The sequence below is a fragment of the Enterococcus sp. DIV1083b genome, from assembly GCF_051713705.1.
Lineage (GTDB): Bacteria > Bacillota > Bacilli > Lactobacillales > Enterococcaceae > Enterococcus_D > Enterococcus_D casseliflavus.
The window spans coordinates 2,015,343-2,073,013 of sequence record NZ_JBIOQJ010000001.1 but is presented as its reverse complement, the minus strand read 5'-3'; the positions used below and the strand labels follow the sequence as shown (position 1 = coordinate 2,073,013).

Annotated in this window: 52 protein-coding genes, 1 tRNA gene and 1 riboswitch (2 of these 54 cut by a window edge); of the genes, 39 read left to right on the top strand and 14 right to left on the bottom strand. The window is 43.0% G+C overall.

The features are described 5' to 3' along the window. Positions 1-253, bottom strand: partial view of a MurR/RpiR family transcriptional regulator gene (locus tag IGI69_RS09580; RefSeq protein ID WP_438740645.1) — the start only. It extends 488 nt beyond the left edge of the window; 253 of the gene's 741 nt are visible here — the first part of the coding sequence; the start codon lies at positions 251-253; its stop codon lies beyond the left edge, outside the window. A 151-nt stretch (positions 254-404) separates the two neighbouring features. Here IGI69_RS09580 and IGI69_RS09575 point away from each other — a divergent pair, with 151 nt between their 5' ends. The 5 genes from IGI69_RS09575 (at position 405) to IGI69_RS09555 (ending at position 4,598) form a co-directional block, all read left to right on the top strand. Then, a complete protein-coding gene (locus tag IGI69_RS09575) occupies positions 405-1,157 on the top strand; it encodes an IclR family transcriptional regulator (protein ID WP_026008086.1) in 753 nt (250 codons plus the stop codon). A 109-nt stretch (positions 1,158-1,266) separates the two neighbouring features. Continuing rightward, positions 1,267-1,914, top strand: a complete 648-nt coding sequence (locus IGI69_RS09570; protein ID WP_005229908.1) for a bifunctional 4-hydroxy-2-oxoglutarate aldolase/2-dehydro-3-deoxy-phosphogluconate aldolase — start codon at positions 1,267-1,269, stop codon at positions 1,912-1,914. 1 nt (position 1,915) lies between these two features. Next, on the top strand, positions 1,916-2,914 hold the full coding sequence (locus IGI69_RS09565) for a PfkB family carbohydrate kinase (RefSeq protein ID WP_438740643.1): 999 nt from the start codon (positions 1,916-1,918) through the stop codon (positions 2,912-2,914). A 12-nt stretch (positions 2,915-2,926) separates the two neighbouring features. Next, entirely contained in the window at positions 2,927-3,769 is an 843-nt protein-coding gene (kduI, locus tag IGI69_RS09560; protein ID WP_005229915.1) for a 5-dehydro-4-deoxy-D-glucuronate isomerase, read from the top strand. A gap of 22 nt (positions 3,770-3,791) precedes the next feature. Beyond that, complete coding sequence (locus IGI69_RS09555) at positions 3,792-4,598, top strand: gluconate 5-dehydrogenase (RefSeq protein ID WP_005229917.1); 807 nt, start codon at positions 3,792-3,794, stop codon at positions 4,596-4,598. A 246-nt stretch (positions 4,599-4,844) separates the two neighbouring features. Here IGI69_RS09555 and IGI69_RS09550 read toward each other — a convergent pair whose 3' ends face one another. The 5 genes from IGI69_RS09550 to IGI69_RS09530 form a co-directional block, all read right to left on the bottom strand. Continuing rightward, a complete protein-coding gene (locus tag IGI69_RS09550) occupies positions 4,845-5,516 on the bottom strand; it encodes a rhamnogalacturonan acetylesterase (protein WP_438740641.1) in 672 nt (223 codons plus the stop codon). A 10-nt stretch (positions 5,517-5,526) separates the two neighbouring features. After that, the gene (gene uxaC / locus IGI69_RS09545) at positions 5,527-6,915 is read right to left on the bottom strand and encodes a glucuronate isomerase (RefSeq protein WP_438740639.1); all 1,389 of its coding nucleotides are present in this window, start codon (positions 6,913-6,915) and stop codon (positions 5,527-5,529) included. A gap of 20 nt (positions 6,916-6,935) precedes the next feature. Continuing rightward, the gene (locus IGI69_RS09540; protein WP_438740637.1) at positions 6,936-8,447 is read right to left on the bottom strand and encodes a UxaA family hydrolase; all 1,512 of its coding nucleotides are present in this window, start codon (positions 8,445-8,447) and stop codon (positions 6,936-6,938) included. Positions 8,448-8,459: 12 nt separating this feature from the next. After that, positions 8,460-9,863 (bottom strand): tagaturonate reductase, encoded by a 1,404-nt coding sequence (locus IGI69_RS09535; protein WP_438740635.1) that lies wholly within the window; start codon positions 9,861-9,863, stop codon positions 8,460-8,462. Positions 9,864-9,933: 70 nt separating this feature from the next. Then, positions 9,934-10,914 (bottom strand): LacI family DNA-binding transcriptional regulator, encoded by a 981-nt coding sequence (locus IGI69_RS09530; RefSeq protein ID WP_005229927.1) that lies wholly within the window; start codon positions 10,912-10,914, stop codon positions 9,934-9,936. A gap of 162 nt (positions 10,915-11,076) precedes the next feature. Between IGI69_RS09530 and IGI69_RS09525 the strand changes: the two genes are divergently transcribed. Continuing rightward, positions 11,077-13,290, top strand: coding sequence for an AraC family transcriptional regulator (locus IGI69_RS09525; RefSeq protein ID WP_438740633.1), 2,214 nt, complete (start codon positions 11,077-11,079; stop codon positions 13,288-13,290). 60 nt (positions 13,291-13,350) lie between these two features. Here the strand turns inward: IGI69_RS09525 and IGI69_RS09520 are convergent, their stop codons facing one another. Further along, positions 13,351-14,238, bottom strand: a complete 888-nt coding sequence (locus tag IGI69_RS09520) for a carbohydrate ABC transporter permease (protein ID WP_438740630.1) — start codon at positions 14,236-14,238, stop codon at positions 13,351-13,353. Positions 14,239-14,497: 259 nt separating this feature from the next. Here IGI69_RS09520 and IGI69_RS09515 point away from each other — a divergent pair, with 259 nt between their 5' ends. The 12 genes from IGI69_RS09515 to IGI69_RS09460 all read left to right on the top strand — a co-directional run bounded on the left by IGI69_RS09515 (position 14,498) and on the right by IGI69_RS09460 (position 26,366). Continuing rightward, a complete protein-coding gene (locus tag IGI69_RS09515) occupies positions 14,498-15,466 on the top strand; it encodes an ABC transporter permease (protein ID WP_438740628.1) in 969 nt (322 codons plus the stop codon). Positions 15,467-15,481: 15 nt separating this feature from the next. Beyond that, positions 15,482-16,159 (top strand): YesL family protein, encoded by a 678-nt coding sequence (locus tag IGI69_RS09510; RefSeq protein ID WP_438740626.1) that lies wholly within the window; start codon positions 15,482-15,484, stop codon positions 16,157-16,159. Positions 16,160-16,324: 165 nt separating this feature from the next. Further along, a complete protein-coding gene (locus IGI69_RS09505; protein WP_428207202.1) occupies positions 16,325-17,446 on the top strand; it encodes a glycoside hydrolase family 88/105 protein in 1,122 nt (373 codons plus the stop codon). Then, positions 17,443-18,759, top strand: coding sequence for a glycoside hydrolase family 28 protein (locus IGI69_RS09500; protein WP_005229941.1), 1,317 nt, complete (start codon positions 17,443-17,445; stop codon positions 18,757-18,759). Before IGI69_RS09505 ends, IGI69_RS09500 begins: the two co-directional genes overlap by 4 nt. Further along, a complete protein-coding gene (locus IGI69_RS09495) occupies positions 18,756-19,646 on the top strand; it encodes a dienelactone hydrolase family protein (protein WP_438740623.1) in 891 nt (296 codons plus the stop codon). The genes IGI69_RS09500 and IGI69_RS09495 overlap by 4 nt, the downstream gene beginning before the upstream one ends. Continuing rightward, positions 19,607-20,524, top strand: a complete 918-nt coding sequence (locus IGI69_RS09490; protein WP_015509912.1) for a pectinesterase family protein — start codon at positions 19,607-19,609, stop codon at positions 20,522-20,524. The genes IGI69_RS09495 and IGI69_RS09490 overlap by 40 nt, the downstream gene beginning before the upstream one ends. After that, positions 20,521-20,967 carry a DUF4064 domain-containing protein gene (locus IGI69_RS09485; RefSeq protein ID WP_151195050.1) on the top strand — a complete coding sequence of 149 codons (447 nt, stop codon included), beginning with the start codon at positions 20,521-20,523 and terminating at the stop codon, positions 20,965-20,967. The genes IGI69_RS09490 and IGI69_RS09485 overlap by 4 nt, the downstream gene beginning before the upstream one ends. After that, complete coding sequence (locus IGI69_RS09480; RefSeq protein ID WP_438740621.1) at positions 20,964-22,556, top strand: glycoside hydrolase family 43 protein; 1,593 nt, start codon at positions 20,964-20,966, stop codon at positions 22,554-22,556. The genes IGI69_RS09485 and IGI69_RS09480 overlap by 4 nt, the downstream gene beginning before the upstream one ends. Positions 22,557-22,559: 3 nt before the next feature. Beyond that, positions 22,560-24,053 carry an extracellular solute-binding protein gene (locus IGI69_RS09475; RefSeq protein WP_438740619.1) on the top strand — a complete coding sequence of 498 codons (1,494 nt, stop codon included), beginning with the start codon at positions 22,560-22,562 and terminating at the stop codon, positions 24,051-24,053. 149 nt (positions 24,054-24,202) lie between these two features. Next, the gene (locus IGI69_RS09470) at positions 24,203-25,036 is read left to right on the top strand and encodes a sugar phosphate isomerase/epimerase family protein (protein WP_074535211.1); all 834 of its coding nucleotides are present in this window, start codon (positions 24,203-24,205) and stop codon (positions 25,034-25,036) included. 165 nt (positions 25,037-25,201) lie between these two features. Continuing rightward, positions 25,202-26,074: a VOC family protein gene (locus IGI69_RS09465; RefSeq protein ID WP_438740617.1), complete on the top strand. Its 873-nt coding sequence runs from the start codon at positions 25,202-25,204 to the stop codon at positions 26,072-26,074. Between the two features lie 64 nt (positions 26,075-26,138). Next, entirely contained in the window at positions 26,139-26,366 is a 228-nt protein-coding gene (locus tag IGI69_RS09460; RefSeq protein WP_005229963.1) for a hypothetical protein, read from the top strand. Between the two features lie 89 nt (positions 26,367-26,455). Here the strand turns inward: IGI69_RS09460 and IGI69_RS09455 are convergent, their stop codons facing one another. The 3 genes from IGI69_RS09455 to IGI69_RS09445 form a co-directional block, all read right to left on the bottom strand. Continuing rightward, positions 26,456-27,727, bottom strand: a complete 1,272-nt coding sequence (locus tag IGI69_RS09455) for a hypothetical protein (protein ID WP_438740615.1) — start codon at positions 27,725-27,727, stop codon at positions 26,456-26,458. A 200-nt stretch (positions 27,728-27,927) separates the two neighbouring features. Next, entirely contained in the window at positions 27,928-29,154 is a 1,227-nt protein-coding gene (locus IGI69_RS09450) for an Ltp family lipoprotein (protein ID WP_005229967.1), read from the bottom strand. A gap of 404 nt (positions 29,155-29,558) precedes the next feature. After that, a tRNA-Leu gene (locus IGI69_RS09445) sits at positions 29,559-29,641 on the bottom strand. A 196-nt stretch (positions 29,642-29,837) separates the two neighbouring features. Between IGI69_RS09445 and IGI69_RS09440 the strand changes: the two genes are divergently transcribed. The 4 genes from IGI69_RS09440 to IGI69_RS09425 all read left to right on the top strand — a co-directional run bounded on the left by IGI69_RS09440 (position 29,838) and on the right by IGI69_RS09425 (position 34,432). After that, positions 29,838-30,950, top strand: coding sequence for a hypothetical protein (locus tag IGI69_RS09440; RefSeq protein ID WP_438740613.1), 1,113 nt, complete (start codon positions 29,838-29,840; stop codon positions 30,948-30,950). Continuing rightward, a complete protein-coding gene (locus IGI69_RS09435; RefSeq protein WP_438740611.1) occupies positions 30,947-32,161 on the top strand; it encodes an ABC transporter permease in 1,215 nt (404 codons plus the stop codon). The genes IGI69_RS09440 and IGI69_RS09435 overlap by 4 nt, the downstream gene beginning before the upstream one ends. A 10-nt stretch (positions 32,162-32,171) precedes the next feature. Continuing rightward, positions 32,172-33,047 (top strand): ABC transporter ATP-binding protein, encoded by an 876-nt coding sequence (locus IGI69_RS09430; RefSeq protein WP_005229973.1) that lies wholly within the window; start codon positions 32,172-32,174, stop codon positions 33,045-33,047. 167 nt (positions 33,048-33,214) lie between these two features. After that, positions 33,215-34,432 (top strand): pyridoxal phosphate-dependent aminotransferase, encoded by a 1,218-nt coding sequence (locus tag IGI69_RS09425; RefSeq protein ID WP_413135550.1) that lies wholly within the window; start codon positions 33,215-33,217, stop codon positions 34,430-34,432. A 55-nt stretch (positions 34,433-34,487) separates the two neighbouring features. Here IGI69_RS09425 and IGI69_RS09420 read toward each other — a convergent pair whose 3' ends face one another. After that, complete coding sequence (locus IGI69_RS09420; protein ID WP_005236448.1) at positions 34,488-34,667, bottom strand: hypothetical protein; 180 nt, start codon at positions 34,665-34,667, stop codon at positions 34,488-34,490. A 160-nt stretch (positions 34,668-34,827) separates the two neighbouring features. Here IGI69_RS09420 and IGI69_RS09415 point away from each other — a divergent pair, with 160 nt between their 5' ends. The 5 genes from IGI69_RS09415 (at position 34,828) to IGI69_RS09395 (ending at position 42,134) form a co-directional block, all read left to right on the top strand. Then, the gene (locus tag IGI69_RS09415) at positions 34,828-35,673 is read left to right on the top strand and encodes a helix-turn-helix domain-containing protein (RefSeq protein ID WP_008381491.1); all 846 of its coding nucleotides are present in this window, start codon (positions 34,828-34,830) and stop codon (positions 35,671-35,673) included. Positions 35,674-35,741: 68 nt separating this feature from the next. Further along, the gene (gene nagA, locus IGI69_RS09410; RefSeq protein ID WP_438740608.1) at positions 35,742-36,887 is read left to right on the top strand and encodes an N-acetylglucosamine-6-phosphate deacetylase; all 1,146 of its coding nucleotides are present in this window, start codon (positions 35,742-35,744) and stop codon (positions 36,885-36,887) included. A gap of 122 nt (positions 36,888-37,009) precedes the next feature. Then, positions 37,010-37,849, top strand: a complete 840-nt coding sequence (locus IGI69_RS09405) for an SDR family oxidoreductase (protein ID WP_438740606.1) — start codon at positions 37,010-37,012, stop codon at positions 37,847-37,849. A gap of 160 nt (positions 37,850-38,009) precedes the next feature. Beyond that, entirely contained in the window at positions 38,010-38,711 is a 702-nt protein-coding gene (locus IGI69_RS09400; RefSeq protein WP_015509898.1) for an ABC transporter ATP-binding protein, read from the top strand. After that, a complete protein-coding gene (locus IGI69_RS09395; RefSeq protein WP_438740603.1) occupies positions 38,712-42,134 on the top strand; it encodes an FtsX-like permease family protein in 3,423 nt (1,140 codons plus the stop codon). A 43-nt stretch (positions 42,135-42,177) separates the two neighbouring features. Here IGI69_RS09395 and IGI69_RS09390 read toward each other — a convergent pair whose 3' ends face one another. After that, a complete protein-coding gene (locus IGI69_RS09390; RefSeq protein ID WP_005231932.1) occupies positions 42,178-42,777 on the bottom strand; it encodes an FUSC family protein in 600 nt (199 codons plus the stop codon). A gap of 98 nt (positions 42,778-42,875) precedes the next feature. Between IGI69_RS09390 and IGI69_RS09385 the strand changes: the two genes are divergently transcribed. The 3 genes from IGI69_RS09385 to IGI69_RS09375 all read left to right on the top strand — a co-directional run bounded on the left by IGI69_RS09385 (position 42,876) and on the right by IGI69_RS09375 (position 46,236). Further along, on the top strand, positions 42,876-43,838 hold the full coding sequence (locus IGI69_RS09385) for an aromatic acid exporter family protein (RefSeq protein ID WP_118215146.1): 963 nt from the start codon (positions 42,876-42,878) through the stop codon (positions 43,836-43,838). Positions 43,839-44,781: 943 nt separating this feature from the next. Then, complete coding sequence (locus IGI69_RS09380) at positions 44,782-45,414, top strand: TetR/AcrR family transcriptional regulator (protein WP_128488414.1); 633 nt, start codon at positions 44,782-44,784, stop codon at positions 45,412-45,414. 15 nt (positions 45,415-45,429) lie between these two features. After that, positions 45,430-46,236 (top strand): alpha/beta fold hydrolase, encoded by an 807-nt coding sequence (locus IGI69_RS09375; protein WP_241655668.1) that lies wholly within the window; start codon positions 45,430-45,432, stop codon positions 46,234-46,236. A gap of 686 nt (positions 46,237-46,922) precedes the next feature. Here IGI69_RS09375 and IGI69_RS09370 read toward each other — a convergent pair. Continuing rightward, the gene (locus IGI69_RS09370; RefSeq protein ID WP_005229991.1) at positions 46,923-47,879 is read right to left on the bottom strand and encodes a Gfo/Idh/MocA family protein; all 957 of its coding nucleotides are present in this window, start codon (positions 47,877-47,879) and stop codon (positions 46,923-46,925) included. 123 nt (positions 47,880-48,002) lie between these two features. Between IGI69_RS09370 and IGI69_RS09365 the strand changes: the two genes are divergently transcribed. The 9 genes from IGI69_RS09365 (at position 48,003) to purB (ending at position 56,232) form a co-directional block, all read left to right on the top strand. Further along, complete coding sequence (locus IGI69_RS09365) at positions 48,003-48,506, top strand: hypothetical protein (RefSeq protein ID WP_005229993.1); 504 nt, start codon at positions 48,003-48,005, stop codon at positions 48,504-48,506. A gap of 32 nt (positions 48,507-48,538) precedes the next feature. Next, positions 48,539-49,549, top strand: coding sequence for a M15 family metallopeptidase (locus IGI69_RS09360; RefSeq protein WP_115233077.1), 1,011 nt, complete (start codon positions 48,539-48,541; stop codon positions 49,547-49,549). After that, positions 49,546-50,151 (top strand): glycoside hydrolase family 73 protein, encoded by a 606-nt coding sequence (locus tag IGI69_RS09355; RefSeq protein WP_005229997.1) that lies wholly within the window; start codon positions 49,546-49,548, stop codon positions 50,149-50,151. Before IGI69_RS09360 ends, IGI69_RS09355 begins: the two co-directional genes overlap by 4 nt. A gap of 20 nt (positions 50,152-50,171) precedes the next feature. Next, entirely contained in the window at positions 50,172-50,849 is a 678-nt protein-coding gene (locus IGI69_RS09350) for a hypothetical protein (RefSeq protein WP_010749577.1), read from the top strand. Positions 50,850-50,931: 82 nt separating this feature from the next. Beyond that, positions 50,932-51,029: riboswitch (purine riboswitch) on the top strand. A gap of 77 nt (positions 51,030-51,106) precedes the next feature. After that, a complete protein-coding gene (locus tag IGI69_RS09345; protein WP_142974106.1) occupies positions 51,107-51,688 on the top strand; it encodes a xanthine phosphoribosyltransferase in 582 nt (193 codons plus the stop codon). Then, a complete protein-coding gene (locus IGI69_RS09340) occupies positions 51,688-52,992 on the top strand; it encodes a nucleobase:cation symporter-2 family protein (protein ID WP_010749579.1) in 1,305 nt (434 codons plus the stop codon). Before IGI69_RS09345 ends, IGI69_RS09340 begins: the two co-directional genes overlap by 1 nt. Positions 52,993-53,320: 328 nt before the next feature. Beyond that, positions 53,321-53,809 carry a 5-(carboxyamino)imidazole ribonucleotide mutase gene (purE, locus tag IGI69_RS09335; RefSeq protein WP_151195063.1) on the top strand — a complete coding sequence of 163 codons (489 nt, stop codon included), beginning with the start codon at positions 53,321-53,323 and terminating at the stop codon, positions 53,807-53,809. After that, a complete protein-coding gene (gene purK / locus IGI69_RS09330; RefSeq protein ID WP_015509893.1) occupies positions 53,793-54,920 on the top strand; it encodes a 5-(carboxyamino)imidazole ribonucleotide synthase in 1,128 nt (375 codons plus the stop codon). Before purE ends, purK begins: the two co-directional genes overlap by 17 nt. A gap of 13 nt (positions 54,921-54,933) precedes the next feature. Further along, positions 54,934-56,232, top strand: a complete 1,299-nt coding sequence (gene purB, locus IGI69_RS09325) for an adenylosuccinate lyase (RefSeq protein WP_438740599.1) — start codon at positions 54,934-54,936, stop codon at positions 56,230-56,232. Positions 56,233-56,280: 48 nt separating this feature from the next. Here the strand turns inward: purB and pbp4 are convergent, their stop codons facing one another. Further along, positions 56,281-57,671, bottom strand: the 3' portion of a protein-coding gene (gene pbp4, locus IGI69_RS09320; protein ID WP_438740597.1) for a penicillin-binding protein PBP4(5). The gene runs 658 nt beyond the window's last position; only the last 1,391 of its 2,049 coding nucleotides appear in the window; the start codon falls outside the window, past its right edge; its stop codon occupies positions 56,281-56,283.

Here is a 57,671-nt window from a genome sequence, read left to right as displayed (position 1 = left end):
GGTAATCGATGGCGGCTTCAGTGATCGTCTGATTTTTCAAGCGATTCTTTAAGAAGTAAAGCAGCTCTAGATAGCCAGAAAAACCTAGTTTTTGCGCAAGCCGCACGATGGTTGCTGGAGAAGTGTAGATCGTTTTAGCGATTTCTCTTAAGGGCAGTCCATCGATCGCAGCGGTATTTGCAAGCAAATAATCAAGAATTTGCAGCTCATTGTCAGTCAATTTTTTTCCTTTGATCAATACATTTAAGTCCATTGTTCGGCACTCCTTTGTCTTGTCTTCATCATACAATGAATAACGACAGAAAGTAAAATGGGAATCGCGTCATGCTGATATATAGGAAAAAAGATTGTGCATTTCCTAAAAAGATATTATAATTTCTTATATAGAAAATAAAGGTGGAGAAATGATGACGCAAAAACCATATGGAACTGTACTACTAAAAGCAGCAACCATTTTAGATTATCTCGCAGAAGCGCCAAGTAAACCATTGCAAGAAATTTCAGAAGCAACGAAACTGACCCCATCCACAGCTTTGAAAATATTAGAAACGCTGCAAATGATCGGCTATGTCAAACGCGACAAAGAGAAGAATTATCGCTTAGGGTCTAAGCTGATCAAGTATGCCAATCAAAACATTCAAGAGCTTGATTTAGTGGAAATCAGCTTGCCTTACTTGGAAGCATTGCAGAAAACGGCGGATGAAACGATCCACTTAGGGGTCTTGACTGCCAATGAGATTCTTTATGTCAATAAATTGGAGCCCCACAATCAAACGATCCGCATGTCTTCCAAAGTAGGGATCACAAGACCGTTGTATAGCTCTGCCATGGGGAAAGCCGTTTTAGCGGAGTTTGATGCCCCTCAAGTGGAAGAATATTTGGCAGCAACGCCTTTAACCGCTTATACGGAAAACACCATTACGAATCAGTTGAAGTTGAAGAAAGAATTGGAACAGGCAAAAGAAAACCAAGTAGCGTTTGATGATGAAGAAATGGAACAAGAAATCTATTGCATCGGCGCCTCACTGATAAAGGATCAGGAGATCGTTGGGGCGTTTTCTATCAGCCTACCGAAATACCGCTTGACCCCAGAATACAAATCGACATTGATCGATGCGATTATTGCGACAAAACAACAAATTGAACAAGCATTATAAACTTTTTAGTGGAAAGCCCTTGCAAATAAAAACGAGAACGGTATAATAAACGTGTAAGTTTCTTTATAATAAATACCATTTTCCAAATAGGAAATAAATGGAGGTCTCAATGAAAAAAGTAGCGAATTTAATGAAACTAAAGGAAAGCGGCGTGATCGCTGTTGTGCGTGGCGCTTCAAAAGAAGAAGCACTACAAGCAAGTAAAGCGATCGTTGCAGGGGGGATCACTGGCATTGAGTTGACTTTTACAGTGCCTCAAGCGGCGGATGTAATCGCTGAATTAGTAGCAACCTTCAAAGATAATCCAGAGGTAGTCGTTGGTGCGGGGACCGTTCTTGATGCAGTGACCGCTCGCTTAGCGATCATGGCAGGAGCACAATATGTGGTAAGCCCAACCTTTGATCAAGAAACGGCTGAATTATGTAATTTATATCAAATCCCGTATCTGCCTGGTTGCATGACCATTTCAGAAATGAAGGACGCCTTAAAAGCAGGCGCAGATATCATTAAACTATTCCCGGGTAGTGCGTATGGACCAAGTATCATCTCGGCCTTCAAAGCACCATTGCCACAATTAAACATTATGCCGACCGGTGGTGTCAGCTTAGACAACATGCAAGAATGGTTTGCGGCGGGTGTCGTAGCCGTTGGTGTAGGGGGGAATTTGTTAGCGCCAGCAGCAAGTGGGGATTTTGACAAAGTAACAGAAGTAGCGAAACAATATGCGGCAAAATTAAAAGAGATTCGAGGAAAGTAAGATGGCAAACATTCTGACACTAGGAGAAATCATGTTGCGTCTATCGACAACTTTAGGCGACCGAATCGCCCATAGTTCGATGTTTGCTGCCCATTATGGTGGCGGGGAAGCCAATGTTGCGATTTCCTTGGCAAATTTTGGTCATCACGTTTCTTTTGCTAGTAAAGTGCCGGAAAATGCTTTAGGAGATGCCGTTTTTCATCATTTACGAAGCTATGGCGTCGATTGTCGTCACTTGCTTCGTGGCGGTTCCCGACTAGGTACTTACTATATTGAAACCGGTATCGGGGAACGAGCAGCGCGAGTGGTTTATGATCGCGCAGGCTCTAGCTTTGCTCAAATGAAGGAAAATGAGTGGCAATCTGACCTTTTTGATGGGGTTGACATTGTTCACCTTTCAGGGATCACGCCAGCTCTTTCAACGACTTGGCAGACACTTTTACTGACGTTGATCAAAGAAGCGAAAGCAGCTGGTTGTAAAATCAGTTTCGATATCAATTATCGTGGGAAGCTGTGGACGACCGCTGAAGCACGCGTCTTTTTGCAAGAAGTGCTCCCTTATGTCGATTATTGCTCGGCAGGACAGTTAGATGCCCAAGTCTTTATGGATGTATCAGCTCCAACAGAGGAAGTCGAAGATGACTACTATTATCAAGAAATGCATCGGAAATATCCAAATATCCAGCTCTTTTATTCAACTAGTCGTCAGGTGCTCTCAGCAAGTCACAATCAATTGACAGGAAGCCTATGGCACAACGGCAATTATGTCGTTTCTGCTACCCATGAGATCAATCCAATCGTTGATCGCGTCGGAGGCGGAGATGCCTTTTCAGCTGGTATCCTACATGGTCTTGTCACGAAGAAACAAGACCAAGAAATCATTGATTTTGCAACTGCAGCATCTGCTTTGAAACATACGATCCATGGCGACTGTAATCAGTTTAGCGCCAATGAGATACAAGAATTTATTGCAACAGGTTCAGGAAAAATTATCCGATAGGAGGAATAAAACATGCAACACATGGAAACACGCTATACCCATAGTCCACTTGATATTCGTCACTATAGTACCGAGGAATTACGCAGAGAATTTTTGGTAGAGAAAATTTTCACACCAGGACAAATCATGCTGACTTATACCCACAATGATCGGATGATCTTTGGCGGAGTGACACCGACGGAAGAAGCGTTAGAAGTGCAATTAAGCAGCGAATTAGGGGTGGAATACTTCTTAGAACGTCGCGAATTAGGCGTCATCAATATTGGAGGACCTGGTGCGATCACGATCGATGGCCAAAAAGAACCAATGAAAAAACAAGACGGCTACTATATCGGCAAGGAAACCAAACAAGTCTTGTTCCACTCTGATGATCCAGCAAATCCGGCGAAATTCTATCTATCTTGCGTGCCAGCACATAAGAAATACCCAAATGTAAAAATCAGTATCGATCAAGTCACACCAATGGAGACAGGCGAGGGCTTGACATTAAATGAACGGAAAATTTATCAATACATTCACCCAAATGTTTGTGAAAGCTGTCAATTACAAATGGGGTACACGATCTTAGAACCAGGCAGTGCTTGGAATACGATGCCAAGTCATACCCATGAACGTCGGATGGAAGCATATGTGTATTTTGATTTTGCCAACGAAGACACAAAAGTGTTCCATATGATGGGCAAACCAGATGAAACGAAGCATTTAGTCGTTAGTGAAGAACAAGCAGTTATTTCTCCAAGCTGGTCGATCCATTCGGGTGTTGGAACCAGTAACTACTCCTTTATCTGGGCAATGTGTGGCGAAAATATCACCTATACCGACATGGATATGGTGGCAATGGACGACTTAAAATAAAAAGAAAGAGGGTTTATCAATTATGGATTTTTCAATGGATCAATTTCGTTTAGATGGTAAGATCGCATTAGTGACTGGAGCTGTCTATGGGATCGGTTTTACGATCGCTCGTTCATTAGCAGCAGCAGGAGCAACGATCGTTTTTAACAACTTGGATCAAGAATCAGTGGATAAAGGATTAGCAAACTATCGTGAAGCAGGGATCGAAGCCCACGGCTATGTCTGTGATGTAACGGATGAAAAAGCAGTCAACGAAATGGTCAAGCAGATCGAAGAAGAAGTTGGCGTGATCGATATCTTAGTCAATAATGCTGGGATCATCAAACGAATCCCGATGTTGGAGATGTCTGCTGAAGACTTCCGCCAAGTCGTTGACGTGGACTTGAACGCTCCATTTATCGTTTCAAAAGCAGTCTTACCGTCAATGATCAAAAAAGGACATGGAAAAATCATCAACATTTGCTCAATGATGAGTGAATTGGGAAGAGAAACGGTGGCTGGTTACGCAGCGGCTAAAGGCGGCTTGAAAATGTTGACGAAAAACATTTGTGCTGAATTTGGTTCAGCTAACATCCAATGTAATGGGATCGGACCTGGTTATATTGCAACACCGCAAACCGCACCATTACGAGAGATCCAACCAGACGGTTCTCGTCACCCATTTGATCAATTTATCGTAGCGAAAACACCTGCTGCCCGTTGGGGTGAGCCAGAAGATTTAGCAGGACCAACTGTTTTCTTAGCTTCTGAGGCATCCAACTTTGTCAATGGCCATGTCTTATATGTAGACGGCGGTATCTTGGCGTATATCGGGAAACAACCTGAATAAAACAATCAGTAGTAAGGATGGGGACGATTGCAATCGTTCCCATTTTTATGGTCCAACACCCAAGAAATGCAGGGCTTTAAAAATAAATGGGTTGAAGCAAAGGAACTGCAAACAAATCTTTTAAAAAGAATCAAAAGCAAAACGCTGTGAAGGAAAATGTTCTTCGCAGCGTTTTGCTTGAGTAGCTCTTTTTCAAATCAGGTAGCGTATTTATGTTAGGGGAAGATTCAACACGAGCAATGAGTTTCAATCTAACAAAACTTGTTGTGCAAGCGGTAATGGAGCATTTTTCAAACATTTGGCAACTAATTTGGCGACGTCTGTAGCACCTTGGTCATTCAAATGCGTGTTATCCGTAATGCCGGCTGGATAATTGGGGTGCTGATTTTTTTCTAAATGAAGAAAATAGTTTTTCGCCTGTTGTGGTTCCAGTGCTGAAAAGAACCGTTGTGTTGCGGCAAAAAGATCCAGACAGACCACATCCAAGGAGGTAGCCAAAGCACGCATTGCTTCTGGGTAAGGACCGACTGCCAAAGGATCAAGTTGCTGAGGGTCCACGTAATGCAAACGAGTGATCGAGGTCAATAGGATCGGTGTCGCTTGCTGCTGGCGTGCCGTTTGCACGAAGGTTGCTAAATTATGCTGATATTCTACAGGTGTCGTACCACGACTATCTGTTTTTTGATCGTTGTGTCCAAATTGAATCAAGAGATAATCACCAGCATGTAGTTCTTTTTTTGCCTGCAACAAGCGTCCTTCTTCAATGAAGCTTTTGGAGGAACGCCCATTTTTTGCCAAGTTGACGATTTGATGCTGGGGGAGATAGCGTGAGATCTTTTCACCCCAGCCCGTTTCTGGACGAGCGCTAGGCTCTTTGATCGATGCGGTGGAATCACCGACGATGACGATTTTTTCCATTGTTTTTCTCCTAAAATTTGAAGTAGTTGTTGGCGTTTTGATAACAAACATTTTCTACTAATGGTTTTAGCTGACGAAGATCAGCAGGTGCTTCACCACGTACAACGATCTCAGCAAGCCATTCACAAAAGACGCGTCGGAAATATTCATGACGGGTGTAAGACAGAAAGCTTCTTGAATCCGTCAGCATGCCGACAAAGTTAAAGATCACACTGCCATCAGCGAATTTCGTCAATTGGTGACGCATGCCTGCGCGGGTGTCGTTATACCACCAGCCAGATCCTAACTGCAATTTATTATTGCCTTCTTGCTGGAAGCACCCCATCAAAGCGACGAGTGCATCATAGTCATTGGGATTTAAGGAGTAGAGAATCGTTTGAGGCAAATGGTCCTGCGCATCAGCGGCGTTCAATAATTTCTGCAAGCTTTGAGTCAGTGGTTGATCATTGATGCCATCGTAGCCCGTATCTGGTCCTAAGCGCTCAAACATTCGTTGATTGCAGTTACGGTACGCATGGACATGCAGTTGCATCGTCCAACCATGTTCGTGATACAGCTTCATCAGTTCAACTAGAACATTGGTTTTGAAGAACGAGACTTCGTTTTCCTCCAAAGATTCTCCAGCTAATGCTTTGGCAAAAATTGCTTCAAGGGATAACTGTTCGTCTGTAGCATACACTAAAGTATCCAGCGCATGGTCAGACAAGCGGCAGTGATGCTGGTGAAAATAGCTTACACGGTCCCGCAAGGCTCTCAAGAAAGCATCGTAGGTAGTGATCGCGTTTTCGACACTCATTTCGAGTTTGGTAACATAGGTAAGAAAATTCGGATGGTCGATTTGTAACGCTTTGTCAGGTCGAAAGGTCGGCAAGACCCGAAAACGTTGCTCTGTTTGGCTTAATTGGTGATGATAGTGAAGATCATCGACTGGATCATCTGTGGTGCAAACGATCTCGACGTTACTGCGAGCAATCAAAGCTCTTCGGGTAAAGTCTTTTTGCTGCAATTTTTCGTTGCATAGCCTCCACAAAGTTTCGGCATTTTCTTCAGTAACGGGAAGATCGATCGCAAAAAATCGCTTTAATTCTAAATGGGTCCAACTGTAAAGGGGATTTCCCACCAATTTTGGAACTGTTTGACACCATGCCAAAAATTTTTCATAATCACTGGCATTGCCCGTAATCGCTTCTTCGGGTACGCCACAAGCGCGCATCAATCGCCATTTGTAATGATCACCACTTAGCCATGCCTCGGTGATAGTTTTAAACGGCCGATCCTCATAGATTTCTTTCGGGTCTAGGTGGCAGTGGTAATCAATAATCGGTAGCTCTTTGGCATAGTCATGGTATAGTGTTTGAGCAATTTCATTTGGCAATAAATAGTTTACATTTAAAAACATGTCGGACCTCTTTTCTTTGATTATAGTGTCACACCATTTTTAAAGATGGCGATCTCACGAACGTTGTTGGCTTCATTACGAGTCGGTTTTCCACTGGCAGTATCGATGATCGCTTGAATAAAATCTTCCAGCACGACCTCCATCGGCTCTTCCAACAAGCGACCGGCGTTGAAATCCATCCAGTGGGGTTTCTTCTGATAAATCTCTTGATTCGTGGCAACTTTCATGGTCGGCACATAGGCACCAAATGGCGTACCGCGACCAGTGGTAAATAAGACGAGTTGGCAATCGGCAGAAGCCAGTGCAGAAGCGGCAACAAGGTCGTTTCCGGGACCCTCCAGCAGGCTCAAGCCTGGCTTACGGAGTTTTTCCCCATATTTTAAGACATCGACGACAGCGGAAGTCCCAGATTTTTGGCTACAGCCTAATGACTTATCTTCTAGCGTAGTGATGCCGCCTGCCTTATTGCCAGGAGAAGGATTTTCATAGACCGGTTCACCGTAAGCAAGGAAATAATCTTTAAAGTCGTTGATTAGATGGAGGATTTTTTCAAAGGTGGCTTCATCTTGTGCACGCGCCATCAAGACTTGTTCAGCGCCAAACATTTCGGGTACTTCCGTCAAGACTGTACTGCCACCTTGAGAAACTAAAAAGTCAGAAAATGCCCCCAACAAAGGGTTGGCGGTGATCCCAGAAAACCCGTCGGAACCCCCACATTTTAACCCGATCTTTAGCTCACTCAAGGGAACGGCTTCTCGTTGATCCTCTTTTGCTGCTTCCAGTAATTCTTCTAATAAGCTTTCGCCGACCGCAATTTCATCGTCGCTTTCCTGTGCCACCATAAATTTGACGCGCTTTGGATCGTAGTCACCCAGGTTTTTCTTAAACTCGGGAACGGTGTTGTTCTCACAACCTAAGCCAAAGACCAAGACGCCACCGGCATTTGGATGATGCACCGCATCAATTAAAATTTGACGGGTGTTTTGATGATCTTGGCCTAACTGAGAGCAGCCGTAGGGATGTTTAAGGATCGTAATATGATCAAAAGTGCCAAGATCCGGATGATTCTTCTTGAAGTTTTCAACAATGATCTCTGCGATGCCATTGATACAACCAACTGTTGGCACGATCAGTAAATCATTACGAATTCCAACTTTGCCGTTTGCCCGACGGTACCCTTGGAACGTCGCAGCCCTTTTTGGATAACGGACGGGATGCAAATCGGGAGCATAGGTGTATGTTAAGGTACCAGAAAGGTTGGTTTTGACATTGTGGGTATGCAACCATTGGCCAGTTTTCACGTCAGCTAAGAGATGTCCAATGGGATAGCCATATTTGATCACGTCTTGTGATTGTGCTAGGTCTTTGAGGGCGATTTTGTGTCCTTGTGGAATATCCTCAAAAAGGGTGATCGTTTTGCCTTCAAATTCAAGGGTCGTTTTAGCAGCTAGTGGTTTTAATGCGACTGCGACATTGTCTTTAGGGTGCAATTTCAATAGTTGCGCGGGTGTTTCTGTTAATGTGCTGGACATAAAGATTCTCCTTTATTTCAAACTTGGCTCAGGGGTGTCAATTGACGCAAGTAACTGGCGGGGTCCGTCTTGTTTTAGGCATGCGCACATTTCATTGATTGTCTCTGTCATAAAGCTCAGGTCTGCATGCCAAAGTTGCTCATTTTTTAATAGAGCTGCGATCTGTTCTTCTGCTGGTAATTGTTTCACTTGCTGAAATATGGTTGTCACTAGCTCATCATCTTGAAAGGGTCTTGTGAGATAGAAAGTCAGTAACCCTGCCAATGCGGCAGTGATTCGTTTTGGTACCTGCTGGTTTTGTTGGACATAACGAGTTAAGACTGGTTGAAGACGCGCACGGAATTTTGAAACACTGTTTAAAGCGATCGATTGCAGCTGATGCTTCACATAAGGATTTCTGAAGCGCTCTTTGATTTGTTCCGCATAAGCTGTAAGCTGCGCTTTAGGCAAATCAAGCATTGGAATCAACTCCTCCTGAAAAAGACCATCCAGAAAGGCTGCAAATTCACGGTCGTTCATTACTTCTTCAACGGTTTCTAAACCCGCTAAAAGACCGAGTGGAACCATCGCCGTATGAGGGCCATTTAATAAATGTACTTTTTGTTCACGGTAAGGGGTCATATCTTCTGTCACGATCACATTCAACCCAGCTTCTTGCAAGGGGAGCTTTTCAGCTACGCCGCTTCCTTCGATCACCCATAACATAAAGGGTTCCGCAGTGACCATTACGGCATCTTCATAGCCAAGAACCTCTTGGTATTGTGCCACTTTGTCGCGAGGATATCCTGGAACGATCCGATCGACTAAGCTGCAGCAGAAGGTGTTTTCTTTTTCTAACCAGTTGACGAAGTCTGACTCCAAAGACCATAATGCGGCATATTGTAAGACGATCTCTTTTAATTTTTCCCCATTCCGATCGATCAATTCGCAAGGAATGATCAAAAATCCCGGTTTTTGTCGTTGAAAACGACGATACAAAAGAGCGGTCAGTTTTGCGGGAAAACTTTGGGGAGGGGTATCGTGTAAGGTATCCTCTGGGTGAAACGCAATACCTGCTTCCGTCGTATTAGAAACGATAATCTCAAGTTGCTCGTCTTCGGCTAAAGCAAGATAGTCTTCCCATTGCTGATAAGGATTCAGCACTTGATCAATGGTGGAGACGACTTCAAATGTTTGAGATAAAGCGCCATCGACAAGTCCTTCTAAGATAACGGTGTAGAGATTTTCTTGTTGTGCCAACAGCTCTTTCAAGCCGTGATCAATCGGCTGTACCACAACGGCACTGCCGTTAAAAAGACCGTTCTTGTTCATTTGCTGCAGCTGCCAGTTAAAAAAGCCCCGCATAAAATTGCCTTCCCCGAATTGAATCACTCGGGCTGGATAGGTTTGATGGGGTTGTTCGGTAATTTTTTTCATAGAATCCTCCTTAAAAAATAGTTATGCACACGTTAACATTTTTGCGTAAGCGCTCTTGAAAACAAGAGGCTTACAACGATTGACGAATGATTAACGAGGTATCAAAGAAATGTTGTTTCTCAACTACTTGATTGGCAAATGCTTGCAACAGCAGGGTTGCTGCCAATTGACTCATTTCATAGACTGGTTTGCGGATCGTTGTTAATGGGGGATACGTATAAGGAGAAAAAGAACTATCATCAAAACCGATGATACCTATCTCCTCAGGGATCTTTCGTCCTGCTTGATGACAGGCATTGATCGCACCGATCGCCATGTCATCATTGGCGCAAAAAATCACTTCAGGTGGTTCAGGTAAAGCGAGTAGTTGCTGGGCACCCAGCTGACCGCTTTCCAACGAGTAGTCGCCAGCTACGAAGTATTCTTTCGGGCAGACAAGCTGCTTTTCTTGAATCGCTTTCATAAATCCTTTGCGGCGCTCTCTAGCGGAACCAAAGGAAGCGATCCCTTCGATCATGGCGATCTTTCGAAAGCCTTGTTCAAGCACATAGGTGATCATTTGATAGACCCCTTGGGCATCATTACTAGTGACATTCATCAAAGTTGCATCCTGCAATTGACGATTCAAAACGACGATGGGAATGTTTTTCTTTGAAAGAGCAGCGATAAAACCGTCATCACGATCGCTTTGACTCATCACGATCGCTCCATCGAGGCGATTCGGCTCTTCATCAAATGTATCGGATTGCAATAATTCATGAACCGCCAAAGTATATTCGGATGGTAGGGTATCACTGATTCCTTTGATCACTTCGACTAAAAAGCTATCGGAAGTACCAATGGATAGATGAGAAAAATAAAGACCAATGATATAAGATTTTTGATTCACCAGACTTTTGGCATTGACATTGGGCACATAGTGTAAAGATTCAGCGATGGCTGCGATCTTCTTTTTTGTTTCTGGCTTAATTAGTGGGCTATCGTTTAACGCACGAGAAACAGTTGTATGTGAAACACCAGCGACTTTGGCGATATCTTTGATCGTGACCATAGAAAACCTTCTTCCTTTTTGCTTGATTCAAGCATAGCTTGTTCCCACGAGAATGTCAATACACCAAGGATGCACACGTGAAACATTTTTCAAAATAACATAGGAACTTTTTCTGGGATGTGCTAGTATAAAAGAAGATAGTTAGGTAATGGGAGGGAGTCTATGAAATTCTTTTTAAGCTATCATCAAACGTCCAACTTGTTTTATAAAATATTTATTTTGATTTTTCTAATTGGTAGCGCTTTAATCATTGGGTTTAGTGGGGTCATTTATCATCGAACGTATCAAAACATTCAAGAAACATTTTTGCAAAGTCAACATAATTTGGTCAACCAAGTCAAAGAAAATCTGGATCAAAAAATTCAGATGGTGGAGTATGCCTTTTCTACATACAGTAGCACACAAAGCTTTTCCGATACGATGGAACAGCCGTTTTCTGTGACGAATTATCGACAAGTACGAGAGATCAATTCACAACTGGCTTACATTGGTGTGATGGGGATCGAAAACGCCAGTTACCAATTGGTGAATTTGAACCAGCATTGGAAAATCGAAGAAGGCTCCTTAAAACAGATCGATGATACTGAACTTGCTGCTTTTCAAGCGTTGATCGACAACCAACGCTACTTGTATTGGTTACCAGAAGATGGCTATTTAAAAATGGTGATGACGCTGCCTGTGTTTCGACAGGAAACCACTGCTTTGGGGATCGCTGAAATCCAAGACCATACCATTGCGCAGTTGGTGGCAGATCATGACGATTCCTTTTTGAATATTTTTCATGCAGACGGACAACTGCTTTTCGATAATGGTGAAGTGATCGATTCTGCCTTACAAGAAACAATGATTGCAGCTGCCCACGGCGATGGCATCTTCACTGACAAAGAAAACAATAAGTATGTGGTCACACAATCGGATTACAATCAGTGGTATCATGTGATCCGCCTGGCGCCTGCTAGCGTTTCACAAGCAATCCGTGAATTAAGAAGCGGTTTGATCGTGATTGGCAGTCTTTTGATCATCCTCTTTTTATTAGTATCCTATCGCATTGCGATCGTGGCTACCTCACCCATCAATCGGATCGGTGAGCTTTTAAAGCCCAAAAAACAAGGTCAGAAATTAGAAGTCAATCAGTTGATTTCCGATATCGACCAGGTCTTACATCAAAACCACGATCTCGCCGTCAAAGTCGAGCATCAAAAGCCCGAATTAGAATCCTTGTTTCTATTAAACTTGTTTCGCGGCTGTATCTCAGAAGAAGATATTCACTTAAAACTGTCACAATTTGGGTATGAAGTATCCAAAACAGAACACTTTGCCGTATTACTGATTCAAATCGATGATTTGTGTGGACGAGAAACAGCGACTATTGATATTTTCTTGCTTGCCATCGAGAATCTCGTTTCTGAGATCATTCCAGCAAATTTCCGTTTTCAACCAATCATCTCCAGTCAAGAAACCCAAGGAACGATTTTAAAGCTTCCTGAATCAGTTGACCAAAAACAAGTATTGACCTATTGTCAAAAGATCCATCAAGCGGCAAAAGATTACTTGAAAATCAAAATAAGTTGTGGGGTCTCACAATCCTACGACCGCCTCGTAGAAACCAAACTAGCGGTTGATAACGCCAAAGAAGCCCTGCACTATCGAATGAATTTAGGGGAAGAAGTCATTATCTTTTTTGACGACATTGCGGCACAATTAGACAATAATGCGATCGTTCAATACCCTAGAGAAGCAGAAAGCACCTTTTTGGATGCGATGCGTAGTGGGGAACTAGCGACCATCAAAGCGAGTTACACGGAAGTCGTACGGGAAATCATTCATGAAAACAAAAATCCGTTGACGATTGAAAGTGCCTTGTTTAAGTTGATCAACAGTATCGTTCAGCTAGGGCAACTCTTAGGAGCGGATCATACCAGCTTGCAGAATAGTCGTAAAGTTTATCAATCCGTGCTCAACCAAACCAGTTTGTTCAAAGTTGAGCAAATCATCTATCATGAGTTAGTTTTACCTATCGTTGAAACGACACAAGCCAAAACAGATCGAGAAATTCGCTCCTTGTCTGAAAAGATGGTCTTGATCGTACACCAACAATACGATCAAGACCTCTCCTTAGATAGCATTGCTGAACAGCTGCATTATAATGCCAATTACTTAAGTAATGTGTTTAAAAAGGAATTATCCATCAATTTTGCCGATTACTTACAAAACTATCGGTTGCAAATCGCCAAAAAATGGTTGCGGGAAACGGATATGACGATCAAGGAAATCGCAGCCAACCTTCAATATACCAACTCTCAAAACTTCATCCGCTTTTTCAAAAAGAAAGAACAGATGACACCTGGAGAGTATCGCAAACGATCCAAAGACTAAAAGAAAAAAGCGCTTTTTGATCGTTGATCAAAAGCGCTTTTTTTCTTTGCTACCTGTTGGTTACCCTTTGACGGAACCAACCATTGCACCTTTCACGAAATACTTCTGGACAAATGGATAGGCGATCAACATTGGCAGAGTTGCAACGACGATCACGGCCATTTTTACGGATTGTGCTGGGGGGACAACATCGACACTAGCGGCATCGGCGTTCATCCCGCTGGAGACGATCACGATTTGTCGAAGGAGCACTTGGATCGGCCATTTCGCTGAATCATTGATGTACAAGATTGCTGATTGATAAGTATTCCAATAACTAACAGCGTAGAACAAAGAGATCGTCGCAATCGATGGTAAGGAAAGGGGTAAGATGATACGGAAAAAGACGCCCCAATCAGAGCAACCATCCATTTTTGCGGATTCCTCTAAACTATCAGGAATCCCTTGGAAAAAGTTTCTCATAATGATCATATTATATGCACTGATGGCGCTCGGTAAGATCAATGCCCAGAGAGAATCGATCAAGCCGAGGCTTTGTACCAAAATAAAACTTGGGATCATCCCACCGCTAAACAACATGGTAAATACGACAATAAAATTGAGAATGCCGCGTCCATGCAAATATTTTCTCGAAAGAGCATAGGCCATAAAAGAGGTCAAGATCATTGAAAGAACCGTTCCGACGATGGTCACGAAAAGGGAAACACCAATACTGGTAAAAATCGTGGGTGTCGAAAGAATATACCGGTAAGCATTTAAGCTAAATTCACGTGGGATAATGATAAATGTTCGTGTCGCGATCTCAGAAGAAGAAGCAAAGGAGCTTCCGAGAATGTTTAGAAAAGGTAAGAGACACGTTAAGGTGAAGAGTAGTAGAAAGCCAATAATAAATCCTTGAACGACCCGTTCACTTTTCGGGCGGTTCGTTTTTTTCAGGGTTTGTTGCATAGAAAAAACCTCCATCTTTTTTTACTTAAATAGGTACTTCCAACGTATCATGAGGCGGGGACAACGTATATAATCACTTTTACATGTTGAAAAATTCACAATAGTGATAAACGTTGATAAATCAAGGGTTTTCCAATTCGATTGAGAAATAATCCTAAAAAATGTATGCCTTTTCAAAGCTGAGAAAATGATTATATACGTTATCTTTTTTTCACGCTACCATGGGACTATCAAATCAAAAAAATTCGGAGGAACAAGTATGGAAACAAAAGTTGATAATTACTTCTCACCACTTAATGAAGAAGAACAGCGGCTGCGGCTGAAAAAGAAAAAATGGGCGCAAATCAGAAAAAATCGTGCCCTCTATATTATGGTATTGCCGGGGATTTTATATTTTCTTATTTTCCGTTACATACCGATGGGCGGTTTGGTCATCGCTTTTCAAGACTACCAACCATTCTTGGGGATCCTAGGAAGCCCCTTTGTTGGCGTCACTCATTTTATTCGGCTCTTTACTGAAGATACCTTCGTGATGTTGATGCGCAATACACTGATCATGTTTTTCTTAAATATCACGATTTCTTTCCCTTTTCCTATATTATTGGCACTTATGCTAAATGAAGTAAACAATCGCCGTTTGAAAAAAGGGATTCAAACCATCATTTATTTGCCTCATTTTATGTCGTGGGTCATCGTTGTTTCCATCTTCTATGTTTTATTAACGACAGAAGGTGGTGTAATCAATAACATGATCGAAAGTCTTGGTGGCGAACGTATCCCGTTTCTAACAAGCCGCACGTGGTTGCGTCCAATGTACATTTTCCAAGATCTTTGGAAAGGTGCCGGTTGGGGGACGATCGTCTATCTAGCCGCTATTACCAATGTTGATGAACAGCTTTATGAAGCTGCGGATATGGATGGGGCTGGCAAGCTACGAAAAATGTGGCATATCACATTGCCTTGTATTCGTCCAACGATCGTAACCTTATTGATTTTAAAGATCGGTTCGATCTTAGATATGGGCTTTGAGCATATGTTCTTGTTGATGAACTCAATGAACCGTGAAGTTGCCCAAATCTTTGATACCTTTGTCTATACCGCCGGGATTCAAAATGGTCAATTGAGTTACTCGACAGCTGTTGGGCTGTTTAAAGGACTTGTTGGCTTGATCCTCGTTATCTTTGCGAATCGTTTGGCGAAAAAAATTGGCGAAGACGGGATTTATTAAGAAAGAAGGGATCACATGACGATCGAAAAGATCACGAAAATCAACGAAGGATTACTCGCATTTTTGACGCTGATCGCACTTCACTTTCTTTGGCTCAGTGTGACTCTCCTGGGAGGGGTCCTCTTTGGCATTGGCCCTGCGTCGTATGCCATGATGAAATATTATGATCGCTGGCTTCGTCTTCATGAACGACCACCTTTGATCAAAAGTTTTTTCTACTATAGTAAAGAAAGGTTCCGACAATCGGTGCTGATCAGTTGGTTGTTTCTGATCATTGCAGCGATCGTGATCACCAACATATTTGCGCCATTTCCATGGTTTATCCAAGTAGCGAATGTCCTCTTTTTGATTGCGTTTCTCTTTTTATTCATGCACGTGTATACCGTCATGGCAGCCACCAACTTTGTGACCGTGTTTGAGATCCTGCGGGGGAGTGCGTTGTTAGGTTTAGGCTATCTGCATTATTCGATCATAAGTTGGACGATTTTGATCGTTGGCTATTTAGTCCTGGGCAGTTATTTCTTGATCGGCCTCTTTTTGATGGGTAGCAGCTTAGTTGGTGGTGTTTTTGCCCTTGCTGGTAAAAAAATTCTTCAAGATATCCACCCAATTGAAACAGATCAGGTGGTTTCAAAAACGGCATCGACTACGGAGCAAACCGTTTCCAGCAAAGGAGATGAGGTCATTATCTAAAGAAAACGGCTCAAAGACTTTTACTGGTCCGCAAACAAAACGGTTACTAGAGAACACCTGAAAATAGCAAGACAAGCTGAACCCTCATGAAATACAGCCGGTAAAACGGATTCATTCAAATAGCTCTATGAATTGAGGAGACTACAATAAAAGGAAGTATCGTACATGAAGAACTATTCGGAAATTGCTTTGAACACATTATTTGAGCGCTATGACTACTTATGCAAAGAAAAAATTTATCACGGAAAATGGTCCTATGACATCGGGGTCGTTTTACAAGGCGTGAAAGAAGCCTATGAGCAAACTGGTGACAAACGCTATTTTGATTATATCCAAAACACGATGGATTTTTATATTGACGAAGACGGTTGTATCAAAAACTATCAGATGGATGCGATGAATATCGATTACATCAATAATGGCAAATGTTTATTCTTACTATACAAAGAAACAGGTGCTTCAAAATACAAGATCGCCTTGGACACGCTGTATCAACAATTACAGCAGATGCCAAGAACAAGCGAAGGCGGGTTCTGGCATAAAAAAATCTATCCTTATCAAATGTGGTTAGATGGCTTATATATGGGGGCCCCATTTCTAACAGAATACGCACTGACATTTGAGAAAGAAGAAGCATTGGAAGATGTAATCAAGCAATTCACCTTATGCTTTACTCATACCCTAGATCCAAAAACGGGTCTTTTGTATCACGCGTGGGATGAACAAAAAGTCCAGCCGTGGGCAGATCCTGAGACCGGTTGTTCAAAAAATTTCTGGGGACGGTCAATGGGATGGTTCATGATGGCACTCGCAGATACGATGGTGCTATTAGGGGAATCAGAGCAGAAGAATCCATTAGAAAAAATGTTTGTCTCCTGTCTAGAAGCTCTTGCTAAAGTAAGAGATCCCCAGAAAAAAGTGTGGTATCAAGTCTTAGATAAAGGCAGTGAGCGTGGGAATTATTTAGAAGCATCCGCTTCTTCAATGATTTGTTACGCAACAGCGAAAGCAGTCAAAGCAGGGATCATCGATCAAAAATGGCAAGTGTTTGCCCAAGAGACCTATCAAGGATTGCTTGATGAGTTTGTCTTTTTAACAAAAGAAGGCTGGTTGAATCTGATCAGAAACTGTGAAGTTGCTGGTCTTGGTGGCCCAGATGATCGGGATGGTACGTTTGTTTACTATATCAGTGAACCCGTTATCACGAATGATTTCAAAGGATACGGTGCCTTTTTACAAGCGAGTTTACTGCTGCAACCACTAACGGAGGAAGGAAGCAAGAAATGAATATCCAATTGACTACAGCTGATTTACAAGAAAAAGAAGGTCTGTTGACAGAAGCGATTCAAGAAAAAATTGATGAATTGCATCAACAAGGAGGAGGCAGAATCACTTTTTCCGCAGGACGCTATCCGACAGGTGCGCTCTTTTTAAAAAGTAACATTGAACTGCACTTACTATTGGGGGCGACCCTAGTATTTTCTGATGATCCCAAAGACTATCCCGTCGTTGTGTCTCGCTGGGAAGGGGTCAAACGGGAAGTTTATGCCTCTTGTTTATATGCCGAGAATGCGGAAAATATCGCTGTCACAGGACTAGGAATGCTTGATGGACAAGGGCAAAGATGGTGGAAGACCTTTCGGGAAAACCGTGAACAGCTTGCTTATCCACGACCAAAATTAATCAGTTTTGACTCTTGCCAGCAAATTACGTTGAAAGATATCCGTCTTGTCGATTCACCAAGTTGGACCGTCAATCCGATTCTTTGCCAAGATCTAACGATCGATAATCTTCGCATCAAAAATCCAGCGGATTCGCCAAATACGGATGGGATCGATCCTGAATCTTGTAAAAATGTCCGCATCAGTAACTGTCATATCGATGTTGGTGATGATTGTATCGCCATCAAATCAGGAACGGAGGACACCAAAGAACGGGTCGCTTGTGAGAATATCACGATCGTAAATTGCCATATGCTTCATGGGCATGGGGCAGTCGTTCTAGGTAGTGAGATGAGCGGCGATATTCGTAATGTCACCATCAGTAACTGTATTTTTCAAGATACCGATCGTGGGATTCGGTTGAAATCCCGTCGGGGACGTGGCGGAACGATCGAAGATATTCGAGTGAATAACATAGTGATGGATAATGTTATCTGTCCATTCACTTTAAATCTTTACTATTTCTGTGGACCGAAAGGCAAAGAAAAGTATGTTTGGGATAAAAATCCGTACCCGATCACCGAGGAAACCCCTCATTTTCGGAGAATACATTTTGCAAATATCTCGGCTCGGAATGTTCATGCGGCCGCTGGGTTTGTTTATGGCTTGGCTGAACAATTTATTTCAGATATCACTTTCCAAGATATTGCTGTCTCTATGGCTGAACACCCAATTCCAGGAAAGCCTGCAATGATGACAGGTATCGAAGAGATGACAAAACAAGGCTTTTATATTGGCTGTGGACGGAATATTCAGTTTGATCGTATCAATTTGGAAGGCGTAACTGAAGCGTTCCATATCGAGAATAGTCGGGAAATCACCGTCACACAATCATTTGAGAATCGTCAGCCTCTGGCATTTCAAGGAGATTTTTTGTGAGGGATCCTCAGTTACTACAGCTGCTAGGTCCTGATATGAAAGTTGCACCACAAGTGGTTCAGCAAACAAAAGAGCAAGTGCAAAATTATACCTTGGAACATTTACTTCTACGATTAAATCAAGAAGAGGATGTCCCTGCATACTTTGCTTATCCTAGCTCTCAGCAACCTGTTCCACTCGTTTTGTTCAATCATTCTCATGGCGGCGACTTCACGATGGGGAAAGAAGAACTACGACAAAGTCCGTGTTATATGCAAAAAGAAAGCCTATTCGCGACATTTATGAAGTTGGGCGTCGCCGTTGGGGTGATCGACATGTGGGGCTTTGGCGAACGAAAAAACGGTGAGAATGATAGCTACAAGCGGTTTCTGTTGCATGGCAAAACATTATGGGGACAACGAATCTATGACAATCAACAGTTTTTGACCTATCTTGCTTCCCGCAAAGAAGTGAAACAGTCCGCTATCGCCACATTGGGACTTTCTATGGGCGGTTTGATGAGCTGGTGGTTGGCAGCGCTTGATGAACGGATATCAGTGGTGGTGGACATGGCAGCACAAGTGGACTATCAAGCATTGATCGAAGAGGACTGTCTAAGCAAACATGGGTTTTACTATTATGTTCCTAATGTGTTGAAAGACTTTACGACTGCGGCCATCCAAAAACAGATCGCACCACGCCCGCGTTTGAGTTTGGTTGGCAAAGAGGATCGTGGCTGCCCCTCAAGCGGCGTCGCTCGTTTGGATCAGCAGCTCGGACAGCATTATGAAGCAATAGGCTATAAGGAGCATTGGCAGGCGTGTTGCTTGCCAGGCGGTCATGAAGAAACCAAGGAGATGAGAGCGCAGTGGATCGAATTTCTAAAACAGCACCTCCTATCAAGCTAAAGGTTAGTAAAGAGCCGCAAAAGGGTGATTTTACGAGTATCCAAGCAGCCGTGCTGGCTGCTGAAGCCTTAAAAGCACCTTGTGAAATCACGATCGCCTCTGGCGTGTATCAAGAACAGGTGAAAATCTATAAAAACCAGCTTACGTTGATCGCGGAACCTAACACGTTCTTATGCTACCACTTGGCTGCCGAGCAAACCGATGAAAATGGGCAAAAAAGAGGAACGTTTCAAACAGCGACGCTCTTTATCAATAGCCGAGAAGTCTTTGTAAAAAACCTGACCATCATCAATGACGCAGGGTATGGGCAAGCAGTCGGGCAAGCAGTTGCCGTCTATATCGAAGGGGATGACATTCGCTTCGAACGCTGTCATCTCGATGCTTTTCAAGATACCTTGTGCCTGGGTCCATTGCCAAAATATACCAAAGAAGGCGAACCAATGATCAGTCCTTGGCGAAAGACAATCTTTGACCAACAACAAAGTTTGTTTTTGCATTGCAGGATCAGTGGAACAGTCGATTTTATTTTTGGCGGTGGTTCCGCCACCTTTGAAGAGTGTCGCTTGCATTGTAAAAATACACCACAAACGAACTACGTTACTGCTGCCTCAACCAGCAAACAAGCAAGCGGGTTAACCTTCGATCGGTGCCGAGTGACAGGGGACAAAGCCTATTATTTAGGCCGTCCTTGGCGTAATGACGCCAAAGTCACCTTTTTATCCTGCTGCTTTGATCAACAGCTCGCCCCTTGCGGATGGTCTGATTGGGGAAAAACAGCAAGCCACCAAACGGTCACATTCACGGAGCGAATGTGTTGTTACCAAAGAAGTCCCCAACGTCCTGAATGGGTGACTCTTGAAGGAGTGATAGAAAAATGAGCAAGGCAAAATGGTCTGGCTGGATCGGGATGGTTCTCGCTCTGGTGTTTATGGGCGGCTTTTCCTTGGCGATCAATCAAATGACTGTCCAGCAGTTCGAAGAGATCTTTCAACGTGCGTTTCCCACTATACTGAACCAAATGACGGCAGAAGCAGCATTGGCGCAATTTCAAACACTCGGTGCTTGGTTTGGCTTCACGCTGTTGGCACTCCTGATATTGGTTTCAGTGGCGACGATGCTTGTTCGCTATCGTAATTATCGAAAGCAATCTTGTGCTATTTATTTTTTGACTGGTGTCGTGACATTGATTGGTAGTCAAATGATCGCTTTTCCGATTGCCTTTTGTTTCTTTTTAGCGGCGGGTTTTTGTTTTCTCCATCGCGATGACGGACACAAGAAAAAAACAACGGACGCAGTCAGCAAACAAGGAGGGGTTGCATGAAGGCAATAATCAATAATCCGATTTTAAGAGGGTTTCATCCTGATCCGAGTATTTTAAAAGTCGAGGATACTTATTATTTAGCGGTTTCTTCCTTTGAGTGGTTGCCAGGAATTCGGGTCTACTGTTCTCAAGATCTAGTCAATTGGTCCCATGAAACAGATATTCTGACCAATCAAGTGGATTTATTAGGCAACGCAGCAAATTGCAGCATTTGGGCACCGCAAATCAGCTACGCAAACGGACAATACTATTGTGTCTATACAAATGTTCGCAACACGACACGCCCCTTCAAAGACTGTCGAAACTATCTCATCACGGCTCCTACCATTCATGGGCCATGGAGTGAGCCCATTTACTTAAATGGTAGTGGCTTTGATCCGTCCTTGTTTCATGATCAAGAGGGGCGTATCTGGTTATTGAATGCGCTTTGGGATTATCGTAAGGATACACCAAATAAATCGGTGGGGATCGTGCTCCAAGAATACTCTGAAGCACAAGGGTGCTTGATCGGTGACAGAGTGCCAATTTTTTCTGGAACCCAGCTGGCGAAGACTGAAGCACCGCATCTTTATTACCACAATGAGTGTTATTACTTACTGACGGCAGAAGGAGGAACGGGTGCAGGTCATGCGGTAACGGTTTGTCGTAGTAAAACCATCACTGGACCTTATGAAGTAGATCCGCATTTTCCCATGATGCGTGCCTATCAGCGCGAAGATTCCCCTTTTCAATGTACAGGTCATGGCAGTTTGACGATTGCGCCATCAGGAGAATGGGTCATGAGCTATTTGATGACTCGGCCAGTAGAAGGGGCAGCGATCCTTGGACGAGAGACAGCACTCCAAACTGTCTATTGGGATCACGAAGGATGGCTGCGTCTTAGCAATAACGATACGATCCCAGATCAAACCATCAGGCTCGCTAGCGACGCTCAGAAGCAAAGGGCATCACCTGCTGTTTTTATTGATGACTTTAAAGGATCGTTGCAAAAAGCATGGAACGGTAGACGATTGCTGCCCAATGAAGAGTGGTGCAATCTGAGTGAGCGACCAGGGTATTTGCGATTGATCGGCGGAGAATCGATGCAATCGAACTTTCATAAGCACTTATTGGCGATTCGTCAACAAGACGTTTGTTTTGAAGCTGAAACAGTGATGGAATACCACCCCCAATCGTTCAATCAGATGGCTGGATTGTCGCTTTTCTTAAACGAAGAAAACTATTCGTTTTTCTACGTAACCTATGATGAAGAAGAAGGCAAGGTCCTTCGGTTGCTGCGGTGTTGTGAAGGAGAATTTCACTTGTTCCCAGAAAAATTGCCCCTCGCTGCTGCAAGTGAGCCGATCGGATTGAAAGTAGTCAGTTCTTATCTAGAAGCCCAATGGTTCTATCGGCAAGCACAAACGTGGCATCCCTTTAAAAAGCAAAACATCCAGTTTTTGTCTGGTGGTTTTACGGGGAATTTCATTGGAATCAGTGCCCATGATCTAGATCACTTTGCCAAAAGCTATGCCGATTTTGAATATTTTACGTATCAAGGGAAAGATCCGCTCGATGATGGCTCCCTAAAAATAGAGAAAGAAGGTTAACAAATGAAAAAGTTGAAAGTTGCAAGTTTATTATTATGTGCTGGACTGTTTTTAGCAGGCTGCGGCGATGGTGGAGGTTCACCTGAAGGATCAGAAAGCGAAGGGAAATCAAGTATTTCGTGGATGGCGATGCTACATACTGCTTCCCCACCATCTGGAGATGTCACGCAAAAGTTAGAAGAATACACAGGGGTCGAGATCGACTTTACGTGGGTGCCAGATGCTTCAAAAACAGAACGCTTGAATGCAGCATTGGCGTCGAATTCTTTAGCAGATATCGTTAGTCTGACAGAAATCAATAACACAACCGTCCGCAGCTCACTCGCATCTGGAATGTTCTGGGATGTGGAACCCTATTTAGAAGAGTTCCCGAATTTGGCAGAAATCTCCGAAGATCGGTTAGAGTCATCTCGAATTGATGGTCGAATCTACGGTGTTCCGTTTTTAAAACCGATCGCGCGTTATGGCGTCCTTGTCAGAAAAGATTGGTTGGATAATTTAGGCTTGGACGTGCCGTCGACATTAGAAGAATTAGCTGCTGTCGCCCAAGCCTTTACGGAAGATGATCCAGATGGAAACGGTGCGGATGATACGGTTGGTTTCGTAGAGCGTGATGAGTCCTTTAACGTTGGGTTCCGTTCGCTTTCAGGTTACTTTGGTGCAGACAATTGGTTTACGATCACGGATGATGATGAAGTGATGCCATCCTTTATGCAACCAGAATACAAAGAAGCAATGGAATGGTTCCGTAATATCTATGATAACGGCTGGATGAATTCTGATTTTGCGGTAATGGCGAAAAATGATCAGAAGAACTATATCGTTCAAGGTCGTGGTGGGATCGTATTGAGTGGTTTGCAAGAAGTACGTAACTACATTGATGATGCAGCTGGTACTGATGAAGAGCATATGGAATGGGTCTTGATCAATGATATCGTCCATGAAAATGTGGAACGTCGTATCCTTTCTGATACCAATGGTGGAATGGGCGGCTGGTTAGCCATTCCGAAAAACAATGTTGAAACCGAAGAAGACTTACGTGTTGTTTTGAAATTTATCAATGATTTGATGGACGAAGAGCCGTTTACGTTGATGACGCAAGGGATCGAAGGGGTCCATTATGAAATTGATGATGAGGGTGTCTATGTCCGTTTGGATGATACGAAGTGGCAACAAGAAGTACAACCATTTTCTTCGTCTCGTCCATCAGAATTAGTAACAGTTTTCCCTTCAAGCAACCCATATGTCAACTTAGCCAATGAAAAGATTCGCGAAAATGAAGAGTTTGCGGTGATCAATCCTGCACAATCGCTGACCTCTGAAACCTATGATCGTTCATGGTCAAGCTTGATTGAAGGAATCTCAGACGCTTACTACCAATATATGACTGGGGAAATCGAGATCGATGAGTTTGATACAGCGATCGAAACCTTCTTAAGAAATGGTGGACAGCAAATCATTGACGAGTTCACGGAAGACTATCGTTCACAACAATAAAGGTCACAAAAGGTTCTGATCATCTATTGAGAAGAAATGGATGAAGTGAGGAGCCGCTACTGCTGAAAGATTTGAAGACCAAGACCAGTTGAAGTGATTCGCTGCTTGGTCTTCTTTTTGCTTCAAAAGCAGTGAAGAAAGGAGAAGCTATGTTTCAACTAACTGTTCGGGGGCATGATTTAAAGAATTATGGGTCCCCAGAAGAATTAGCGCAAAAAATTGCCGCCCAAAACATTCATAACATTCAATTTGCATTAAATAAATCCTTCCCGCAATGGGCAGAGCCAGAGCAATTAAGCCCTGGTTTAGGCCGCTTTTTCAAACGAGTTTTTGGTCAATCTCACGTTCAGGTCGCTTTATTAAGTTGTTATTGTAATCTGATCCATCCTGATCTGGAAAAACGGGAAACGATTTTATCCAGATTCGAGACCTATCTGGCACATGCCAAATATTTTGATGCAGCTATGGTCGCAAGTGAAACTGGTTCGGTTTTGCCAAATATGGGGTATACCGAGGAAAATTTTAGTGACGTCGTTTTCGATGATTTGGTTCAGGTGATCAAGCGTTTGGTCCAAGTGGCTAAGAGACATCAAGTGATGCTAGGAATTGAAGCAGGCTTGAATCATCCACTATCATCGATCGACCGAATCGAAGAATTGCTGGAACGGGTACCCTCTGACTATTTAGGGATCATCTTTGATCCAACCAATCTGATTACTGCGAAGAACTATCAAGAGCAAGTCGCTTTGACAAGGGAAGCTTTTTCCCGCTTTGGCGATGCCATCGTTTGCTTGCACTTGAAAGATTATCAAGTAATCGATGGTAAAATCAAGGTAGTCCCATTGGGAGAAGGAATGATTGATTATCAACAACTATTGGCCATCACCGCTGAATACAAGCCATATTGTTATGTTGTGTTAGAAGGGACGACCGAAGAAGCGATGCAGCCAGCCATTTCACTGATTGAAGCACTGAAAAAGTGAGCGAGTTGTCTTTGATTGTGACTGATGAGGAAATGCTTTGTTTCAAGGAATCACGGAAGATCACGGAGTCCTTTCCTCAACAAGCAGATTTATTTACTTACTAAAAGTTAGTGTTATACTTAAAGGTACAAGTGAATTTAACTGTTTAGAAAAGAGGAAATAACGATGAAAATGATTCAATCAACCTATCAAATCGATGCAGCAGCCGCAATTGGCAAAGTCGTTTTAAAAGTAGCAAACATAGAAAAAATGAGCCAGTTTTATTCGGACGTGATCGGCCTGACTTTATTGGAGCAAAGTGTAGATCACGCGCGATTAGGCGTGGGAGCGCAAGAGCTTTTAGTTCTAGAGAAGGTGAGTGATCCGTTGCCTTTGACACGGAAAACAGGCCTTTTCCATACGGCGTTTCTTTTGCCTAGCCGTAAAGACCTAGGAAATATGCTGATTCATTATTTGGAAGCCAAAGCTCCCCTCGATGGTGCCAGCGATCATGGATATAGTGAAGCGTTATACCTGACCGACCCAGAAGGAAACGGGATCGAAGTGTATCGTGACAAACCGATGAGTGAATGGGATATTCGAGCAGATGGTGAGATCGTAGGCGTTACTATCGAAATGGACGCGCAAGGCGTGCTGGGAGCCGCTGACCGATCTCAAACGACCTTTCCAGTTGGCACCACGGTGGGGCATGTCCATTTGAAAGTGGCGGACTTGGCAAAAACAGAAGAATTCTACACAGAAGTTTTAGGCATGCGTTTGACCTCAGATTTTGGTAGCCAAGCAAAGTTTTTTGCTGCTGGTGCGTATCATCACCATATCGGATCGAATATTTGGATGGGAAGAAATGTTCCAGCTATGGAAGAACAGGATCTAGGCTTAGCGTACTTTACGATCGTTTTGCCAGCTTTGGCTTTTTCTACGTTACGAAGTCATCTAAAGGCAAGTGGCGTTTCGTATGAGTTAGAAACAGACAGCCGCTTGCATTTGACTGATCCGAATGGGATCAATCTGATCATCGAAAGAAAGAATCAGCCTTAAGATGGAGGTTTTTTCATTCATGAAATGAGAGAATAACCTATAATCAAGTAAAAGGAGAGCAAGCATGAAAAAAAACGGGGCGGGACAATCACTATTTCTAGCATTATTGATCAGCATGGGCTTATTTTTCTTTGTCCAAGGGAAACAATTAATAGAAAGTGGGGCGTCTCCTGTGATTTTTATTGCTTTTTCGGCTTTTGCAGGAATTATCGGAGTTGGTGTCTATGGTCTTCAAGCAATAATGAAGCAGCATCGGCGCAAAGCCATGGTACCAATCAAAACCAAAAAATAAAGAAACCGGCCAATCTTAAACAGGAAGATTGGTCGGTTTTTTGTTTAAGCTAAGACAAAATGGGGAATTGGGGTCTCGTCCCCTACATACTAATTTTCCATGTTTTCAATCGCAAATTCGATCTCATCAGGTAAGAAGCCGTTCCCTTCAAGATGAGCAGCCATATTTCTTTGACGGATCCCTAACACCCGACGGGATTGATTGGCGCGTCCTAAAGCATGGCGATACCAATCTACATCTAGGGTTTCTAGTGCCCATTGTGTTTCCTCCGCAGTAAAACCTTCTGTTTCTAACAGTTCTGCCATCTCTTGTTTTGAATAAAAGCGACGATTTCCTTGCGCTCTAACGAGGAAAAAGGCTTCACGTTCTCGTTCTGTCGCATTGTTTTCGCGCTCATAGCGTGCTGCTACAGTCGGGGCGAGATGAAACCCTGATAAAATCGTTTCCTCGGTCACTTCGTTATCAAACACGTAGGTTCTGAACTGAAAACGATTGTCGTTTTCCAGTTCAAGCCATAGTGATTCAACCAGAAATCGATAACCGTATGGAATCGTTTCATAAACAGCATCGGCAATTTCGTAAAAATAAGCGGAAACGGCTTCGTAAGGAGTCATTATCTCGGGAACGATTTCCGTCGTTTGTCCATTAAACAAAGTGATTGCGGAAGGGTAGGTCTCACCAGCATTCGTAAATGTGAGAATCCCCACTGGCTCATGTTTTGTTGAAAAGACATTCATGGTCACACCGTTCGCCAAATCAATCGCACTCTGCCACTCGATTTCTTTGTCATCGCTTTGTTGGTGTAAGTGTTCAAGTGTATCAGGTGTCAAACCAAGCTTTTCTCGTGTATCTTCATTAATTCCTTCTTCATCGGCAAGAGGACTGTTTGCTCCAGCGGTCACTAGTGCTAAATCCTCTTCGTATTCGTTGAATAATTCTTGCAATTTTGCTCGTCTACTGACGATGATCGGGCTCTCTTCATGGATGGCAAGTAAGGCTTCGATACGGCCATTGCGAGCGGCAACCCAACTGGGCATATCCAGATAGCGAGCTTCGATCGCTTCTTGAGCGAGTGCGATCATTTTTTCCGTGTTTTCAATGAATGCCGCTTTGTGTTTTGAGCTGCTATTGACCTGGTCTAGAAAGGCCAATTCTGCTTCTTTGCCTCGAATCATCAGTTCGAGATTTTCAATACTCAATTCATAAGTAAGATTTTCTGCATGATAGGTATGTTCCCAACCGGCATCTAAAGCGGCACCGATACGCTCAGAAAGTTCCTCAGGACTTGCTGAATTTATCGTCCCACATCCTGAAATCAGGGATAGTATCAGTAATAACTGCAACAAAACTTGTTTTTTCATTTTTCTCCTCCTCGTAAGACTCTAGTAAACCTCGCCAATTTGTACGAATGAACGCATCAGATCGAGCACTTTCTTGGGTATAAACATAGTCACAATATAAGGGACATCAACTGACCCCCAAAGTTAGACCCAAAAACCTAACTTTTTGGGGTCACTACAACAGCATATGGGCATCGCGATGCCCTTTTCTTCGCTAGCTTTTAGTTACCTATGTTTGTCATCGCGTAGTCGATTTGTTCTTCTGAAAAGTCTTCAAAAGTCAATAACCGGCGAATGTTGTCAGGAGGAAGACTCATCAAGGAATGGTAACTATTTGCTTTCTTCAACGCCTGCTCGTTCCAATCAATCGTGAGCTGATCAACTGCCCATTGTGCATCATTATGGGTAAACCCTTCAAATTCTAATTGTTGTATCAATCGTGCACGTGAGAAAGCCATGAGGTTCGTATAGGATTCGGCACGAGCGATCGCTCGTCTTTGTTCTGAAGATCCTTCATTCTCGGTCTGAGTTTGTTCGTCCTTGTTTTGCTCTTGCTGCAAAGCCGTAGCTGCTTCTTGTTTGGCGTTTGCTTCTTGAAGCTGTTGATACACGGTAGTGACCATGTCTTGATCAATGTCATGATCAAAGCCATAGGTCATCACCGCCAGCTGATGTTCATCAGAAGATTGATCGAATCGATTCATAAACATCATTGATTCACGAGGAATATTTACGGCGAGCGCTCGTAAAATCGTTTCATAGAAAGCAGCTTTTTGCTCGTCGGCAGTTTCCCGATTCAGAACAGTAAACCCAGATGCGTACTCCTCATCGGGCATCGCAAAAACGAAGACGTCAACATTCGTTTCGCTTGTGTGGTAAACGGTGGCAGTGAGTCCATCGTCAAGTTCGATTGTGCGATGAAGAGTAAGCGCATCTTCTGTGAGCTGCTGAAGCTGCTCGATATCGTCTGCCAAAAGCCCCAGCTTTTCCCGCGGGTCGGCTTCAGGAATCGTTTCGTTTGCTACCTCTAGTAGACTGTTGAGGTTGTCTTGATTACTGAGAATGATAGGGCTCCGTTCATGAATCGCAGCCAGAGCTTGGCTATAACCAATGCGGGCAGCAAACCAAGCAGGGACATCGATCCGACGCTCCACTAACGCTCGTTCAGCGGTTGCCATCAAATCAATCGTGTGGCTGATCAATTGCTGAAGGTCTTCGTCGGAAGAATCAAGTTCTTCCAAAATAGCCAGTTCGGCTTGGCTGCCTGCAATCAGCAATTCTAAGGTCGCTGGTTGATAATAGGCCCAACCCGTTCCAGACTGGTTTGTATATTCCAGTCGTGCGTCGATGCCAAGCGCAACGGTCTCTGACAGTTCTTCATCTGCCTTCGTGCAGCCGATAAGCAAAATAACGAATGACAATAGGGTGATCAGTATTCTTTTTTTCATTAGACTCCTTCTTTCTATCGAAAGTAACTGAGAAAACGGTCGGCAGAGGTTGGTTCATCTGGGGGAAGGAGGAGGGCAGGTGAATGGAAAAAATGTTGAAAAGATTTCCATCACAAGTTCATTCAAGCAATTGTTTCTGATATGCTAATAAGAAAAAACGGAAAATCGAACTAAATTTTATGAATAGTTGTTATATTATTCATTTTATATGAAAAATATCTCTAAATGCAACGATAAAAGGATTTTTATTGGATTTTTTATATTTGGGGAAAGGAAGGTTACTATCAACTTTTGAGGAGTAGGTACTCAAGATCAAAGCGATCGAGGGAATTCATTGAAGGATCGCCAGGGGGGATCTTTTGTGCAAACAAAAAACAGCTTCCGCAATTGGGAAGCTGTAAGGATGCGGAAAATGGGATTTGAACCCACACGAGCGATTGCTCACAAGACCCTCAATCTTGCACGTCTGCCATTCCGTCATTTCCGCAAATACTATAGAAGGAAACGCAGGCTAAGGTAGTTCTGTCACGCCGCGTCTAGAAAATATCTTACCTGATTTTCAGCAGGTTTGTCAATAACTTTTCCAAATGCTATTTGAAAGAATTTTCAGACTTTAGATTGCATTTTTTTCCATAAAAGGTATGCTAAAAGAATGAATAATTATTTTTTTGAGAGGAGAGCAAATGAACTATTTTAAAAACCAACTGGCAAAAGCTGTTAAGCAGAAAGTATTCATCTTCCTACTCATTGGTGCCTTTAGTTTAGGCTGCAGTTTTTCCGTTTATTTGAAACTGATGGAACCCGTCAGCTTGCCCGCTACCATTACCGCCGAAAAAGCGGAGGCCTTACGGATTGTTGATCGCTACCAAGCCAATCAATCTGGTTCACCGGATGAGCAAGAGGTATATCAGCTATTACTTGATAACAATACTCTGACCTCACGGCAGCTGTCCAACTTGATTATGGAGGAATATGAACGATTTAATCAAACGAGTATTCAAATTGCAGAACTAAAAAAACAGATTTGGGCGTCTTCAGTTGATGACAAAGCCTTTTTACCGCCGATGTGGTCGATCGAACAAGAGCAAACGGTCTATCAAGCCTTAGCCGAGCAAGAAAAAGATCCGGTTCTCACGGCTGCCAATACCCAGACGGCTGTCGCTTTGGCAATAACGTTTTTACTGAATTTTGGGTTCTTCTTCTGGGCTTTTTTTGCTAGTGACAATTTATTAGAAGAAAGAGAACACTTCTCCTTGATCCGCTCATACCCACAGATTTTCCCGATTCGGATGGTCAGTAAGGTTTTTGTCAAAACGATCACCAATTTAGGAATCTTGCTCGTGTTTTTCTTAGGCGTCTTTCTTTCAATGAGCCTTCTGGGGGAGTTCGGGGATTGGCAGTATCCAGTAGCCGTTTATCTCAGTGGGGATTGGGTAGCCTTACCTTTTTGGCAGAGCGTTTTATATAGTATGGTTTCTTTTGCCTTGCTGATTGGTTTGATCGAATGCTTAGGTTTTGTCATGAACATGGTCGCAGCCAATCGATACGTCTCTTTCTTTTTACTGGTGCTTTTTTATGGATTCGGCTTGATTCCGATGCTGCAAAAGATCCCTATATTACCAGTTCATCTAGCTGCTATGGATAAATTTTATTCGGGTGCCTTTGCTTTGGGCTCTGGCACTTCTTGGGGCGTCTATGCCAGTTGGCTGCTGACGCTAGTGTGGATCTTCCTTTGTTTAAGCATCATGCTTGTTGCGGATAAACAGAATCGCTTGTTGAGAGGAGGTAAAGGATGAAAGACTATTTTTTCTTTGAATTACGCCAGCTGTTAAAAAGCAAGAAAACCATCGGCCTTTTTTGCTTGCTGCTGATCTACAGCGGCGTTTACAGTTTTTGGCAAAGAGACTTTCGCCCGATTGAACGAGTAGATAAAACAGAAATGCAACAACGCTATACCGTGCGACAAGATTTTCTTGATCAACAAGCAGCCAATCCCTCTGACCATTGGTCGGCATTCATGGCAGTCGAAATGTTTACCCCATGGAATGAAGCAGAAAAACAACGGCTCGACGCGCTAGCCGAGAAAGACTGGCAAGCATACGCACAAAGCACAAGTACTTGGTACCATCTCGCTTTGCAATTTACCGATGAACGAAATATATTTTATACCCCTGATTATTACACGTTTCGAAATTACTATGCTGGGTATGACGGGCGCTTCGGCTATGCATCAACCGCAAAACTGATGGAGGCTTTTAGCCAGCTGCCCAATAGCAAACTCTCTCAAGCAGTCATGGAGCAAAAAACGGGGGTGCAAGCATTACAGCGAAGCTTTACTGAATACTTACCGATTCTATTAATTGCTGTTTCTTTATTTTTGGCGATCGATTGTTTACCAAAAGAACGAAGACATAAATCCCTGTTTCTTTCACTGCCATTATCGGCAGAAGAGATCCTTTGGAGCAAAACGGCAGCGTTGATGGTTGGTTCTGCAATCGTAACGCTAGGAACCATGTTCTTTATCTGGTTTGGCTCTGGTATTCAATTCGGCTTTGGTTCCTTGGAACTGCCAGTCACGATTTTATCATCGACCTTTGATGCCCGCTACCCGATCACCGATTTCAATGCTTTTGAAACACAAGCCATCGGTCTTTTTTTAAGTCAATGTTTTCTAGCAACGCTTTTCTTGCAGTTTCTTTATTGTCGCGGCATCTTGCTGTTCAGTGCCCTGTTTCGCTCAGAGCTGATTAATCTGCTTGTGGCTGGTTTTTGTTTGCTTTCGCCCTTTCTTTTCCAACGACGCTGGTTTAGTGCCTACCTTGATAAAACGCTGTATGTCTATCTGTATCAAAATGTGGGACAAGTCCTTTCAGGCTGGACACGCTTTTACTTTGGTTCTGCAGGATTTACGATGGAAAAAGGCTTACTTTTATTAGGCGGCGTTTGGCTTCTGATCGAATTGTGTTTCTTTTTGACGATCCAACGCAAAAAATTTCATTTGGCATAGGAGGAACGATATGTTAGAACTGAAAAATGTGACTGTCACGTATACGAGAAAAGTATTGGATCAACTTTCCGTTGCTTTTTCTCCCGGGGAGATCGTCGGGTTAGTCGCCCCTAACGGCACTGGGAAATCCACGCTATTGAATGTGGCGATGAATTTCATCCAGCCGAATGAAGGCGCAGTATTTTTAAACGGCAGTCAAGTATATGTGACCAAAAAATCAGAAGTGGCAGCGCATCAACAAATTTCATTTTTTCCTGACCAAAATGATTTGTACAATGATTTAAGCGGACTCGAGCATTTGAAACTGTATCAGCGAATGTGGCGTTCAGAGGAACGCTTGGTGGAAGAAACGATTGCTCGTTTGCGAATGAGCGATTATATCAAACGCCCAGTGGGAACCTATTCGCTGGGGATGCGGCAACGTCTGTGTTTTGCGATGCAGATCGTGACAGATACGCCATACATGCTGATGGATGAGGTGATGAATGGCTTAGATCCGACAAATGTCGAATTGATCTCTAACGTCTTGAAAGCCTTGCGGGAGCAAAAGAAAGCAATCGTGATCGCTTCGCATATTTTGACGAATTTAGATTCTTACGCGGATCGAGTCTTGTTTTTAAAAGACGGTAAGATCATTCACGAATACCTTGGCCGCAAGTCGTTGGTCAATGAACCCTTGTATGTAAAGACGGACTCGGCGGATTTCTTGGTGGCTTTTCCAGAGTTAACGACAGTGACTATCGATCTGCAAGGGCGGATCTATCTAGTAGAAATCAGCGATCCGCAGTTGCCGCAACGTTTTATCGCAGCAGGAATCACTGATTTTTCGGTGGGGCATTTGGCGTTAAATGAATTGTACTTGAAGTATTTTCCTGAAAATTCCTGAATGAACCAAATTCAGTGGATGAACGCAGGGCAAGCCCTCTCGACCGAGAGGTGAAAAATTTTCGCCACAGTTAAAATTTTTTTGCTATAATAGGTTCAATCTGAAAAGAGATCAACGACGAGAACCAATAACCTGACGTTGACCTATGGTTAAAGGAGAAATGGAATATGAAGAAATTTTCGAAGTCGTCAAAACTTGAAGGGGTCAGTTATGATGTGCGCGGCCCAGTTTTAGAAGAAGCCGATCGGATGCAAGAAGAAGGCATCAGTATCTTGAAATTAAATACGGGGAATCCCGCGCCTTTTGGGTTCGAAGCCCCAAATGAGATCGTTAGAGACCTGATTATGAACGTGCGAGAATCGGAAGGATATTCTGATTCGAAAGGGATTTTTTCTGCCCGTAAAGCGATCGAACAATATTATCAATTACAGAAATTTCCTGATGTGACCATCAATGATATTTACACAGGTAATGGTGTTTCCGAGCTGATCACGATGTGTATGCAGGGCCTATGTAACAATGGGGACGAAGTGCTCGTGCCGATGCCTGACTATCCTTTGTGGACTGCTTCGATCTCATTAGCTGGCGGAAAGCCCGTCCATTATATTTGTGATGAACAAGCAGATTGGAATCCTGATATCGAGGACATCAAAGCTAAGGTCACCAGCAAAACCAAAGCGATCGTCATTATTAATCCGAACAATCCCACCGGCGCCGTTTATCCAAAAGAAATTTTGGAGCAAATCGTCGACGTTGCTCGTGAGCATGACTTGATCATTTTCTCTGATGAGATCTATGACCGATTAGTCATGGATGATTATGTCCATGTGCCGATTGCTACATTAGCGCCAGATCGATTCGTTGTGACGCTAGGTGGCTTGTCTAAGTCTCATCGAGTGGCAGGTTTCCGTGTGGGCTGGATGGTCCTCAGTGGCGACAAGTCCCATGTGAAAGACTATATCGAAGGCTTGAATATGCTATCTTCGATGCGACTGTGTTCGAATGTCTTATCGCAACAAATCGTTCAGACCGCATTAGGAGGCTATCAAAGTTCTGATGAGTTACTATTACCAGGTGGTCGTATTTATGAACAAAGAGCGTTTATCCACAAGGCAATCAATGACATTCCGGGATTGTCAGCGGTGAAACCGAAAGCCGCCTTTTATATTTTCCCTAAAATTGATATTCAACGCTTTAATATCACCAATGATGAACAATTTGTTTTAGACTTTTTACACGAGCACCACATCTTGCTGGTTCACGGCGGTGGGTTCAACTGGCAACAGCCAGATCATTTCCGAATCGTTTATCTTCCTAATATGGAAGACTTAAAAACGACTGCTGAAAAAATGAAAGAATTTTTGGCGTCCTATCGTCAGAAATAAGAATATAAAAAAGCACCGCTCCTTCAACAACCGTGAGGGAGTGGTGCTTATGTTTTTATTCGGCAACTGGTTGACAAATTTTTTTGCTCACAATCATTCGATTGGTAAATTTATCCAGCATTTCAGCACTAGGATCGGTGACTTGAACCAGAACAGAGTTCTCATATTCTCGTTCGATGATCCCTTGATACTTCTTGCCATCCCATGTAAAAAAGATCGTACTGTCGATCGTCATCTTAACACCTCATTTGAAATTGTGGAAAAATAACAAGACATTCTTGAAATTGCTTTCCTTTTTGTCATTATGTGCTAAAATAAAGAAAATTAAAAATGCGAATTCGCATTTTTGACAAGAAACGTTCGGTTTTTATAAGAATTCCCCCTGGAGGACGATTATGAAGAAAAAAGAAGAATCTTTTGGTCAAAATATCCGTTCGATTCGGTTGAAACGAAAGATGACACAGAAAATGTTAGCGGAAGATATTTGTTCGCAAAGTGTTTTAAGCCGTATTGAAAACAACGAAGAGTTGCCGAATGTCTGGGTGATGTACCAAATCTGCCAACGCTTAGGAGTCACCTTAGATCAAGTAATGATGCTTCATTCGGAAGAGATCAACAAAACCAATCAAATCTTTGCCGAAATCGAATCACATTTTGTCCATAAGCAGTTTCAAGAAATGCGGGAAAAAATGGAAGATAAGGCGATCAAGGATTATTTGTATCTGGATTCAGATATGCAAATGTATTACTACTATCTAGGCAGCTGTGATTATTTCCTCGATCAAAACTATGATGCCGCCCTTGAGGCGCTGAAAAAAGGACTAGCCTACTCCTATCAACAGGATAAGACCAATGTTTCGGTGATGGAAATTCGTATCCTGAGCTGCATGGGCCGCGTCTATAGTGATTTGCTGCAACTGGGTGAGGCTCGTTTTTACTTAGAAAAAGCTTACGATGCCATGCACGCACTGCCGCCGGAACGTCTCTCCACATCATTGACCAAAATTTACTACAATTATGCGGTCTTTTTAAAGGAGCAACAAGAAGATTGCCTCGCGCTAAAGGTAACGAACGAAGGCATTTCCTTAGCCAGAGAAAAAAACAGTTTGTATTTTCTAGAAGAATTGTTTGAACTGAAGGGACACTTACTTTATAGACTGAAAGAAGAAAATGCAGCCGAAAAAAGTTTTCAGCTGTATCGTGCTGTCATGGATATTCGCCAATCTGACAAAGTGGTGTAGACCTTTCTTGACTTCTTCCCTAAATAAGAGTACTTTTAAGAAAGAAAAGAAATAGAGGAGCGATCAAGATGAATAAATATATTTACGCAGACAAATTCTTTCTAAAATCAGCGGTTCATGGCCCTGGTTACCTGGAGGTCAAAGAGGGGAAATTCGGAGCGATCGTCGATGAAGTCCCTTCTGGTGCAGACGTAGAAGATTATTCAGGCAAATGGGTAGCACCGGGTCTTGTGGATACTCATATCCACGGATTTATGAACCATGATGTGATGGACAACGATGCAGAAGGCATTAAAGCCATGTCGGAAGGCCTTTTATCATGTGGTGTGACTTCCTTCTTGCCAACAACCTTAACATCCAGCAAAGAACGGTTGCGGGATGTTGCTGAAACCGTTGGGAAAGTCAAAGACGAAGTTACAGGAGCAAAAATCCAAGGGATCTATTTTGAAGGCCCATTCTTTACTGAAGAACATAAAGGTGCACAAAATCCAATTTATTTTGGTGATCCTGATATCGATACCTTCCATGAATGGCAAGAAGCTTCTGGTGGAATTATCAAAAAAATCGCCTTGGCTCCTGAACGAGAAGGTGTGAGTGAGTTTGTTTCGCAAGTGACGGAAGAAGGCGTAGTGGTTGCTCTAGGCCATAGTAACGGTACATTACAAGAAGCGCAAACAGCAGTTGAAGCTGGTGCTAGCGTTTTTGTTCATGCATTCAACGGTATGCGCGGATTAAACCATCGCGAGCCTGGAATGGTTGGTGCCCTACTTTCATTAAAAGAAGTTTTTTCAGAGTTGATTTGTGATGGCCACCATGTGCATCCTCAAGCAGCTGAGATTTTGATGGAAAAAGCTGGTCACGACCATGTTGCCTTGATCACTGACTGTATGATGGCTGGCGGCATGCCAGATGGTGATTATATTTTAGGTGAATTTCCAGTAGTGGTGAAAGACGGAACGGCTCGAATGGAAACTGGCAATCTTGCTGGTAGTATTTTGAAACTAAAAGAAGCTGTGAAAAATGTAGTAGACTGGGGAATCGCTACCCCTCAAGAAGCGGTCATGATGGCCAGCTTGATTCCAGCAATCAGCTGTAAAATTGACCATGCTTGCGGCATGATCAAACAAGGTCACCCAGCTGACTTTATTGTTTTGGATCAAGAAATGAATGTAACAGCCACCTATTTAGATGGCGTCTGCCGCTACCAGGCGTAAAATAAAACAATCTGCTTAAAGAAACAAGAAGAGAGCTTCTCTTGATCTGTTTTTTGAGCAGATTTTTTTGTTTTCAGTTATGATGAAAGAAAACGACATCCTATGAAGGAGATGATGGGGATTTGAAGACGATTTTAGTTACCGGCGCCAATGCCGGTATGGGCTTTGCAACAGCCAAACAATTGGCAGAATTGGGGATGCATGTGATTTTGTATTGCCGTTCTGCCGAACGAGGGCAGGCAGCACAGCAACGTTTGAAGGAAGAGACAGGCAATCCAAGCATCGATCTAGTGATCGGTGATTTGGGGTCGTTGGCTAGCGTACGCAAGTCAGCCGCTGAAATCAACGCCCGCTTTGAGAAATTGGATGTACTGATCAATAATGCGGGCATCGTCAATTTAAAAAATGAGCGAACAGCCGATGGATTTGAACAAATGCTGGGCGTAAACTACGTGGGGCATTTTGAACTGACCCGTCAGTTATTGCCGCTAATAAAACGTGCCGATGCCGGCAGGATCGTCAATGTGTCATCCGGCGCCTACAAATTTGTAAAGAAAAAGGATCAGCGCTTTTTCGATGTACCGGATTTTTTCCCTTGGCGGGAATATGGCCGCTCAAAAAAAGCCCTGATTTTATTTACGGATGCGCTTGCGTTCCAGCTACGCAATACGACCGTTACTGCTAATTCCTTGCATCCGGGAGCTGTGGCGACCAGCTTAGGGGTCAGTCGACAAACAGGATTTGGTCAATCTATTTATAAAATGTTGACGCCTTTTTTTAAAACAGCCGAAGAAGGGGCCGATACAGCGATTTACTTAGCGCTAAGTCCAGACGTTGCGGGTATCAGTGGCCGCTACTTTGTTGATCGTCAAGCAGTCCTAACCGAGATCCCGAAGGAGCAGCAACAAGCACAGAAACTATGGCAAGAAACGCAACAAAGAATTGCGGAACACACAAAATGATTTGTTTTGCTTTTGCCAATCTGGATCACTTTGAATAAATGACTTGTTTTTTAGCAGCACGACCTTGTGCTGCTTTTTTGCGGTTTCTTTCAAGGGAAAAAGTGTGATACACTGTTAAGCGAGAAAGCGCATGCGGCGCTGGAATTCTTGGAGGAATAAAATGAGTTATATTGAAGTAGTGAAAGAAGTGAAGAAATACACAATGGGCGACACGGTCATTGCTGCTAATGATGGTGTTTCGTTTTCTGTAGAAAAAGGAGAGATCGCACTGATCCTTGGTCCTAGTGGCGCTGGTAAGTCCACCGTTTTGAACATACTTGGCGGAATGGATCAATGTGACAGTGGCAAAGTGATCGTTGATGGAACAGATATTGCTGGCTTTGATGCCAAACAATTGACGACCTATCGCCGCAAAGATGTCGGTTTTGTCTTTCAGTTTTATAATTTGGTCCCTAATTTGACAGCCAGAGAAAACGTTGAACTCTCAGCACAAATCGTGCCAGAGGCACTTGATGCTGCTGAGATCTTGACCCAAGTTGGGCTTGGTGATCGCTTGGATCACTTTCCAGCGCAATTGTCTGGTGGCGAGCAGCAGCGAGTCACGATCGCTCGTGCTATAGCGAAGAAGCCCAAATTGCTGCTTTGTGATGAACCAACTGGGGCACTTGACTATGAAACGGGGAAACAGATTCTAGCAATTCTAGAAAAAACGGCTCGTGAGACTGGGACGACCGTTTTGATCATTACACATAACAGCGCATTGGCTCCCATGGCTGATCGTGTGATCCATATCAATGATGCAAAGGTCCGCAAGATGGAAAAAAATACTCATCCGATTCCAATTGCCTCTATTTCTTGGTAAATGCCTATGAAAAAAACATTATTACGTTCCAGTTTACGTGAAATTAGGCAAGCACCCGGGCGGTTTTTGTCCATATTAGGCATTATCTTCTTAGGGGTCGCTTTTTTTGTGGGGATCAGTGCAACAGGTCCGAATATGGAACAAGCTGCTGAAGATTACTTTGCTCGCCAGAAATTAGCGGACTTTACGATTGCGTCAACTTTAGGGTTGTCGACTGCCGATCGGGAAATCATTGAAGAAATGCCTGGTGTCATGTCTGTTGAAGCAGAGCAGATCGCCGATATCAATGCCGAAAATCACCGTGCCGTGATCCGTGTCTTTTCCCTTTCGAAGGAGCGACAAGTCAATCAATATCAGGTGACTTCTGGTCGATTGCCGCAAAAGTCAGGGGAAATTGCTTTGGATCAAGCGGCACAAAGCAGCGGTGGGTTTGCACTAGATGAAACTTTTGAACTGCCAGAAAGCGGTGAAAACCAGCTAGCAACGCACACTTACACGATCGTTGGCTTTGTCAATAGTCCCGAATTTATTGAGAATTTTCATCGAGGCAATAGTACCGTTGGGAATGGGACAGTCGATTACTTTGCAGTAATTCCAGAAGAAGATTTTAAAGAAACTGCGTATGCTAGATTGTTAGTTCGTTTTGATGAGCTATCGCAAGTGACTAGCTATTCAGAAGCATATCAGACAAAAAGGGATCAAGTAAGTGATGAAGTAGAAGAACGGTTTGCTCCGCGGGCACAAGGACGTCGGCAAGAGTTGATCGATGAAGCGCAACCAGCGATTGATGAAGCCAAAGAACAGATCCGTGATGGCGAAGAGGCATTGCAGCAAGCGCAAGCGGAACTTGACGACGCAACAGAGAAATTGGCGCAGGCGCATCAGGAGTTGACGGAACAAGAAGTAGCTTTTCAGACAGAGATTCAAACTGCCCAAGAGCAATTGAATGTAGAAGCGCAAAAATTAGCTGAGGGGAAACAGGCATTGATCGAAAATCAACGCCTGCTAGATCAAAATGAACAAGCATTGATTCAGCAAGAAGCCCAAGTACAGTCAGCCCAAGCTCAGTTGGCACCCGTTTTGGCACAAAGACCTGAACTACAAAGGGGTATCCAGCAGGTAGAGGAGCAACTGGCGCTGGCATACCAAGGCATGGATCAAATCAGAAGTGTGAGTCAACTTTCTGCAGAGGAGCAAATGTCCCAGCTGCCTACCGTCTATGCACAAATAACAGCCGCTCTGGCACAGTTGAACCTGCCGACAGATGTCCTTGGTCCGGTTCCTGATCTGGAGGAAATCGATGAAACGATGATTGCTACTATGCTGACGGCAGCTGAAGATACATTGCGTCCACTTATTGCCGAAGGTGAGCAACAACGTGCTCAATTACTTGGGCAATTGTCTACGATCAATGACCAAGAAGCGCAACTTCAGCAGGCACAACAGCAAGTCAATGCTGGCTGGAGCCAAATCAGAGCTGGGCGCCAAGAATTGGCACAAGCGCAGACCCAGATCACCCAAGGAGAGACGCAGCTAAGCGACGCTCGTGAGACCTTAGCTTCTGAAAAAGCCAAGGGTCAGTCTTTATTAGCTGCTGGTTGGCAAGAATATCGAGAAAACGAAGCAACCCTTCAAGAAAAGGTTGACGAATTTAAAGAAAGAGCACCAAAAGAACGCGAAAAACTTGAAGATGCCAAAAAAGAAGTTGCTGAAAAAGAGCAGGAATTGTTGGATCTAAAACCGGCAGTTTATCGTGTCGCAAACCGCGATGCGAACCCTGGTTATTCAGAGTACCAAGACAATGCGGAACGGGTTTCTTCGTTAGCGACGATTTTCCCAGTTATCTTCTTTTTGATTGCAGCGTTAGTCAGTCTAACCACCATGACGCGGATGATCGATGAAAAACGCAGTGAGATCGGTACATTGAAAGCATTGGGCTATCGTAACTGGGAGATTGGACAGAAATTTTTGCTTTATTCCTCTGCAGCAGGAATCACAGGTGCTGTATTGGGTCTAGCAGTCGGCTTTTCCTTTTTTCCAGCAATCATCATTCAAGCTTATGGACCGCTTTACAATCTCACGGAGTATGACACCCCATGGTATTTGCGGCTTTCATTGATTGCTGTGGGAGTCAGCTTGCTTTGCACCATCGGTATCGCGTTGCTGGTTTTACGATTTGATTTAAGACAGTCATCCGCTTCATTGTTACGACCAAAGGCACCCAAAACAGGAAAACGAATTCTCTTAGAAAGAATCACCGTTATATGGCGGCACTTAAGTTTTATTCAAAAAGTTACAATGCGAAACCTGTTTCGCTACAAGTCAAGAATGCTCATGACCATCTTAGGGATCGCCGGATGTACGTCAATGATCTTGACTGGATTTGGCCTAAGAGATTCCATCAGTAATATCATTCCTTTACAGTTTGAGAAAATCTGGCAGTATCAGGCGGTGATCACCTTTGATGATGAGGATTCTGAAGCAATGAGTGAAACAAAAGCCGCCGCAGAAGATATTGAAGGCTTTGAAGCAGGGTTATTCTTGCATACGGAAAGTCTGACGTTGGCTCAATCGGGGGTCACGCAGCAAGAAGTAACCGTCACTGTGCCAGAAGATCCTGCGGCTTTATCGAGATTTGTCCACTTGAATGATCGGGTTTCAGGAGAAGCTTACGAGCTAGAAGGAGAGGGCGCCATCATCAATGAAAAGCTTGCTAAGTTGTTTGGATTATCCGTGGGTGATACGATAGCGTTGACGAATGAAAGCGGCGAATCATTTAAACTGAATGTGGCTGCCATCGCAGAAAACTACACAGGGCATTTTGCTTATTTGACCCCGGATGCTTATCAGAAGATCTTTCAAGCAGCTCCTTCTTACAACAGTGAGTTATTGAAATTCAGTCAGCGTTTGACGAAATCGGATGAAGAAGCGATCGCAGCTGATCTGATGGCACAAGACAATGTCATCAATGTTTCCTTCCTCTCAGCTTCAGCGGATGCCTTAGATGACACGACAGCAACCTTGAACATCGTCATCTGGATCTTGATCTCGTCTGCGGGGGCATTAGCCTTTATCGTGTTGTACAACTTGAACAACATCAATATAGCGGAACGCATTCGCGAGTTGTCGACCATCAAAGTATTGGGCTTTTATGATCGAGAAGTGACCATGTACGTCTTTCGTGAAAATATCTTTCTGACGATCTTCGGCATTGCATTGGGTTTATTATTAGGGGTGCTTCAGCATCAATTTGTCTTACAGACCATCGAAGTCGATATCGCCATGTTTTCACCGACAGTCGAACCAATGAGCTATGTGTATGCCGCTGGATTGACCTGTTTATTTTCAAGCGTGGTAGGGATCGCAATGTATTTCAAACTGAAACATGTCAATATGATCGATGCACTGAAAGCCAATGAGTAACAAAACAGCCTTTTCTCAGAATGATTCTGGAAAAAGGCTGTTTTTATTTTTCTTGTTTTTCTTGTTCGGAAATCTCGCCTTGGACTTCTTCTAGCATGGCTTTTAGTTCAAGCTCTTTTTGCCTCAGCACCACCAGATCTTCTTGGATCTCATCCTTTTTCTCTTCCTCAGGTGGTCGAATGACGAAATTGATCGATAGGGCAACTAACGTGCCGATAAAGGTGTCCAATACACGGTCTAAGGCGAAGATGATCGATTCCCCTTGAGGGACACTGGAAGTGATCAAAAGCATCGTCGCAATAGCAGAGATAATGCCAGAATTGTTATTGATGCCATCTGAAAAAACGATGACAAAAATGACTAGCGCTGGCAAGACAAACAATTCGATCAGAAAGTCATTTTGAAAATATTGCTTCGTCAAAAAGTAAAAAATGGCTGTACCGCCGCCGATCGTATTTCCTAATACCCGTGACTTACCAAAAGAGATCGTTGTGGTCAGGTCTTGTCGCAAAGAAAACACAGCCGACAAGGCAGCAATCAATGGTTGGCCACGATCAAGAAAATGAAAGAGCAGAATACAAAGCATGACAGCGATGGCTGTTTTTATCGTTCGCATACCTAAGCGAAAACGCCCCAGTTTCATGGTCAAATGCCCCCTTTACTTAATCATACCCAAAGCAGTTGAGAAATTCTAGTCTTATTCCTCACAATTTAGTATACTTTTCACAGGAGGTGACAAAAATGAAAATCGGAATGAGGACCGTGAAAACGGCGATTGCTGCTGGTTTATCAATGTTTCTGGCACAACAGATCGGTCTTTTGTATGCGCCAGCCGCAGGGATCATCGCCATTTTAAGCGTCGGTAATACAAAGAAAACGTCACTTTTTACGGGAATCGGGCGTTTGATCTCTTTGGCGATCGCAACGCTCTTAGCTTTTGTCAGCTTCCATTTATTAGGCTTTGGGCCGATAGGATTTGTTCTTTTTCTCTTTCTCTTTATCCCAACCGCTGTCTATTTCAATTTGACCGATGGGATCGTCGTCAATTCTGTCTTGGTGACCCATTATATGATGGAACGTTCGTTTGCTTGGCCACTGATTGGGAATGCTTTTTTATTGATGAGTATTGGCATTGGCTTTGCACTTTTGTTCAATTTATATATGCCAGATGGCGAACGAGCATTGAAAGAAAGACAGCAATTAGTGGAAGAATCGTTTAAAAGTCTTTTAAAAGACATGTCGATTGCCTTAACTGAAAAAGAAAAGGCGACGCTTCCCCAGGTCTGCCAAACGCTTTTGGGGGATATCAAGCAAGGCAAACAACAAGCAATGGTGCATAGTGAAAATCAATGGCGAGGAGAAGCCTCCTATTATGAAGAGTACTTTACCATGCGCCAAAGTCAGGCACGCTTACTCTTAGAAATGGTTGACTTATTGCAGTTGTTTTGGGTAGAAGAAGCCTATACAAATGCGTTTCAAGAGTTGCTATCCTTTACTGCCGAGTCCTTTCACGAAAATAACGATGGGAAAGAGATCTTGGCAAAAATTGCTGCGCTTTATGAAGACTATCGACAAAAGCCATTGCCCCAAACAAGAGCAGAGTTTGAAAATCGCGCTCAGCTGTTTCAGTTTCTGCAAACCTTTAAAAGTTTTATTGAAATCAAAGCCGACTTTTCTGATCAAATGCAAACAATGGCACGCTAAAAAAGACTCCCAAAAAGGCAGCCGTAATATACCAATATAGGAAGCAGAACTTGAGCGCTTCATTGGCGGTAATATCCCAACAAGAGCATAGCAATGTGAAGAATCTACCTGCTCTTTTCGGTGCTTCTACAACCATCTTGCTAACAACATGGTTGAGAAGAGCAGGCATCAATTCGACCCGTTCAGAAAACTGCTTATACTTAGAGATAAATTCCTTCACCTGTATAGTCTGTTATTCCTGTTGATCTATTTCTTTTTCCAGCCTTGTAATCAGTTTTAGACATTCTTTTTGTTGAGTATCATATCCATTCGATAGCTGTAGGAAAAGTTTCTCAGTCAGCGAGCCAGTCACATGGTTTTCATACACCCATTGGAAAAGTAGCTACAATTTTTCGTTCAGCTTTATCGTGTGGTCACCCCAAAAGTTTGACTTTTATGGATTGAAGAAATTTGGAGTTGTCAATAAAAACTGGACACTTAGTTAAGAGAGTAAGTGGAATTTTTTTCAAAGACATTAGGAAATTGATAGCTCGGAGCAGAGTGGTTGAATTTTGTGTTTAGTAAGTTTCAAACTATTTAGATATCTCCATTTGAGCCTGATCAAATCCTCTAAATTGAGCGTCATTGATCAGCTCTCTTTTTTCTTATAGACATCAATAAAAACAGATACATAAAGCGTTTCTTCCTTCAGAGGGATTTAGGTAATGTCCCCTAGCCAAATTTTATTTTTTACTGTTGACTTGATGCTGTTGGATAGCCACTTCCATTGCATGTTCTTCTTCCAATTCCATGAAATTAGATAGGATAACTCCCGAAGATCGGTTCCTCTTACAGATAAACATATTGATGGCGGGAGTTTCGTATGGTATAATTTTTTTAGTGACCACGTGGTCACTAAAATTTCGAAAACAAATGACCATGTGGTCACTGAACGGAGAACCTTATGCCTAAAAAGTTGTTTCATGAACTGCATGAAGATAAAAAGAAAAGAATCATTTCTGTTAGTATTTCAGAATTTGCAAAATACGGGTATGCAGATAGTTCCACCAACCGTATTGTAAAGGCCTCTGAAATTAGTAAAGGAAGTTTGTTTAAATACTTTGAAAACAAAGAAGATTTGTATTTTTATTTGCTTGATTTTGTCACAGGCGAGCTAAACGCAAACCTATATCAAAAATTAGGCACCCTTTCAACCAACTTGTTTGAGCGTATAATTCAATACTCGGAATTGGAATTTTTATGGCATATCCAAAACCCAGAAAAATATAAGCTTATTATCAAAGCATTTAGCAAAAATGATACAGAAATTTATCGAAAGGTTGAAGCAAGATTTAATTATGCTGGTCAGAATGTTTATTATAGCGTATTAGAAAACGTTGATACGAAATCGTTGAATTGGGATAAAAGAAAAGTTCTTGATGTGCTTAAATGGTTTTTACAAGGTTTTAATGCCGACTTTATCGAAAGAATAGAAGTGCAAAACGGAAATAAATCCGAAATTAACCAAATTAGGAATGAGTATGTAACCCACCTTACCGACTATATAGATATACTTAAAAAGGGGATTATAGACTAGAAGGAGTTGAAGATCTTGTTTTATGGTGCCAAAGGAAGTTCAGTAACTATCAATGGATCAAAAATGGATTATGTGGAATTTGGACTGGGGAAATCTCCATTGATAATTTTGCCTGGGTTATCAGATGGATTAAAAACTGTAGAGGGGCAAGCAATCAAATTGGCGTATTACTTTAGGGCTTTTTTGAACGATTTTAAGGTGTATGTGTTTAGTAGAAAAACAAATATTGAAAATGGGTACACCACCAGGGAGATGGCAAAAGACCTTAAAGCAGCACTTGACCAACTTGGAATAAAAAGTGCTTGCCTAATGGGTATATCACAGGGTGGTATGATAGCCCAGCACTTTGCTATCGACTATCCTATGATGGTAAAAAAGCTTATTCTTGCTGTTACCACTTCCCGTGCAAACGAAACTCTTCATCGAGCTATCAACGGATGGGTGAATTACGCGGAAAATAATGATTATAAATCACTGATGATTGATACAATGGAGAAAACATACTCATCCCAAAAACTGAAAACATATCGGCTGATGTATCCACTTCTATGTAGAGTTGGAAAGCCGAAAAGCTTTGAGAGGTTCATACTTCAGGCAAAAGCTGTATTGGCACACGATACTTTCAGTAAACTTGAAAACATAATTTGTCCTACCTTCATAATTGGCGGTGATAGCGATAAAATAGTTGGATCAAATTCTTCAGCGGAGATGGCTGATAAAATCCCAAACGGTCGTTTGCTTCTCTATAAAGGGCTGGGACACGCGAGCTATGAAGAAGGCAAAGATTTCAATAAACATGTTAAAGATTTTCTTTTAAGTTAGTTCGAAGCCTCACATATGCAGATTAGTAAAAGCAGGAATTGTCTTTATGCTAAATTCAAACAATAGCCGCGAACGCACTGTAAAATAGCTATATATATGCAATTCGAACGCTACATTTTACCGCGTTAGCTGCCTACAGTGAACGGCTCCGACTTTGGAAAAGAAATACCTTTTTCCCAACTGCCTAGATCAGATGACGTAGGCACAAAGGTCCACATCAGCATACACCTGCTAAAAATCTTTACTGTCTTTGATTTCAAAATTGGCGTGCAAAATAAAGAACTAGCTGACACGCAAAGCCAGCTAACTGAACACCATCGGAATAGTTAACCTTCTCAAATCTTACTTAAAATGGACAGGAAAATTGCCGAAGTCACTTTAAGATCGTACACACGGTAATCTTCCACAGTTACGGTGTAAAGTAATGGGCAGTTACGATTTAAAGAATTGGTGCTATTATCAGCTTTTTTACAGCCTATAGGTAGTGTTAAATCTTCTTCTGACCGTATTTTCTTCTGCGTGTATTTTCGCCAAAACTGTGGTGGTTTGGAACAGAAAAAAGGTAGCAACGGAATTTCGCTTCCGTTGCTACCTTTTCTTTTGACAATCCTATTGGTGAATGATTAGGTATTATGTGTTTTGATTCCTGTTATATCTGGCATCAGTGTAAAGGAGTCTTTTTCATTTTACTGCTGTTCCCAAAAAGCTTGCATTTGATCAAGAACGTCAATGACATCGGTGGTCAAATGGATCGATCCTTCGATCTCGCCATCGATGGCTTTGATCATATTGGCAATTTCATAATTAAGGGCTTGACTGCTGTCGCCAGCTTCAATCACTTCATTTGTTCCATCTCGGAAATGGATCACGGCTTTGTCCGCACGAGGGTATTCATCTACGGTAATGTATCCTTCTTCGAAAGCGACGATACCGGTTTTAGGCATTTTCGCTTGGAAAGTCAGCGTGACACTAGCCATTTCATCGGCTGGATTTTGTAAGATCGTGACTGATTGTTCATCCACACCTGTAGAGAAGGGCTTCATGCTGCTAAACGTCACTTCTGGTGTATCCGTCATGAAAAAGCGGGCAAATGAAACAGCATACGTACCGATATCCAATAAAGCACCGCCACCTAAATCTGGATTGAAGAAACGATTGCTTGGGTCTGGATCTTTGTAGCTGCCAAATGGTGCTTGGATCATTTTTAATTTTCCTAAGCGTCCGGCATCAATCTCTTCTTTCAACCGAGCATAAACCGGCATATTGAAAATCGTCATTGCTTCTTCTAAGATTAGGTTTTTTTCTTTGGCTAAGGCTAGTTCTTCCGCTAGCTCATCGGCACTGGTGGTGATGGCTTTTTCGCAGAGGACATGTTTTCCTGCCATCAGAGCTTTCATAATAAATTCATGATGAAGATCATTAGGTACTGCAATATAAACAATATCGATTTGCGGATCTTCTAACATGGCATCTGTGCTTTCATAGGCATGGGGAATAGAGTGTTTCTCAGCAAATGCTTGGACTTTAGGGAAACTCCGGGCACTGACCCCATATAGTTCACTTGCTTCATTAGAAAAGCCAGCAGCAAATTGCGTTGCGATATCTCCGAGGCCAATCATTCCCCAACGGTATTTTTTCATCATTGATCATCTCCTTCGTATTTAGTATAACAAAAGAAATCAATTCTTTAAAATAATCAAAAACAATCGCAAAAAGTTTCCATTACGGCTGACTTTCAGTAAAATATAGAAGAGGAGGGATAACATATGCATAATGTATCAATTGCAATTATTTTAAATACCATCATCGAGCAATACGCATCAGAAAAACAGTTTTATGAAACACAATTAGGCATCACCGAGGAGCAATGGGAGGCATGGAAAAATGGCACAATGAGTCTGTCACCTGCTGAAAATCAGAAAGTGAAGCTGCTGTTTTCAGATTATGAATGGATGTTGATCCAAAAAATCATTCGGCAAACCGTCATTTATCCAGAAAAACGCAATCAAGCGGTCGTCGAGTTCAAAAAAATGAAGACTCAAATCGCCAGAACGTGGTTAGCAAGCGATTTAGCGAAAGTCGAATTGTTAACAGAATCTGAAGAAACAGCCCAATACCTTGATTTGAGAGTCAGTATTACGTATGATGAGTGGGGTTATGATGATATACTAAACTTCCGATTGCCCGCTTTTGTTCAGCAGCAAATTCGCAATGAAAAAATCGAACTGTTGGAGTGGGTCAAAGAAAATCTGGAAGAAACTTACAACTAAAGGTAGGATATTTTTTGAAAAAGTATTATGGAATGGCTGCGGCGGCGGGCTTCTTGTTTCTGGTTCTTTTAACCATTCAAGTGAACCGAGTGACCGCAGTCACCCCAACAAAGAGTGCAAGTATCGCTCGTTCAACAGATCAAGCAACAACGAGTGAAACAACAGAAACAAATGAAAAAGAGCCAAATGGGAACACGCAAGAGTCACAAGAACAAGCAAGTGCTAGTGATGAAGTGAACGAAGAGGATTTACCAACTGTCTCATTGGATGATTGGTCATTAGTTTTGGTAGGCCCAAACAATAAAATCAAAAGCGAAATTGCCCAAAAAGATTTAGGGAAATTGTCGAATGGCTATCTCGTCGATCAACGCATCGTTTCAGCTTATGAAAAGCTGGCAGATGCCGCAAAAGCTGCAGGACATCCTTTGGTGATGGTCTCTGCCTACCGTTCAGTCGCGTATCAAGAGGAGATATTCAATGCCAATGTCAACACCCTGATGAGTCAAGGTCATACAAAAGAAGAAGCAATTCGGATCACGAAACTGACCTTTACTGAGCCTGGCTATAGCGAACACCATACTGGGCTTGCTGTTGATGTTGTGGATCAGGATTGGTATCAAAATCATACAGGAGAACTGCTCAATGAGGGGTTCGGTGATACTGAGGGTGGAAAATGGCTACAAGCTCATGCAAGGGAGTATGGGTTTATCATCCGTTACCCGAAAGGAAAACATGCTATTACGCAAATCGATTATGAGCCTTGGCATCTACGATATGTAGGGGTCGAAGTGGCAACCTACATTGAGGAGCAGGAGTTGACCTTTGAAGAGTTTCTGGAAGAAGCAAAAGAACACATAGCTCGAAAAGAAGCAGAACTGTCCTCTCACGAATGGGAAGATCCTCTGGCAGAGGACTGGATCTATGAGGGTTCTCTTGCTAAAAGTCAAGAAAGCAGTGAGCTTACACAAGATGAGTTGTTGCTGAATGGAGGCAATTTGTTTTCTGAAAATGTGTTTAGTCAGACAAAGGAAGTGAAAAAATGAGCGCAAGACGAAAAAAACAGAAGACTCGTTTCCCATTAGTCTTTCTAGGGTTATTCTTGATTGGGATTGCCTTTATTTTTTCCTTGAATAGTTTGGCAGACCCCCTTCCAAAAGAGGAAGAAACAAACACGGAAGCCATCTCTCATGAAGAATTTATTGATCGCATCGCTCCTTACGCACAAGAACTGCAAAAGGGCTACGGGATTTTACCTAGTATCATTATTGGACAGGCGATTCTTGAATCAGATTGGGGTCAAAGTTCTCTAGCCAGTGAATACAATAATTTATTTGGGATTAAGTCGTTTGGCCATTCAAAAAAGGTGACATTAGATACCCAAGAGTTTTATAATGGAGAATGGGTCACGATTCAAGGAGATTTTCGTGTCTATGATACTTGGGAAGAATCAATGGATGATCATACGATGTTGTTTGTAAATGGTGTGGATTGGAATCCTGCGCTTTATGTAAATGTCTTGACAGCAAACGACTACCGCAGTGCCGCACAAGCATTACAAGATGCAGGGTATGCAACGGATCCAGATTATGCCAGCAAAATCATTCAAGTAATTGAAACCTACCAATTGAATCGATTTGATCAATAAGAAAAGAGAGTTGGCTGCTTATGGAAGAAAAATATATGCCAAAAATCACCACCGATTTGCGTAAAGATATCGTGAAAGTGCCTAAAGTTATTCGAGAGGCTAGCGGTATTCAAATATTTGGAAAACAAATCCGCTCCATTATTTTCACAACGGATATTGCGATCATCCGTAATACAAATGCGGATGCTGTGATTGCGGTCTATCCTTTTACACCGCACCCAGCAATTACGAAAGCAATCATCGAAGCAGCAGATATTCCAGTGTTTTCTGGTGTCGGCGGTGGCTTGACCCAAGGATTTCGCTCGTCTTATATGAGCATGTTTGCTGAAGCCCAAGGATCGATCGGGGTCGTCTTAAACGGACCAACGCCACTGAAAACTGTGGAGCAAGTCTGTAAAGTTGTAGATATTCCCGTTATCAGTACCGTAACGAGTAAGTATACTGAAATTGATGCCAAACTTGAAGCTGGTGTGAAAGTCATCAATATCAGTGCTGGCAAGGACACAGCAGATACCGTGGCTTTCTTCCGTAAAAAATATCCGAAGCTGCCGATCATCGCAACCGGTGGACCAACCGATGAAAGCATCTTAGAAACGATTGAAGCAGGCGCGAATGCCATCACCTACACACCGCCGTCCAATGGGGAGCTTTTCAGTAAAAAGATGGAACACTATCGCGATATGGAGAAGCCAGAGTAGGAAATGATCCGCAAATGAGAATATTTTTATTTATAAAGTGCATTCCATGCTTGTGTTTTTAATCAAAGACAGGCATAATCGAATCTATCATTTAAAAATTACTTGTATATCGTCGAAATATGGTCGACAGTCTCTACCCGATACCGTAAATATCGGACTATAAGTAAAAATCGTGCCTGTTAGACACTTTTTTTGCTTTGGCAAAAAGAGTGTCTTTTTTTTTCAGGATGGAATAGAAAGGAACGAGGAGAGCTAGGATGGAAAAATTAGTTGAGCGTATCAAAACACATGGAAATGTGCTGGGCGAAGGGGTTCTTAAAGTGGACCAATTTTTGACCCACCAAGTGGATTATGAGTTGATGAAAGAAATCGGTACAGTCTTCGCGGAACGGTTTCAAGGAAGCGGCATCACAAAAGTAGTGACCATCGAAGCTTCAGGGATCGCACCAGCGCTTTATACTGCAGAACAGTTACAAGTACCAATGATCTTTGCCCGTAAAGCAAAGAGTTTGACGATGGATGAAGAGCTTCTGACTGCATCTGTCTATTCCTTTACTAAGCAAGTGACCAGCCAAGTATCGATTTCCAAGAAATTTTTGTCTTCAGATGATACGGTCTTGATTATTGATGATTTTTTAGCAAACGGACAAGCAGCAAAAGGCTTGATCGAACTGTGCCAACAAGCAGGAGCCAACGTCGTCGGTATCGGTATCGTGATTGAAAAATCATTCCAAAGTGGTCGACAATTACTTGAAGAAATGGGGATACCTGTTGTTTCACTAGCACGGATCGCCTCATTGTCTGAGGGACAAGTCAGCTTTTTAGAAGGAGATGCCTAATGAAAGAAACGAATAGCCGTTCAGCAGTTTTAGGCTTGCAGCATTTGCTAGCGATGTATGCAGGAGCTGTTGCCGTCCCTTTGTTGATTGGAACAGGCCTGGGCTTTAATGAAGCGCAGATGACGTATTTGATCTCGATCGATATTTTCATGTGCGGAATCGCTACGCTTTTGCAATTAGTCGTCACCCGCTTTTTTGGGATCGGCCTACCAGTCGTTTTAGGTTGTGCCATCCAAGCTGTCTCCCCATTGATTTTGATTGGCACCAAATCAGGGATCAGTGCGATTTACGGAGCGATCATTGCCGCTGGGATTTTCATTGTTCTGATCGCTGGCATTTTTTCGAAAATCAAAGTCTTGTTTCCCCCATTGGTGACGGGAACCGTGATTACCGTCATCGGCTTGACCTTGATTCCAGTCGCCATCACTAAAATCGGTGGGGGCGATGCTGCAGCTGCTAACTTTGGTGATCCAACGAATTTATTGTTAGGCTTTGTAACGATTGCCTTGATCATTGGGGTGCAGGTCTTTGGCAAAGGCTTTATTCGCTCGATTGCCGTTTTGATCGGTTTGATCGGTGGGACCATTTTAGCAGCACTCTTAGGATTGGTGGATCTTTCTGCCATCGCTCATGCGCCTGTGTTTCATTTGCCTCAGCCTTTTTATTTTGGCTTACCAACCTTTGATCTGTGGTCGATCGTTTTGATGATCATTATTTCCATCGTGAGTCTGGTAGAGTCCACTGGCGTTTATTTTGCGCTGGGAGATATTACTGAAAAACCGATTACAGGCAATGACTTAAAGCGCGGCTATCGTGCGGAAGGCTTGGCGGTGATCCTTGGGGGGATCTTCAATACATTCCCTTATACTGGATTTTCACAAAATGTAGGTTTGGTTCAACTTTCAGGTATTAAGACGCGACGCCCGATTTTCTTTTCAGCTATCTTTTTGATCGTATTAGGGCTGTTTCCAAAAGTTGGTGCCATTGCGCAGATCATTCCAGAAGCAGTACTGGGAGGCGGCATGTTAGTGATGTTTGGCATGGTCGCTGTTCAAGGGATGCGAATGCTGAGCAAAGTTGATTTTATGAATGACAAGAACTTGTTAGTGATTGCGGTCTCGATCGGTTTTGGTTTAGGGTTCAATATGATGCCAACCTTATTCAGTCAGATGCCTGAAACCGTCCAAATGTTTACAGGCAATGGGATCGTCATGAGTAGTTTGACAGCCATTGTTTTGAACCTGTTCTTCAATGGATTGCCGAAAGAAACAGACGAAGTGACGGAATTGAGCTTGCAACAGTAAGTCGATTTGATCCAGACGAGGATTCGTCTGGATTTTTTGTATTGTTCTTTTATTTGTCTTTTTATCGGCTATCTCACGTGTTGAATACATAACTTTGAGAGAAAAACGAACAATGGTAAGTAAATTTTGTTAATAGTTCGAAAATATTTTGACATTGCTCGGGCAACTCGTTACTATTTAGAGGTGAAAGTGAATGTTAGCAGAGCCGTGTGACTTCGGGATATCTCAGACGCCGCAACGAACTGCTGCTAACAAACTAATTTCGTGAAAAATACTTCTGATCTTGTTTCAGAAGAAACTAGTAAAAAATCGTTGGAGGGAAAATCAAATGAAACCAGCAGTTGCAGTGATTATGGGGAGCAAGTCAGATTGGGAAACAATGAAGGAGTGCTGCTTGATTTTAGATGAGTTAGCGATACCTTATCAGAAAAAAGTCGTTTCGGCACATCGTACACCAGATTTGATGTTCGAATTTGCCGAAACTGCTCGTGCAGAAGGAATCAAAGTCATTGTCGCAGGAGCAGGAGGAGCAGCTCATTTGCCAGGAATGGTCGCAGCGAAAACAACGTTGCCCGTCATTGGTGTACCTGTACAATCTCGCGCATTAAACGGGTTGGATTCCCTTTTATCGATCGTGCAAATGCCGGGTGGTGTACCAGTAGCAACAACGGCGATCGGAAAAGCTGGCGCAACTAACGCAGGACTACTTGCAGCGCAGATGCTTTCCATGTATGATTTAGAGATAGCGGAGAAATTAAACGCGCGAAGAAATACATTAAAAGAAATTGTATTGGAAAGTAGTGATCAACTTGATTAAACCTTTAATGCCCAACGCAACGATCGGAATCGTTGGCGGAGGACAGCTAGGTCGTATGATGGCAATGAGTGCCAAAGAAATGGGCTTTCGGGTTGGCGTCTTAGACCCTACTGCCAATTGTCCAACAGCCCAAGTCGCTGATTGGCATATTGTTGCTGCCTATGATGATGTGTTTGCTTTAGAAGAAATGGCTCGACGTGCCGATGTAATCACCTATGAATTCGAAAATGTCAGTGTTGAAGCATTGAACTCTATTTTGCCTTACTCCCATATCCCTCAAGGCACCGATTTGTTAGCAATCACTCAAGATCGTTTATTAGAGAAGTCATTTTTAGAGGCAAACAATATCGTGATTGCACCTTATGCCACGATCATCAGCCCGACAGACATCCAAGATGCCATCGACAGTATCGGTTATCCCTGTGTGTTAAAAACGACTAGAGGCGGTTATGACGGAAAAGGGCAGCACGTCTTATACAGTACCGCAGATTTAGCGCCTTCGATGAACTTGCTGCGTGAAGGGACGTGCGAATTAGAAGCGTGGATTCCTTTTGAGAAAGAATTGTCGATTTTAGTTGCTGGTAATGGAGAAACCTTTACCACTTTCCCAGTGGTAGAAAACATCCACCGCAACAATATTTTGCATCAAACGATCGCTCCTGCGCGCATTGATCCAGAAGTTGCCGAAGAAGCCAAACGGATCGCTCATATTATTGCGAAGGCCTTGGATCTGCAAGGCGTTTTAGCCATCGAAATGTTCTTGACTAAAAGCGGCGGCTTGTATGTCAATGAGTTGGCACCGCGACCGCATAATTCTGGTCACTATTCGATCGAAGCTTGTTCCATGAGTCAGTTTGATGCCCATATCCGGGGGATCTGTGGCTGGCCATTACCAGAAGTGTCATTGCTTTCACCAGCAGTCATGGTCAATGTCTTAGGCGATGAATTGACAGAAACCTATGAGTTGATTGCCACAAAACCTGCTTGGCAATTTCATTACTATGGCAAAGAAGAAGCAAAAACCGGTCGCAAAATGGGGCATATCACTGTTTTGACGGAAGATATTGCAGAAACCACTGAAGAAATCTATCAAACCAATATTTGGGATTAAAGGAGATAAAAACATGTTAGAGCGTTATACAAGACCAGAAATGGGTGCTATTTGGACCGATCAAAATCGCTACCAAGCGTGGCTAGAAGTAGAGATTTTAGCTGATGAAGCTTGGGCGGAATTAGGTGAGATACCAAAAGAGGATGTTGCTTTGATTCGTGAAAAAGCAACCTTCGATATCGACCGTATCTTAGAGATCGAAGCGCAAACGCGACATGATGTGGTTGCTTTTACCCGAGCAGTCTCTGAATCTTTGGGTGATGAAAGTAAATGGATCCACTACGGCTTGACGTCGACGGATGTTGTTGATACGGCGTATGGCTACTTGATGAAGCAAGCCAACGATTTGATTCGGGAAGATTTGAATCGTTTTGTGACGATCATTGGTGAAAAAGCCAAAGAATACAAACATACTGTGATGATGGGACGTACCCATGGTGTTCATGCGGAACCAACGACCTTTGGCTTGAAATTAGCCTTGTGGTATGCGGAAATGAAACGCAATGTTGAACGTTTTGAGCGGGCAGCAAAAGGGGTTGAAGCGGGCAAGATCAGCGGAGCAGTTGGAACCTTTGCAAATATTCCACCGTTTGTCGAAGAGTATGTCTGTGAAAAATTAGGGATTCGTGCGCAAGATATTTCCACGCAAGTATTGCCTCGTGACTTGCATGCAGAGTATTTCTCAGCAATGGCGTTGATCGCAACGAGCATTGAAAAATTTGCCACCGAGATCCGTGGACTACAAAAATCAGAAACGCGGGAAGTCGAAGAATTCTTCGCCAAAGGACAAAAAGGTTCTTCTGCCATGCCCCATAAGCGTAACCCAATCGGTTCTGAAAATATGGCGGGACTTGCACGAGTCGTTCGCGGTCATATGGTGACGGCTTATGAAAATGTCTCTCTTTGGCATGAACGGGATATCTCACATTCATCGGCAGAACGGATCATTATTCCGGATACGACGATTTTGATCGATTACATGCTGAATCGCTTTGGCAATATCGTCAAAAATCTGACCGTTTTCCCAGAGAATATGAAGCGCAATATGAATGCGACCTTTGGATTGATCTACAGCCAACGAGTGATGTTGAAATTGATCGATCACGGTATGACAAGAGAGCAAGCCTATGACTTGGTTCAGCCAAAAACAGCGCAAGCTTGGGATGAACAAACGGATTTCCGTCCACTATTAGAAGCTGATCCAGCCATTACGGATGTGTTGTCCAAAGCAGACTTAGACGATGCGTTTGATTACAACCATCATTTAAAACAAGTCGACACGATCTTTGAACGTGTCGGTTTAGCCGAATAAGAAAAAAGCTGCAACCTTCAGATCCTTGTCTGAAGGTTGCAGCTTTTTTTAATAATGTTCAGCTAAGTAGGTCAATAGCTCAGGTGCTAAACCAGTTGCTGATTGGTTTTCTTGACGATCTTCTAGCATGGAGACCATCAGAAACCCTTGGTCTTGCGAATCAAAGGCAAATAAGAAGCTGTTTTCTTGGCCTTTTTCATCTTGCTTTTCTTTGATTTCAGCTGTTCCTGTCTTAGCAGCTAATGGCATGTTTAATGCTGCCAAGGAATGTGCAGTTCCGTTTGGATCGGAAACAACGGCGGTCAAATCTTGATTGATTTGATCGATCGTTTCTGCTTTAAAGACTTCTTTGTCTTTTTGCTCTGCCTCTTTCACTAAACGGGGATAGACCAGCTTCCCTTGATTGGCAAAGACGGAGTAAATAGCCGCTTGCTGGATTGGATTCAATAGCAATTCTCCTTGGCCATAGCCGGTATCTGCCAGTAAAATGTCCGAATTGAAGGAGTCTTCATTTGAAATTTGAGCAGGATTCATCGCAATAGGTAAATCCAGTGTTTCACCAAAAATCAACTTCGACAAGCCGTCACGAAAGGCATCTTCGCTCATAGATAAGGTTTGCTGCGCCATATAAATGTTATCAGAGTATACCAGTGCATCCTTGAGATTCACAGAAGCTACATCAGTAACTCTCGTCACAAAGTAGTCGCCCCACGAGCTATCTTTTTGCCATTTCAATCCATCGATTGCGATACTCTGCGTAGGATCGATCGTGCCATTTTCCAAGCCGATCGCACCAGTGATGGCCTTAAAGGTCGAACCAGGTGCATAGGCCGTAGCAAAGCGGCTGATGAAAGGCAGGTCTTCATTTTGTTCATACGCATCATAATCTTCTTGTGAGATCCCTTGGGTCATTTTATTGGGATCATAACTTGGCGAGCTGGCAAGTACCAACAGATCGCCAGTTTTGGGTTCGGTAACGACCGTTGCTCCTGCTTGGTTTTGTAAGGAGTCAAACGCCGTCTTTTGGGCTTGGGCATCAATAGTCAATTGGATATCCTTGCCATCTGCGCGTTCTTTTTCTAACAGGACGGCTTTCTCAGCACCATCTTCATCTGTGATGGCGATTTTTCCGCCGTTTTCTCCTCGCAACTCTTTATCGAAGGCAGCTTCCAGACCACTACGACCAATTTGTCCGTTGCTTGCTAGTGTTTCATCTTTTTCGATATCTTCCGCTGTTACATTTCCTAAGTAACCAATCAGTTGGGCGGCAGCTTCCCCAAGTGGGTAAGTGCGTCCAGTCGTTTCTTTTAAACTTGTTCCAGTTGGCATCTCATCCGTTGGTTCGATGATCTTCAAGGGGACGAACAACTCATCTTGAACCCAAGATTGCCCCAACGCTTGATTGATGGCTTCTTCTGTCAGGTCGAAACGTTCCGCGA

Coding starts and splice junctions, on each gene's coding strand:
- IGI69_RS09520 (WP_438740630.1), bottom strand. CDS start 14,238: ATGCAACAAACCCTGAAAAAAACGAACCGCCCGAAAAGTGAACGGGTC.
- IGI69_RS09540 (WP_438740637.1), bottom strand. CDS start 8,447: ATGTCCAGCACATTAACAGAAACACCCGCGCAACTATTGAAATTGCAC.
- IGI69_RS09530 (WP_005229927.1), bottom strand. CDS start 10,914: ATGGTCACGATCAAAGATATCGCCAAAGTCGCTGGTGTTTCACATACA.
- IGI69_RS09465 (WP_438740617.1), top strand. CDS start 25,202: ATGAAAATGATTCAATCAACCTATCAAATCGATGCAGCAGCCGCAATT.
- IGI69_RS09515 (WP_438740628.1), top strand. CDS start 14,498: ATGGAAACAAAAGTTGATAATTACTTCTCACCACTTAATGAAGAAGAA.
- IGI69_RS09355 (WP_005229997.1), top strand. CDS start 49,546: ATGAGCGCAAGACGAAAAAAACAGAAGACTCGTTTCCCATTAGTCTTT.
- IGI69_RS09365 (WP_005229993.1), top strand. CDS start 48,003: ATGCATAATGTATCAATTGCAATTATTTTAAATACCATCATCGAGCAA.
- IGI69_RS09550 (WP_438740641.1), bottom strand. CDS start 5,516: ATGGAAAAAATCGTCATCGTCGGTGATTCCACCGCATCGATCAAAGAG.
- IGI69_RS09350 (WP_010749577.1), top strand. CDS start 50,172: ATGGAAGAAAAATATATGCCAAAAATCACCACCGATTTGCGTAAAGAT.
- purB (WP_438740599.1), top strand. CDS start 54,934: ATGTTAGAGCGTTATACAAGACCAGAAATGGGTGCTATTTGGACCGAT.
- IGI69_RS09535 (WP_438740635.1), bottom strand. CDS start 9,863: ATGAAAAAAATTACCGAACAACCCCATCAAACCTATCCAGCCCGAGTG.
- IGI69_RS09345 (WP_142974106.1), top strand. CDS start 51,107: ATGGAAAAATTAGTTGAGCGTATCAAAACACATGGAAATGTGCTGGGC.
- nagA (WP_438740608.1), top strand. CDS start 35,742: ATGAATAAATATATTTACGCAGACAAATTCTTTCTAAAATCAGCGGTT.
- IGI69_RS09380 (WP_128488414.1), top strand. CDS start 44,782: ATGCCTAAAAAGTTGTTTCATGAACTGCATGAAGATAAAAAGAAAAGA.
- kduI (WP_005229915.1), top strand. CDS start 2,927: ATGCAACACATGGAAACACGCTATACCCATAGTCCACTTGATATTCGT.
- IGI69_RS09455 (WP_438740615.1), bottom strand. CDS start 27,727: ATGAAAAAACAAGTTTTGTTGCAGTTATTACTGATACTATCCCTGATT.
- IGI69_RS09500 (WP_005229941.1), top strand. CDS start 17,443: ATGAATATCCAATTGACTACAGCTGATTTACAAGAAAAAGAAGGTCTG.
- IGI69_RS09370 (WP_005229991.1), bottom strand. CDS start 47,879: ATGATGAAAAAATACCGTTGGGGAATGATTGGCCTCGGAGATATCGCA.
- IGI69_RS09360 (WP_115233077.1), top strand. CDS start 48,539: ATGGCTGCGGCGGCGGGCTTCTTGTTTCTGGTTCTTTTAACCATTCAA.
- IGI69_RS09470 (WP_074535211.1), top strand. CDS start 24,203: ATGTTTCAACTAACTGTTCGGGGGCATGATTTAAAGAATTATGGGTCC.
- IGI69_RS09430 (WP_005229973.1), top strand. CDS start 32,172: ATGTTAGAACTGAAAAATGTGACTGTCACGTATACGAGAAAAGTATTG.
- IGI69_RS09435 (WP_438740611.1), top strand. CDS start 30,947: ATGAAAGACTATTTTTTCTTTGAATTACGCCAGCTGTTAAAAAGCAAG.
- purE (WP_151195063.1), top strand. CDS start 53,321: ATGAAACCAGCAGTTGCAGTGATTATGGGGAGCAAGTCAGATTGGGAA.
- IGI69_RS09450 (WP_005229967.1), bottom strand. CDS start 29,154: ATGAAAAAAAGAATACTGATCACCCTATTGTCATTCGTTATTTTGCTT.
- IGI69_RS09570 (WP_005229908.1), top strand. CDS start 1,267: ATGAAAAAAGTAGCGAATTTAATGAAACTAAAGGAAAGCGGCGTGATC.
- IGI69_RS09565 (WP_438740643.1), top strand. CDS start 1,916: ATGGCAAACATTCTGACACTAGGAGAAATCATGTTGCGTCTATCGACA.
- IGI69_RS09400 (WP_015509898.1), top strand. CDS start 38,010: ATGAGTTATATTGAAGTAGTGAAAGAAGTGAAGAAATACACAATGGGC.
- IGI69_RS09475 (WP_438740619.1), top strand. CDS start 22,560: ATGAAAAAGTTGAAAGTTGCAAGTTTATTATTATGTGCTGGACTGTTT.
- IGI69_RS09510 (WP_438740626.1), top strand. CDS start 15,482: ATGACGATCGAAAAGATCACGAAAATCAACGAAGGATTACTCGCATTT.
- IGI69_RS09485 (WP_151195050.1), top strand. CDS start 20,521: ATGAGCAAGGCAAAATGGTCTGGCTGGATCGGGATGGTTCTCGCTCTG.
- IGI69_RS09420 (WP_005236448.1), bottom strand. CDS start 34,667: ATGACGATCGACAGTACGATCTTTTTTACATGGGATGGCAAGAAGTAT.
- uxaC (WP_438740639.1), bottom strand. CDS start 6,915: ATGTTTTTAAATGTAAACTATTTATTGCCAAATGAAATTGCTCAAACA.
- IGI69_RS09440 (WP_438740613.1), top strand. CDS start 29,838: ATGAACTATTTTAAAAACCAACTGGCAAAAGCTGTTAAGCAGAAAGTA.
- IGI69_RS09390 (WP_005231932.1), bottom strand. CDS start 42,777: ATGAAACTGGGGCGTTTTCGCTTAGGTATGCGAACGATAAAAACAGCC.
- IGI69_RS09480 (WP_438740621.1), top strand. CDS start 20,964: ATGAAGGCAATAATCAATAATCCGATTTTAAGAGGGTTTCATCCTGAT.
- IGI69_RS09415 (WP_008381491.1), top strand. CDS start 34,828: ATGAAGAAAAAAGAAGAATCTTTTGGTCAAAATATCCGTTCGATTCGG.
- IGI69_RS09525 (WP_438740633.1), top strand. CDS start 11,077: ATGAAATTCTTTTTAAGCTATCATCAAACGTCCAACTTGTTTTATAAA.
- IGI69_RS09555 (WP_005229917.1), top strand. CDS start 3,792: ATGGATTTTTCAATGGATCAATTTCGTTTAGATGGTAAGATCGCATTA.
- IGI69_RS09385 (WP_118215146.1), top strand. CDS start 42,876: ATGAAAATCGGAATGAGGACCGTGAAAACGGCGATTGCTGCTGGTTTA.
- IGI69_RS09425 (WP_413135550.1), top strand. CDS start 33,215: ATGAAGAAATTTTCGAAGTCGTCAAAACTTGAAGGGGTCAGTTATGAT.
- IGI69_RS09340 (WP_010749579.1), top strand. CDS start 51,688: ATGAAAGAAACGAATAGCCGTTCAGCAGTTTTAGGCTTGCAGCATTTG.
- IGI69_RS09395 (WP_438740603.1), top strand. CDS start 38,712: ATGCCTATGAAAAAAACATTATTACGTTCCAGTTTACGTGAAATTAGG.
- IGI69_RS09460 (WP_005229963.1), top strand. CDS start 26,139: ATGAAAAAAAACGGGGCGGGACAATCACTATTTCTAGCATTATTGATC.
- IGI69_RS09575 (WP_026008086.1), top strand. CDS start 405: ATGATGACGCAAAAACCATATGGAACTGTACTACTAAAAGCAGCAACC.
- IGI69_RS09505 (WP_428207202.1), top strand. CDS start 16,325: ATGAAGAACTATTCGGAAATTGCTTTGAACACATTATTTGAGCGCTAT.